This is a genomic window from Enterococcus sp. DIV0970a, from assembly GCF_051711265.1.
GTDB lineage: Bacteria > Bacillota > Bacilli > Lactobacillales > Enterococcaceae > Enterococcus_D > Enterococcus_D casseliflavus.
The window spans coordinates 2,628,187-2,685,857 of the sequence record NZ_JBIOMF010000001.1 but is presented as its reverse complement, the minus strand read 5'-3'; the positions used below and the strand labels follow the sequence as shown (position 1 = coordinate 2,685,857).

55 protein-coding genes (2 of these 55 only partly in view) are annotated in these 57,671 nt (G+C 40.8%); 44 read left to right on the top strand and 11 right to left on the bottom strand.

Going from position 1 to position 57,671, the window contains the following annotated elements; translation table 11 throughout:
- The 3 genes in view from IGK14_RS12925 to IGK14_RS12915 are tightly spaced (each overlapping or abutting the next) and all read right to left on the bottom strand, a layout consistent with a single transcriptional unit that may run on beyond the window.
- Positions 1-455, bottom strand: partial view of a response regulator gene (locus IGK14_RS12925; RefSeq protein WP_005234181.1) — the start only. It extends 997 nt beyond the left edge of the window; 455 of the gene's 1,452 nt are visible here — the first part of the coding sequence; the start codon lies at positions 453-455; its stop codon lies off the left edge, out of view.
- Positions 452-2,221 (bottom strand): sensor histidine kinase, encoded by a 1,770-nt coding sequence (locus IGK14_RS12920; protein ID WP_010749871.1) that lies wholly within the window; start codon positions 2,219-2,221, stop codon positions 452-454. The genes IGK14_RS12925 and IGK14_RS12920 overlap by 4 nt, the downstream gene beginning before the upstream one ends.
- On the bottom strand, positions 2,190-2,846 hold the full coding sequence (locus IGK14_RS12915; RefSeq protein ID WP_010749870.1) for a DUF624 domain-containing protein: 657 nt from the start codon (positions 2,844-2,846) through the stop codon (positions 2,190-2,192). Before IGK14_RS12915 ends, IGK14_RS12920 begins: the two co-directional genes overlap by 32 nt.
- 264 nt (positions 2,847-3,110) lie before the next feature.
- Here IGK14_RS12915 and IGK14_RS12910 point away from each other — a divergent pair, with 264 nt between their 5' ends.
- The 17 genes from IGK14_RS12910 to IGK14_RS12830 all read left to right on the top strand — a co-directional run bounded on the left by IGK14_RS12910 (position 3,111) and on the right by IGK14_RS12830 (position 27,440).
- Entirely contained in the window at positions 3,111-4,421 is a 1,311-nt protein-coding gene (locus IGK14_RS12910) for an ABC transporter substrate-binding protein (protein ID WP_010749869.1), read from the top strand.
- A gap of 186 nt (positions 4,422-4,607) precedes the next feature.
- A complete protein-coding gene (locus IGK14_RS12905; protein WP_016608843.1) occupies positions 4,608-5,567 on the top strand; it encodes a carbohydrate ABC transporter permease in 960 nt (319 codons plus the stop codon).
- Positions 5,568-5,570: 3 nt separating this feature from the next.
- The gene (locus tag IGK14_RS12900; protein WP_005234188.1) at positions 5,571-6,404 is read left to right on the top strand and encodes a carbohydrate ABC transporter permease; all 834 of its coding nucleotides are present in this window, start codon (positions 5,571-5,573) and stop codon (positions 6,402-6,404) included.
- A gap of 75 nt (positions 6,405-6,479) precedes the next feature.
- Positions 6,480-8,093: a glycosyl hydrolase family 28 protein gene (locus IGK14_RS12895; protein ID WP_270792273.1), complete on the top strand. Its 1,614-nt coding sequence runs from the start codon at positions 6,480-6,482 to the stop codon at positions 8,091-8,093.
- Positions 8,094-8,514: 421 nt separating this feature from the next.
- Complete coding sequence (locus IGK14_RS12890; protein WP_010749866.1) at positions 8,515-9,768, top strand: glycoside hydrolase family 28 protein; 1,254 nt, start codon at positions 8,515-8,517, stop codon at positions 9,766-9,768.
- Between the two features lie 51 nt (positions 9,769-9,819).
- Positions 9,820-11,337 carry an MGH1-like glycoside hydrolase domain-containing protein gene (locus IGK14_RS12885; RefSeq protein WP_010749865.1) on the top strand — a complete coding sequence of 506 codons (1,518 nt, stop codon included), beginning with the start codon at positions 9,820-9,822 and terminating at the stop codon, positions 11,335-11,337.
- Positions 11,338-11,711: 374 nt separating this feature from the next.
- Positions 11,712-13,226, top strand: coding sequence for an extracellular solute-binding protein (locus tag IGK14_RS12880; protein WP_010749864.1), 1,515 nt, complete (start codon positions 11,712-11,714; stop codon positions 13,224-13,226).
- 279 nt (positions 13,227-13,505) lie between these two features.
- On the top strand, positions 13,506-14,174 hold the full coding sequence (locus IGK14_RS12875) for a DUF1961 family protein (protein ID WP_010749863.1): 669 nt from the start codon (positions 13,506-13,508) through the stop codon (positions 14,172-14,174).
- Positions 14,174-14,848, top strand: coding sequence for a YesL family protein (locus tag IGK14_RS12870; RefSeq protein ID WP_438712382.1), 675 nt, complete (start codon positions 14,174-14,176; stop codon positions 14,846-14,848). The genes IGK14_RS12875 and IGK14_RS12870 overlap by 1 nt, the downstream gene beginning before the upstream one ends.
- A complete protein-coding gene (locus IGK14_RS12865; RefSeq protein WP_010749861.1) occupies positions 14,823-17,336 on the top strand; it encodes a hypothetical protein in 2,514 nt (837 codons plus the stop codon). The genes IGK14_RS12870 and IGK14_RS12865 overlap by 26 nt, the downstream gene beginning before the upstream one ends.
- On the top strand, positions 17,321-18,268 hold the full coding sequence (locus IGK14_RS12860; protein ID WP_005234199.1) for an ABC transporter permease: 948 nt from the start codon (positions 17,321-17,323) through the stop codon (positions 18,266-18,268). The genes IGK14_RS12865 and IGK14_RS12860 overlap by 16 nt, the downstream gene beginning before the upstream one ends.
- Positions 18,269-18,279: 11 nt before the next feature.
- Positions 18,280-19,158 (top strand): carbohydrate ABC transporter permease, encoded by an 879-nt coding sequence (locus tag IGK14_RS12855; protein WP_005234200.1) that lies wholly within the window; start codon positions 18,280-18,282, stop codon positions 19,156-19,158.
- A gap of 86 nt (positions 19,159-19,244) precedes the next feature.
- Positions 19,245-21,455, top strand: a complete 2,211-nt coding sequence (locus IGK14_RS12850) for a helix-turn-helix transcriptional regulator (protein WP_010749860.1) — start codon at positions 19,245-19,247, stop codon at positions 21,453-21,455.
- 193 nt (positions 21,456-21,648) lie between these two features.
- Positions 21,649-24,321 (top strand): beta-galactosidase, encoded by a 2,673-nt coding sequence (locus tag IGK14_RS12845; RefSeq protein WP_438712378.1) that lies wholly within the window; start codon positions 21,649-21,651, stop codon positions 24,319-24,321.
- Complete coding sequence (locus IGK14_RS12840; protein ID WP_010749858.1) at positions 24,293-25,132, top strand: sugar phosphate isomerase/epimerase family protein; 840 nt, start codon at positions 24,293-24,295, stop codon at positions 25,130-25,132. Before IGK14_RS12845 ends, IGK14_RS12840 begins: the two co-directional genes overlap by 29 nt.
- Positions 25,133-25,417: 285 nt before the next feature.
- The gene (locus IGK14_RS12835) at positions 25,418-26,401 is read left to right on the top strand and encodes a LacI family DNA-binding transcriptional regulator (RefSeq protein WP_010749857.1); all 984 of its coding nucleotides are present in this window, start codon (positions 25,418-25,420) and stop codon (positions 26,399-26,401) included.
- A 271-nt stretch (positions 26,402-26,672) separates the two neighbouring features.
- Entirely contained in the window at positions 26,673-27,440 is a 768-nt protein-coding gene (locus IGK14_RS12830; protein ID WP_010749856.1) for a histidinol-phosphatase, read from the top strand.
- A gap of 68 nt (positions 27,441-27,508) precedes the next feature.
- Here the strand turns inward: IGK14_RS12830 and add are convergent, their stop codons facing one another.
- From add to IGK14_RS12810, 4 genes are all read right to left on the bottom strand, one after another.
- Positions 27,509-28,525: an adenosine deaminase gene (add, locus tag IGK14_RS12825; protein ID WP_010749855.1), complete on the bottom strand. Its 1,017-nt coding sequence runs from the start codon at positions 28,523-28,525 to the stop codon at positions 27,509-27,511.
- 151 nt (positions 28,526-28,676) lie between these two features.
- Complete coding sequence (gene ald / locus IGK14_RS12820) at positions 28,677-29,783, bottom strand: alanine dehydrogenase (RefSeq protein WP_010749854.1); 1,107 nt, start codon at positions 29,781-29,783, stop codon at positions 28,677-28,679.
- A gap of 148 nt (positions 29,784-29,931) precedes the next feature.
- Positions 29,932-30,654 (bottom strand): C39 family peptidase, encoded by a 723-nt coding sequence (locus IGK14_RS12815; RefSeq protein WP_010749853.1) that lies wholly within the window; start codon positions 30,652-30,654, stop codon positions 29,932-29,934.
- A gap of 100 nt (positions 30,655-30,754) precedes the next feature.
- The gene (locus IGK14_RS12810; RefSeq protein ID WP_010749852.1) at positions 30,755-32,686 is read right to left on the bottom strand and encodes an ABC-F family ATP-binding cassette domain-containing protein; all 1,932 of its coding nucleotides are present in this window, start codon (positions 32,684-32,686) and stop codon (positions 30,755-30,757) included.
- Between the two features lie 217 nt (positions 32,687-32,903).
- Between IGK14_RS12810 and IGK14_RS12805 the strand changes: the two genes are divergently transcribed.
- Positions 32,904-33,578, top strand: coding sequence for a redox-sensing transcriptional repressor Rex (locus tag IGK14_RS12805; RefSeq protein WP_005228549.1), 675 nt, complete (start codon positions 32,904-32,906; stop codon positions 33,576-33,578).
- Between the two features lie 93 nt (positions 33,579-33,671).
- Here IGK14_RS12805 and IGK14_RS12800 read toward each other — a convergent pair whose 3' ends face one another.
- Positions 33,672-34,034: a thioredoxin family protein gene (locus IGK14_RS12800; protein WP_010749851.1), complete on the bottom strand. Its 363-nt coding sequence runs from the start codon at positions 34,032-34,034 to the stop codon at positions 33,672-33,674.
- A 220-nt stretch (positions 34,035-34,254) separates the two neighbouring features.
- On the opposite strand from IGK14_RS12800, the gene IGK14_RS12795 reads away from it, so the two are divergent.
- The 5 genes from IGK14_RS12795 (at position 34,255) to IGK14_RS12775 (ending at position 37,219) form a co-directional block, all read left to right on the top strand.
- On the top strand, positions 34,255-35,202 hold the full coding sequence (locus IGK14_RS12795; protein WP_010749850.1) for a permease: 948 nt from the start codon (positions 34,255-34,257) through the stop codon (positions 35,200-35,202).
- Between the two features lie 3 nt (positions 35,203-35,205).
- Complete coding sequence (locus tag IGK14_RS12790; RefSeq protein ID WP_010749849.1) at positions 35,206-36,036, top strand: TIGR03943 family putative permease subunit; 831 nt, start codon at positions 35,206-35,208, stop codon at positions 36,034-36,036.
- 145 nt (positions 36,037-36,181) lie between these two features.
- Positions 36,182-36,448 (top strand): IreB family regulatory phosphoprotein, encoded by a 267-nt coding sequence (locus tag IGK14_RS12785; protein ID WP_005228556.1) that lies wholly within the window; start codon positions 36,182-36,184, stop codon positions 36,446-36,448.
- Entirely contained in the window at positions 36,448-36,879 is a 432-nt protein-coding gene (gene ruvX / locus IGK14_RS12780) for a Holliday junction resolvase RuvX (protein WP_005234242.1), read from the top strand. Before IGK14_RS12785 ends, ruvX begins: the two co-directional genes overlap by 1 nt.
- 22 nt (positions 36,880-36,901) lie before the next feature.
- A complete protein-coding gene (locus IGK14_RS12775; RefSeq protein ID WP_005228559.1) occupies positions 36,902-37,219 on the top strand; it encodes a DUF1292 domain-containing protein in 318 nt (105 codons plus the stop codon).
- Positions 37,220-37,303: 84 nt separating this feature from the next.
- Here IGK14_RS12775 and IGK14_RS12770 read toward each other — a convergent pair whose 3' ends face one another.
- On the bottom strand, positions 37,304-38,449 hold the full coding sequence (locus tag IGK14_RS12770; RefSeq protein ID WP_154694607.1) for a site-specific integrase: 1,146 nt from the start codon (positions 38,447-38,449) through the stop codon (positions 37,304-37,306).
- 53 nt (positions 38,450-38,502) lie between these two features.
- Entirely contained in the window at positions 38,503-39,234 is a 732-nt protein-coding gene (locus IGK14_RS12765) for a helix-turn-helix domain-containing protein (RefSeq protein ID WP_010729032.1), read from the bottom strand.
- A gap of 156 nt (positions 39,235-39,390) precedes the next feature.
- On the opposite strand from IGK14_RS12765, the gene IGK14_RS12760 reads away from it, so the two are divergent.
- The 20 genes from IGK14_RS12760 (at position 39,391) to IGK14_RS12665 (ending at position 56,757) form a co-directional block, all read left to right on the top strand.
- The gene (locus tag IGK14_RS12760; RefSeq protein WP_010729033.1) at positions 39,391-39,597 is read left to right on the top strand and encodes a helix-turn-helix transcriptional regulator; all 207 of its coding nucleotides are present in this window, start codon (positions 39,391-39,393) and stop codon (positions 39,595-39,597) included.
- 50 nt (positions 39,598-39,647) lie between these two features.
- Positions 39,648-39,929 (top strand): helix-turn-helix domain-containing protein, encoded by a 282-nt coding sequence (locus IGK14_RS12755; RefSeq protein ID WP_010729034.1) that lies wholly within the window; start codon positions 39,648-39,650, stop codon positions 39,927-39,929.
- A 203-nt stretch (positions 39,930-40,132) separates the two neighbouring features.
- The gene (locus IGK14_RS12750; RefSeq protein ID WP_069314812.1) at positions 40,133-41,146 is read left to right on the top strand and encodes a replication initiator protein A; all 1,014 of its coding nucleotides are present in this window, start codon (positions 40,133-40,135) and stop codon (positions 41,144-41,146) included.
- 75 nt (positions 41,147-41,221) lie between these two features.
- Positions 41,222-41,440: a hypothetical protein gene (locus IGK14_RS12745; RefSeq protein WP_025481104.1), complete on the top strand. Its 219-nt coding sequence runs from the start codon at positions 41,222-41,224 to the stop codon at positions 41,438-41,440.
- Complete coding sequence (locus IGK14_RS12740) at positions 41,427-44,117, top strand: pLS20_p028 family conjugation system transmembrane protein (RefSeq protein WP_154694606.1); 2,691 nt, start codon at positions 41,427-41,429, stop codon at positions 44,115-44,117. Before IGK14_RS12745 ends, IGK14_RS12740 begins: the two co-directional genes overlap by 14 nt.
- 13 nt (positions 44,118-44,130) lie before the next feature.
- Positions 44,131-44,328 carry a hypothetical protein gene (locus IGK14_RS12735; RefSeq protein WP_002331596.1) on the top strand — a complete coding sequence of 66 codons (198 nt, stop codon included), beginning with the start codon at positions 44,131-44,133 and terminating at the stop codon, positions 44,326-44,328.
- Positions 44,329-44,331: 3 nt separating this feature from the next.
- The gene (locus tag IGK14_RS12730; protein ID WP_002321374.1) at positions 44,332-44,943 is read left to right on the top strand and encodes a plasmid mobilization protein; all 612 of its coding nucleotides are present in this window, start codon (positions 44,332-44,334) and stop codon (positions 44,941-44,943) included.
- Positions 44,928-46,340, top strand: coding sequence for a relaxase/mobilization nuclease domain-containing protein (locus IGK14_RS12725; RefSeq protein WP_010749845.1), 1,413 nt, complete (start codon positions 44,928-44,930; stop codon positions 46,338-46,340). The genes IGK14_RS12730 and IGK14_RS12725 overlap by 16 nt, the downstream gene beginning before the upstream one ends.
- A gap of 215 nt (positions 46,341-46,555) precedes the next feature.
- Entirely contained in the window at positions 46,556-46,870 is a 315-nt protein-coding gene (locus IGK14_RS12720) for a hypothetical protein (protein ID WP_002340435.1), read from the top strand.
- Positions 46,863-47,357 (top strand): hypothetical protein, encoded by a 495-nt coding sequence (locus IGK14_RS12715; protein ID WP_002340436.1) that lies wholly within the window; start codon positions 46,863-46,865, stop codon positions 47,355-47,357. Before IGK14_RS12720 ends, IGK14_RS12715 begins: the two co-directional genes overlap by 8 nt.
- 76 nt (positions 47,358-47,433) lie before the next feature.
- The gene (locus tag IGK14_RS12710) at positions 47,434-47,748 is read left to right on the top strand and encodes a hypothetical protein (RefSeq protein ID WP_002331591.1); all 315 of its coding nucleotides are present in this window, start codon (positions 47,434-47,436) and stop codon (positions 47,746-47,748) included.
- Positions 47,749-47,971: 223 nt separating this feature from the next.
- Positions 47,972-49,027 carry a hypothetical protein gene (locus tag IGK14_RS12705; protein ID WP_010749844.1) on the top strand — a complete coding sequence of 352 codons (1,056 nt, stop codon included), beginning with the start codon at positions 47,972-47,974 and terminating at the stop codon, positions 49,025-49,027.
- Positions 49,028-49,438: 411 nt separating this feature from the next.
- Positions 49,439-49,861, top strand: a complete 423-nt coding sequence (locus tag IGK14_RS12700) for an NUDIX hydrolase (protein WP_438712367.1) — start codon at positions 49,439-49,441, stop codon at positions 49,859-49,861.
- Between the two features lie 145 nt (positions 49,862-50,006).
- The gene (locus IGK14_RS12695; RefSeq protein ID WP_010749842.1) at positions 50,007-51,110 is read left to right on the top strand and encodes an alpha-hydroxy-acid oxidizing protein; all 1,104 of its coding nucleotides are present in this window, start codon (positions 50,007-50,009) and stop codon (positions 51,108-51,110) included.
- A gap of 177 nt (positions 51,111-51,287) precedes the next feature.
- Complete coding sequence (locus IGK14_RS12690) at positions 51,288-51,914, top strand: glycosyltransferase family 32 protein (RefSeq protein ID WP_010749841.1); 627 nt, start codon at positions 51,288-51,290, stop codon at positions 51,912-51,914.
- Positions 51,915-52,027: 113 nt separating this feature from the next.
- The gene (locus IGK14_RS12685) at positions 52,028-52,537 is read left to right on the top strand and encodes a GNAT family N-acetyltransferase (protein WP_010749840.1); all 510 of its coding nucleotides are present in this window, start codon (positions 52,028-52,030) and stop codon (positions 52,535-52,537) included.
- Positions 52,538-52,659: 122 nt separating this feature from the next.
- Positions 52,660-53,502, top strand: coding sequence for a DUF368 domain-containing protein (locus IGK14_RS12680; protein WP_010749839.1), 843 nt, complete (start codon positions 52,660-52,662; stop codon positions 53,500-53,502).
- 259 nt (positions 53,503-53,761) lie between these two features.
- Entirely contained in the window at positions 53,762-55,213 is a 1,452-nt protein-coding gene (locus IGK14_RS12675; protein WP_010749838.1) for an amidase, read from the top strand.
- Between the two features lie 12 nt (positions 55,214-55,225).
- Positions 55,226-56,077, top strand: a complete 852-nt coding sequence (locus IGK14_RS12670; protein ID WP_005228573.1) for a transporter substrate-binding domain-containing protein — start codon at positions 55,226-55,228, stop codon at positions 56,075-56,077.
- Positions 56,077-56,757: an amino acid ABC transporter permease gene (locus tag IGK14_RS12665; protein ID WP_005228575.1), complete on the top strand. Its 681-nt coding sequence runs from the start codon at positions 56,077-56,079 to the stop codon at positions 56,755-56,757. Before IGK14_RS12670 ends, IGK14_RS12665 begins: the two co-directional genes overlap by 1 nt.
- 121 nt (positions 56,758-56,878) lie before the next feature.
- On the opposite strand, the gene IGK14_RS12660 is transcribed toward IGK14_RS12665, so the two are convergent.
- Entirely contained in the window at positions 56,879-57,199 is a 321-nt protein-coding gene (locus tag IGK14_RS12660; RefSeq protein WP_005228576.1) for a helix-turn-helix domain-containing protein, read from the bottom strand.
- Between the two features lie 256 nt (positions 57,200-57,455).
- Here IGK14_RS12660 and IGK14_RS12655 point away from each other — a divergent pair, with 256 nt between their 5' ends.
- Positions 57,456-57,671 carry the 5' portion of a PTS cellobiose transporter subunit IIB gene (locus tag IGK14_RS12655; protein WP_010749837.1) on the top strand. It continues 120 nt past the right edge of the window, so only the first 216 of its 336 coding nucleotides appear in the window; its start codon is at positions 57,456-57,458; the stop codon falls past the right edge of the window.

Here is a 57,671-nt window from a genome sequence, read left to right as displayed (position 1 = left end):
TCAGGCAGCGGTTCTTCTCCGCAGCTATTGATGTATTGTTCAATTTGTTGTTTTAAATAGAGGGTAGATTCCATTTGGCGACGTTCAGAGCGTTCGATCGTCTCAGCCAACGCTTCTGAAAGCTTGCTCGGAAAAACAGGTTTTTCAAGGAAAAATTTGACCCCTAAAGCCATCGCTTCTTTGGCAAAGGAGAAGCTGCCAAAGCCTGTCAAAATAATGATTTGAATCGCAGGATTGATGGCTTTTAATTTTTTGATCAAGGCAAGTCCATTGACTTTAGGCATATTGATGTCGGTAATCACGATGTCGATGGTGTTTTGCTGACAAAATGCCAAGGCTTCTTCACTGTCTGTGTAAATTCCTTTGACCACTAATGGGAAATCAAAAGAAGCAACGAGGTTAGCCACACCATTTGCTATCAAGGGTTCATCGTCAACAACGAGGATATTTTTCATGTTTCACTCACTCCTTTTAAGGGGATCACAAAGCGCACCGTCGTCTTTTTGAAGGGAATCGAGGAGACGATGGCTAACGACGCTTGATCACCATAATGCAGTTGCAATCGTTTTTGAATATTGGTCAATCCGATGCCGCCTTCTTTTTCAATCGAGAAGTTGGCTTTAAAACCAGGGCCATTGTCAGAGACACTGACTTGGAGAAAGGTTGCTTGTTGTTCAATCGTAAGGACGAGGCGACACGTCTCCTTCATATCATTGACGGCGTATTTAAAGACATTTTCAATCAATGGTTGAATCAGTAACTTAGGAACCTTAAAGGACAGGTCATTCACCAAAATTACTTCGATATACTCGATCCGTTTCCCGAAGCGAACGTTTTGAATATTGATATAGGCATGCACGATATCTAACTCATCTTGCAGCGTCGTGAAGTCAGACTTGGTATCGATTTTTTTACGAAACAAATAGGCAAGGGAGGTGACCATCTCTGAGATCTGCCACTGCTGATTTTCAATGGCGATCCAGTTGATCGAGTCTAACGTATTGTAGAGAAAATGCGGATCTAATTGTGCTTGCAATCCCTTAAATTCGATTTCTTGGGACAAAATACGCATTTCATAATTGTCCTTGATCAAGGCATTTAATTCATCGATCATCGTATTGTAGCTTTCGTAAAGGACCATGATCTCTTCTTGGCTATTTTCTGGGACAGCGAGGGTCTTTAAAGAGGCCAGTTTTTTCGTTTTCCGCAGAACGGCCATTTGCGAAGCCAAGTCAGCTAAAGGACGGGTCAGCTGATTGCTTATTTTCCGAATCATAACAATAATCAAACATAAAAAAGGCAAACTCACAGCGATGGAAAGGCCTTGTAGTTTATAAAGATCCGCTAAGACTTGGTTTTCAGGCAGTAAATAAATGAAGGTCATATTCGGCATCGTCTTCCGATCCATTGCATAGTAGTACTGGCGATTATCAAACGTCATGGAGCCGATCGATCGCTGGAAGGTTCCCATTTTCTGCTGCAAGGTATTTTGATCCGCAGCGAGGGTTTGCTCGTCATTTGCGGTACTATAAAATTGGTTCTGATACGCCATGAAAAATTGGTTTTGTTCAGAGACAATAGGAAGACTTTCGATCTCGTTACGAAAGAAGGACGTATTGACTAGAAATATCACCGTACCAATATAGGTTAAAGAAAGATCGGCTGTTGAATAGATTTTTCGCAGGTAGACACCTTGAGAAAGGTCTTTTGCAAAAAACCAACTCCCTTTGGCAGGCTTATCGGGCAAAGTCTCGATCATATCTTTGATGGTTTGGCCATTAAAGATATGGTCGGTCTCGGCTAGAAAGTTGATCATGTTTTCGTTCGTTGGGGTAAAGAGATAGACGTTTTGAATCGTTGATTCATTGCGTACGAGGGCGTTGATTTCTGCACTTAAGGCATTCTTTTGGTCGATCGCCTCTAAGGATTGCAAGGAATCTTGTGCCAAGATCCTTTGTAGGCCATTTTGGATCGGTGCACTATCAATAATGCGAAAAGAGAGGGTTTCGACGGCAGTTAAACGTTTGGCGATATTTGTTGAAATGATCGAGACATCTTTATACGCGGCTTCTTTCAGCTGCGCCATGTAGACTTGTCGCCAAACTAAGGTCAGGAGAACAGCCAATGAGACGATAATTGCCACCGTCGCAAAAAAGACAAAATGTAACTGTCGCTCAAAAGGCTGCTTTTTAAAGTGATTGATCAGCTTCTGGGACTTCATGGACACTGCCTCGCTTTGCTTGCAATTGTTTGGTTTTTTCAATCATCTGACCATGAAAAAATTCAGCGAAAAACAAGAAAATCACTAGTCCAAAGACGAGTAACAAGGAGGTTTTGGCAGTCAATAAGAGAAACAATAAATACCAGGTAAACAACAAGGCAAGGCCTTGCAGTGGGTAGCGAAAGACTAGAAAGATACTGACGTACAAGGTCTGTTTCCAAGCGTGTTGTTCGGCTTTGGCATAGGTCATAAAGCTGATGAATGCAGTGTAAAGGAGGAGAATCGTTAAAAGTAAATAGACAGGGCGCAGCCAAGCCATTTCAGTCGGGAAAAAATGAGTAATCCGTAAGTTAAACAACAACAGGAGTACTGTACTTAATAGTCCAATGCCAAAAAGGGAAAAGGTGCGAAAGGCTTGCTTGTAGGCTTGCCAGAAGGCAACAGCTGAATAGTCATGACCAGTTTTACGAAAATCATGTAAACATTTGATCGTGACAGCGGTGGCAGGACCGAAGCCAAAAATCCCCAGCCCTAAAAGGGTAAAGAAAAGCCATAAAAGGTTTAATTTAGCAAAATAAGCTGTTACCGTAAAAAGACGAAACAGTCCGGTTTGTATTTTTTTCATTGTTTCCACCTACCTTGTTTTTTGAAAAGTAAGCCTTTTCAACGCTAGTATAGCATAGTATATTGGAAAAAATAGAGCATGTCTGTTTTTTTACATTTTTCATCTGTTTTTCTATTTTTTTCTAGCTATTGCCCGTGAAGGCTTAGCCTTCAGCAAAAACGGCAGTCTAGTTTTTCACATATTTGCTCTTGTTTTTTCATTTTTATTAACGAGGATTTCCATTAAAATCACCTTGTAAGCGCAAACAAAAAGGAGTGTAGAAGAATGAAGAAAACTTTTTTAAAAGCAGCGAGCTTGTTGTTTCTTGGTGCGACCTTAGCAGCTTGTGGCAACAACGGCAATAGTAGCGGAAGCTCAGAAGCTGATGCAGATGGGAAAACGACGATTTCCTTTACCTGGTGGGGCTCAGAAGTCAGACACGAGAAGTATATCGAATCGATCAAAGAATTTGAGAAACAAAATCCTGACATCAAAGTTGAATATGAATATGGTTCTTGGGATGACCATTGGAAAAAACTAGCAACAAAAGCGGCTTCTGGAGAATTACCTGATGTGATCCAGATGGATGTGCAGTACATTGCGCAATATGGAACGAAAAATCAATTAGCAGATATGTCGGAATTTATCGGCAATGAGATTCAAACCGATGATATCAAAGAATCGATTTTAGCAACTGGCGAGTTAGATGGAAAAGTTTTTGGCATACCAACTTCTGTCAATACGATGGCGATGCTCTACAATCCATCATTGGTAGAACAAGGGGGCACTGGGATCGACTTTAGCAATTATACCTTCGATGACCTTGTAGAAAGTACGGGAGCGATCGCTGAAGCAACCGGTGATTATGGTTGGAATGATAACAATGACAACAGTACGATTTTGCAATACTTTTTACGTACTAAAGGCGAAGATCTATACCAATACGATGCAGACGGCAAACCAGAGATCGGTTTTACCAAAGAAAACTGGATTGAATTTATGGGGGCTATCGCGGACCTTACGGAAGCCAAAGCAATGCCAACCGCAGAAGTGACTAGCAATGCCAACAGTATGGATCAATATCCGTTTTCACAAGGAAAAGCAGCTTATATGATGACTTGGTCCAATCAATACTTGACCTATAAGGCCTCCGCCGCAGAAGATGTCGAAATCAACTTGGCTCGTCCATTCGACTCAGAAAACGGGGCGATGGCGTATCGACCAGGGTTCTTTTATTCGATCGCGAATGCTTCTGAATCAAAAGAAGCAGCTGCGAAGTTTGTTGAATTTTTAGTAAATAGTGAAGAAGCCAATAAGATCATCGGTACTGAGCGGGGGATTCCTTCCAATGATGCCATCAAAGAATTGCTTTATGCCGACATGACACCAGAAGAACAAGAGTCCTCTGATTTCTTAGATGATATTGCAGACATCGTTGGTGATCCATCCCCAATCCCACCAATTGGGTTTGCTGAAATCAACACGTACTTTAAAGAGCTGTACGCAGAGATCACTTATGGCACCATGACACCAGAAGAAACTTATGATGCCTTTACGCAACGCTGCGAAGAAATTTTTGCAGAAAACTATCAATAAGCATAGCTGCGGCGCCTTTACTGACTTTTTCAGTAAAGGCGTTTTTTTAGGAGAAACAATGGGGGAAAAAATAGGTCCTCTAGTTTTTCACATTTCTGTACTTTTTTTTCTATTCATTCTTAAGAAGCACTTCGTTAAAATCAACTTGTAAGCGTAATCAACTATAGGAGGTAGGAAGTGAAAATTATGGAACTACAATCAAAATCACCCACGGCAAAAGAGCCTGGGAAACTCAAAAGCTGGTTTAATCGATTACCAGAATCAAAACAGAATATGGTTACAGGCTACTTATTTATCTCACCCTTCATCATTGGCTTTTTTGCTTTTATTATCGTCCCGATGGGGATTTCTCTTTTTATGTCTTTTCATGACTATGATTTATTGACAGAGGCGCAATTTGTTGGCTGGAATAACTTTAAGACGATTTTTACGAATGATCCCAAGTTTGTTCAGTCACTGACTGTTACGCTGAAATATGTTGTGTTGGCAGTCCCTTTACGGCTGATCGTCGCATTAGCAGTGGCGATGCTGATCAACCGCCCATCGAAATTAAGCGGCGCTTATCGGGTATTATTTTATATCCCTTCGATTTTAGGTGGGAGCGTGGCGGTCTCGATCATGTGGCGGAATCTTTTTGGCGATTCAGGGTTGATCAATGGCGTGCTAGCGGCGATCGGCTTAGACCCGATCTACTTCTTTAAAAGTCCTGGCTTAGCGTTGATGACCTTGATTTTATTAGCAGCGTGGCAATTTGGCTCGTCGATGTTGATTTTCTTATCCGGTTTGAAAAATATTCCGAAAGATTATTACGAAGCGGCGGAAATTGATGGGGCAGGAAAAATCAGACAGTTTTTCAATATCACGGTTCCAGTCCTGACACCAATCATCTTTTTCAATCTGATCTATCAAACGATCATGGCCTTTTTGACGTTTACACCTGCGTTTATCATTTCGAATGGGACGGGTTCACCTCGTAACGGCACGTTAGTCTATTCCTTGTACATGTATCAACGAGCCTTTACCGATTTCAAAATGGGCTATGCTTCAGCCTTAGCGTGGATTTTACTGGTCATCGTTGGGTTGATTACGATTCTGTTGTTCGCAACATCGAAATTTTGGGTGTTTAAAGAAAACGAGGAGGTTTGATTGATGCGTGAACAAAAACAAAATTATTTCTTTGATGCCGTGATCTTAGTTGCTGCATTACTGATGCTTTATCCGATTTTCTGGCTGCTGTTTAGTGCCTTTAAACCTAGTAGTGACATTTTTCGAACGGCAACGGAGTTGATCCCCCGCAGCTGGACGTTAGAAAACTTTACCAAAGGGTTTGAAGGGATCGCAGGGATTCCCTTCATTCGCTATATTTTCAACTCGTTGCAAATCGCGTTGATTTCAATGGTAGGGGCGGTCTGTTCTTCGGCTGTCATTTCTTATGGATTTGGTCGAATTCCTTTCAAAGGAAAAGGCTTTTGGTTTGCTTGTATCTTGGTCACGATGATGCTGCCGCAAGAGATCATCATGGTGCCTCAGTATCTTTGGTTTAATCAATTAGGCTGGCTTAACTCGATTCGTCCGGTAACCGTTCCTTCATACTTCGGACAAGCTTTCTTTATTTTCATGATGGTTCAATTCGTCTCTGCGATCCCGACAGATTTAGATGAAGCAGCAAAAATGGACGGCTGTGGACGGGTCGGTATTTTCTTCCGCGTGATTCTACCGTTGATGAAGCCTTCCTTGGCAAACGCTGCGATCTTCTCTTTCTATTGGAAATGGGAAGAACTGATCGGACCGATGCTGTACCTTACACGTCCGCAAAACTACACGGTATCGATTGCCTTAAAGCAGTTCCTAGATGCTAGCAGCACCTCCAATTGGGGAGCAATGTTCGCGATGTCTGTGGTCTCCTTGCTGCCTGTGTTGATCATCTTCTTTATTTTCCAAAAATACATTGTTGAAGGCATCAGCACGACGGGTCTTAAATAAGTGTGGAAAAAGATATTCGCTGTTTTGGAATATCTTTTTTCTATTGAATGAATTCGTTGAAGAAAGGACAAACCGATGGAACCATTTCAAGTAATTGATTTTCATGTCGTACCAAGCACGATCGGCGCTCATCAAGCGACCCTTATTTGGGAGAAGCCGCTGCACGCCCAAGCTATTTTTGGTTATCAATTGTTTTTAGACAACGATTTGATCCAAACCAGACCAACAAACAAGACGCATTGGACGTTGACAAACTTATCTGCCGATCAAACGTATCAAGTAACGATCATCTGCCTTGATCATCAGGGATGCCTGCTTACAAATACCGCAGTCACGACGACCTTTCGTACAAAGAAAAAAAGTGTTGTGTTAGATGTTACGCAAGCACCCTACCATGCTGATAGCGCAGGCAAAGAAGATAGTACCACCATTCTCCAGCAAGCGATCAACGATTGCCCTAGCAATGGCACTGTCTGGATCCCAACAGGGGCAGTGATCCTTTCTGGTGCGTTGGAGCTAAAAAGCAATATGATCTTTCAGGTAGATGGCACATTGCAAGCAAGCCTCGACATAGAAACGTATCGGGTTGCCCCTCACGAGTATTTAGGAAGCGTGAATCAAGAGGGCTTACCATTAAGCCGTTATGAAGGCTGGGAATTGTTTTGCTTCCGTTCATTGATCAACATTGGGTATATCGATCGGGGCGATCGAGGGCGTATCGTTTGTGAAAATGTCCGTCTTTGTGGCAAAGGGACGATCATTGGTGGCGGAAATCCATTAGGACTGGCGATGCGAAACTCTTATGCAGACCGTGAACAGTATCCAGAATATGTTTCTGATGGAAAACCTGGAAGACGAGTAAGGGGACGTTTGATCTGTATGATGCAGGCCAAAAACATCCATTTGACAGAGTTGACGTTGATTGATCCACCATGCTGGACTATCCATATGATTTACTGTGACACCGTTGTGACCCATGGGGTGAATATTCAGTCCAAAGGCATCGACAATGGCGATGGATGGGATCCAGATTCTTCGCAAAACTTGCTGATTTTTGACACCGTTTTTGATACGGGTGATGATTGTATCGCAATCAAATCTGGCAAAAATCCAGAAGGAAATCAGATCAATAGACCAGCGAAAAATATTCGGCTGTTTGATTTGGCTATTCGTGGGGGACATGGCATCGCGATTGGTAGTGAGCAATCTGGTGGTGTCGAAAATATCTCCTTTCGAGATTGTCAACTGACCAATACGCTTTATGGGCTAGAATTGAAAGCGCAGAATGATCGTGGTGGCTATATTCGTCAAGTGACGATCACCGATTGCCTGTTGGATCGTTTCATGGCTCATCCTGTTGCTTACAATGCCGATGGTCAGGCAGCCCAACAGTTACCGATCATTTCGGATATTTTGGTCAAGAATACCCGTATCGTAGGGCAGAACCCTTTGGTCGAGCTAAAAGGGTTTGTCGATGAACAAGCACAGCAGGTTTCACTGATCCAACGCGTTGCTTTTGAGTCTGTTGCCTTTGAATCAGCTAAAGGGCAAAAGAAAATGATTTTTGAACAGTGTCAGGAGGTCAGCTTTAAAGAAGCAGCCGTTATTGATCGAGCGGCCATAAGTGACGCAATAAGTTGCCAAGAAACAGTCGAACTATCCATGGTGGGACAAAAGAAACTCACGTAGAACAAGCTTTTGAAAATGATCTGCGTTGGTTCTCCCAATGAGAAACAGTTAGTTAAGCACCTTATTTCCTCCCTTGACAGGTTGCGCCTTTTTGCTTTTGTAGACAAAAAGGCGCATTTTTCTAACAAGAAAGGACGATGCAAAAAAAGACGATCCCCAGAAATCAAAAAGGACTTTCATTTCCCGATAAGGGGACTATAGTAAAGAATGTAGGGAAAAGGACGCCAGAAAGCACATGGGAAAAGACAACGAGATGTGCCAAGAGTACCGCTTTACTTGATGGACAGCGCCAGTAAGAAGCACTCAGTTCTATCCAACGAAATGATAGATGAAAAAAGGTTGGCGATGCGCAATTTTTACAATCATGGGTATCGACAAACCTATCAACAGCTTAAAACAAAAACGTAGGAGGCAAGCAAGAATGGAAGACATCACGCAATTATTGCAACGAGAAATTGACCAAGCATCAACTGTGCAGGGAACAGTGATTACACCACCCGGCGCCTATCAAATCGGCGCATTGTTTTTAAAAAGCAATGTGCACTTGATTGTCTCAGAGGATACGATTCTGTATGGTAGTCAAGAACTGGCCGATTATCCCGAAGTAGATAATCGGGTCGCAGGGATCAATATGAAGTGGCCTGCAGCGATGATCAATGTTTTTCACGCAGAAAATGTCATGATCTCTGGAAAAGGAAAACTTGATGGTCGTGGAGAAATATGGTGGCAAACGTTTTGGGGAACAGATGAAGCCAGCGGGATGATGGCGGATTACGCAAAGAAAGGCTTACGCTGGGCAGCAGATTATGATTGCAAGCGCCCACGAAATATCCTTGTTTATGAAAGTCAGCAAGTAACCATCAAAGATATTTCGTCGGTACAGTCGGGTTTTTGGAATACCCAAATCACGTATTCTCACCACATATTGATCGACGGCATCACGATAGACAATGGAAAAGGGCCTAGTACTGATGGCATCGATATTGATTCCTGTGAAGAAGTCACGATTCAAAATGCCTACATTTCCTGCAACGATGACAATATCTCGATCAAGGCGGGACGTGGGGCAGAAGCCTTAGCCCAGCAAAGAAGCTGTCGGAAAATCACGATCAAAGACTGTCAGTTAGGGTATGGTTCAGGAATTGCCATTGGTAGTGAAACTTCGGGTGGGATCGAAGAGATCAAAATCCAAAAAGTCGTCTTTGAGCAAACTGGCGCAGGGTTTCGGATCAAATCCGCCAACAATCGAGGTGGATTTATACGCAAGGTCACTGCTTCGGATTTAACGATGAAGGATGTTGGCTTTCCTTTTCTCTTACAAACAAATTGGTACCCAGATTATAGTTATCCAGAACTGCCAGCTGATTATGAGGAAGAGATTCCCGACTATTGGCACAAATTGATGGTACAACCAGCTGTTCCAGTAGGTCCAGCAAAGGTCTGCGACATTACTATTGAAAACGTGCAAGCCACCAAAACAGGACAACAAAGCGTGCGTGCTTTTTTCATCGAGGCCAGCCCAGCAGAACCGATCCGCAATCTAACATTAAAAAATCTTTCCATCCATGCCGACGAGTTCGGCAAGATTGCAGGAGTTGAGAACTTAAAGATGGTGGAAACGATCGTCACTGCGTTAGCGCCAACCTTGGATCAAAATGATGTGTATGAGCGGTAGTAGAGAAACAACGAGAACGTACATCGCTAAGTAGGAAAAGAGAGGGGCACAATGAGGGAAAATCTTATAAAGAAATATATTGATACATTTAATTACAATGATGAAGAACTTTATTCTCAACGTATATCAAATGCTGACGCAGAAACCTGGATGATGCAAAACGTCCCAGTATTTACATGTAATCAGCCATTATTTGAAGAAGCGTATTATTTTCGATGGTGGGTATTTCGGAAGCATCTGAAAGCAACACCAGAGGGAACGATCATAACTGAGTTTTTACCACCCGTTCGTTGGTCAGGACCATACAATTCCATCAATTGTGCTGTTGGACATCATCTTTCCGAAGCTCGTTGGTTAAAATGTGGTCGCGAACTCATTCACGAATATGTTGATTTTTGGTTTAAAGGCAGTGGAAATCAGTATGCCTATTCGTCTTGGATCATTGATGCGATCAAAAATTATGCGATTCTTTGGTCAGATGCTGAGTATGGTGTTCAGTTACTCCCTCATTTGGTAACCTTTTATCAAGAGATCGAAACACATCATCTGACTCGTTATGGTTTGTTTTGGTCAAATGATGACCGGGATGCCATGGAGTGTTCTATTAGTGGTAGCGGATTGAGGCCAACATTAAATAGTTACATGTATGCCAATGCCTTAGGAATTGCCTATTTTGCCGAGCAAGCAGGTGATTCTTCACTTGCTAAAGACTATCGAAATAAAGCGTCACTTTTAAAACAAAATATAATAAAGTATTTATGGGATTCTGAAGAAGAATTTTTTAAAGTGATTCCCTTAGAGGATAAAGATGCGCAAATTGCAACATTTGACTTTAAACAAATACCAAAGCAACACAATGTAAAAGAATTGATTGGCTATCTCCCTTGGCTCTTTGGTATTGCCGAAGATACTCATGCGAGGGCTTGGCGCTATTTGAGTGATCCCATGTGTTTTCACGGTGAATATGGTCTGACTACAGCAGCCAGAGATCATCTGTGTTATAACTTACCTAGTGAGAAAAATCATGAGTGCCTTTGGAATGGACCATCTTGGCCGTTTGCCACAACCCAAACAATCGATGCAATGATAGCCTCACGTCAAAACAAAAATAGTCCACTTAAAGCAACAGACATTTCACGAGAATTGCTGACCTATGCGAATAGTTTTTATCGAAACAAAGCAGATGGGCCAAAAGTCAATTGGCTTGATGAAAATATTGATCCAGATACAGGAGAATGGCTTTCCAGAAAAATTTTAAAAGACCAGAACTGGCCCATAGGAAAAGGTGGCTATGAACGTGGAAAAGATTACAATCATTCTGCTTTCAGTGATTTATTCATTCGTGGATATTGTGGTATTCATCTTTCTGATGAGGGACTGCTGACGATCGATCCAATTAAAGATACGACGCTTGAGTATTTTTCTTTTGAGGATTTGCCGATGAAAGGTGATTTTATTTCTGTCTGGTATGATCGATCAGGAGAACATTTTGGCAAGGGCGTAGGCATTACGGTATTGATCGATGGCAAACACTATCAGAGTAAAAATAAGATTGAAATCAGTTTGTAAAGGACCAAGAAATTGGTCTTTTTTAATTTGAAAAATTTACAGCCTAATTGGTTTGGTCACAAGTAACTTCTTAAGAGAATGTGCTACTTGAGTAAGAAAGATCTGTCCATCTATTTAGAAGCATAGCATGAAATTAGAGACGGATAGAGAAAAGAGAGCGAAGATTTTAAGCCAAGAGCCAGTGCTTCAGATGTTCTTACTTTTTTTGGAAAGGGAAGACTCAGCAGATCGTTGTCAACAAACCCCTACCTAGCCATATATCAACGATTAACAAAAAATGTCAATTGCTGGAAATCCTGCTTTTCGTTATGCTTTTGGTATTGAAAGCGGTTTATTTAATCGGGCTCAACAACAAAATCTAAGGAGGAAAAGTAGTGAAAAAATTAAGTACGATTCTTGGTTTGGGGTTACTATCAGTCGCTTTTTTGTCGGCATGTGGGAAGGAGGAAGCAGGTTCCACAACAGATTATGATACGATTTCGATTTTATCGCCGTACATTGAAACTGAACCACCTGCAAGTGACAACGAGATTTTGAAGCAATTAGAAGCGTACACTGGCAAAAACATTGATATTACCTGGGCACCCAATACATCCTACGAGGATAAAATGAATATTACGTTAGCTTCAGATGATATTCCAGAAGTGATGGTCATTCAAGGAAAATCAGGAGGATTTATCAAGTCAGCAGAAAATGGCGCTTTTTGGGATTTGACCGACTATTTAGCTGATTATCCTAATCTCTCTCAATCTAACGAGGATGTTTTGCGTAATTCTTCTGTGAATGGCAAAGTGTACGGAATTTATCGGAAACGTGATGCGATGCGGACGGCGGTGATCATCCGAAAAGATTGGTTAGAAAACTTAAACTTAGATGTACCAGAAACGATCGATGATCTCTATGAGGTTGCCAAAGCATTTACTGAGAACGATCCCGATGGGAATGGTGAAAATGATACGTTTGGTTTGATTATTCCCCAATGGCCTGGCTCGATCAATTCAAATAGTCCTTACGATGTGTTAGCTACTTGGTTTGGGGCAGGAAATGCTTGGAAAGAAATAGACGGCACTTTAGAGCCATCCTTTATGCAACCAGAATACCTAGAATCAATGCAATTTGTTAAAGATATGGTGGAACAAGGCTATGTCAATCGTGATTTTGCAACCATGGCAGCAGATAAATGGGATGAGCCGTTTATCAATGGACGTGGTGGGATCATTATTGATACGTATTCACGAGCAGCACAAATCAGCAATAAATTATTGCAAGCTGGAGAAGAAGACCTCGTCGTCTTTACAGGGAATTTAAAAGATAATAGCGGTACGATGAATGCGTTACCGACAGATGGCTATTCTGGTTTCTTGGCGATTCCTAAGTCGAGTGTCCAGACAGAGGAACATCTAAAAGAGGTGTTGACGTTCCTTGATAAATTAAATGATAAAGAAGCACAGGTATTGCTGAACAACGGAATCGAAGGAATCAATTTTGAAGTAGTGGATGGAATGTCCGTCGCACTAGAAGGATCAGAAGCTGAAGCGTTAGCCAATGCGGTCAAAGGGTACTCACAAATTGGGATGAATGTAACGGAAGATACCCTGTACTATATTGCTAAGCCTGATACAGAAGCGGCTACTGAAAGCTATGAAAAACGATTGTCATTGATGGAAGCTGATTTAGAGCACGCTGTCTTTAACCCAGCAGCCTCCTATAATACAGATACGTATGTAACAAAAGGGGCACAGCTTGATCAGATCATTAGTGATGCGCGGGTTCAATTTATTGCAGGACAAATCGATGAAGCGGGTTGGGAAGCTGCGATCGAACTTTGGAAGAATCAAGGAGGCACGCAGCTGATGGAAGAAACGAATGCCCTTCATCAAGCACAATAACGACAGTCGAAGAAGGTTGAGTGGATCTTGCTCTCAACCTTTTTCTTTTTCAATAATTTTTTTCAGCTAATTATTCAGCTAATAAAATGGAGTACTATTTAGGTGAGACGAGACAGGTAGTAAGAAATCAGAAAAGAAAAAATGGAAAAAAACAAGTGGAAACCCTAATCTAACGCTTGATATCAAGGAATTCAAAAAAAGTCAATTGTTAGAAATGTAGGTCAAGTTTACTATGAAAAGAGAAAAGTAGCTCATATACGCATAAAAGGAGAAGAAGAAATGTTAGCGAAATTGATCTATGAAAATCCGCTGAATCAAGCAGCAGATATTCAACACTTTATTGCTGAAGGAGAGCCCAAGATTACTTTCCAAGACGGGATGATTCTGGCGAATACGTATTCTGAAGAATCAAACAAACAACCACATTTTGTTTTATGGCTGCCTCAACAATTTCCAGCGGACCTACGAATCACCTGGCAGTTTCAACCACTGGCTGAACCAGGCTTATGTATGCTCTTTTTTGCAGCAGCCAATCGCAAGGGTGGCTCGATCTTCGATTCTGGAGTACCCAAACGAACCGGGGCATATCCCGAGTATCATTCTGGAGGGATCGATGCTTACCACCTTTCTTATTTTCGAAGAAAGTATGAGGAGGAACGGGCGTTTGAAACGTGTAATTTGCGCAAAAGCCATGGGTTTCATCTGGTCGCCCAAGGCGCAGACCCACTTCCGAGTGTAGCAGATGCCCGAGGGTTTTATCACCTAAGAATCGATAAGGTAGGTGCAACGATTTCCTTTTGGATCAACGACTTATTGGTGTTAAGGTACCTTGATGAGGAACAGTTTGGTCCCGTATTAACTAAAGGAGCGATCGGATTTCGGCAAATGGCGCCAATGAAGGCCCGCTATAAAGACTTGAAGGTATATTCCTTAGAGGAGGAACGGTGATGAATTGGCAGAAAGCATATCAAGCAGCAGATTTTGTCTTTTATTGTTTGCTGATAAATGTAACCGTTATTATAGGTGCACTAGTAGGTGGGATCATCTTTGGACTGGCGCCTAGCGTACAAGCAGGATTCCACGTAGCAAAGAAAACCCTTAAACAGGAATCGCCGCCTTTTTTTCAAACGTTCTTTGGGTATTACCGCAGGAACTTTTGGCGATCGAATCGCTTGGGCTTACCGATCATTCTCTTTTATTTGTGCCCCATGATGGTGATCCAGCAAGGATTTTTAGCGGCATTGACTCAAACAGGCTTGATCCTATTGATCGTTAGCCAATGCGTCGCGATCGCTGTGATCAATACATTGCTTAGCATGTACGAATATTATGTGCTCCCAACGAAGAAGTACCTAGGCGCTTCGCTACGCTTTCTTTTTTTTCAACCTATTGGCACCTTTTTAGGCGTCCTTTGGTTTGGGATTTGTAGTACGATCAGCTTTTTTCTCCCCGGTCTCCTTCCATTTTTAAGTATTGGGATGTGGATCATTGGCACAATGGGGATTTACTTGAAATTATTTGATGAAAATGAACAAAAGCTAAAGCAACAAAACGATGCAGTTCAACCTGCAGAGAGGGAAGAGGAGAAAATCGAACATGGCATTGAAATGGCTCAAAAATAAACCTAAGGGAAAACGTGGGCTGAGTTTTGGGTATCCATGGGAAAAAGGAGCTTTACAACCTGAGGTTCTAAGGGAGGAACTGTTTTTGCTGGGGGAGGAGCCGCTGCAAACGAAAGTACTGGCTTACTGGCCAGATGGCAGTGTGAAATGGACAGGACACAGTGGTCTGGTGGCAGAAACGACGCAGTTACTTTTTCAAAGAAAACAGCGTGTCCAGAAGAAACAGGCGATTGCTAGGGAAGCTTACAACGGTATTTATTTTGACAACGGTACGATCAAAGGCTTCTTCCCGAAACATGGGGAAGGGAAAAATGTTTTGGACTGGGTAGCGGTCAAGGGGCAGAAAAAATTGCAAGATCTTCACGCAATCCTGCAATACCAAAACAAAAAGGTGCAGTCCAAAGTAACGGACTTGATGTTGGAAGAAAATGGTTCAGAAAAAGCCGTTATCAAAGTAACGGGCGTCATTGAGATCAATCAAGAAGTGGTGCAAGAGTTTATTTTACGGTTTCGTATCTTTCGCGAAATCAGCAAATTGGAAATCATTCATACGGTCATTATCATCAAACCACTTGCTTATGAAGGCATGGGGATAGCATTTGATTATGCGTTGACAGGTGAAAATTGGAATCGACAAGTCAAATTTATTGCAGATGCTGTGTATCATGAAGCGGCACAATTGTTACTTTCACGGCGACACTATCAGCAAAACATTCCCTATCAACAACAAGCCAGTGGACAGCTCGTTTCATTGACCTCAGCGGACGAGCAGATGCTGTCTCATGCGGTGGAAAATGCTATTTGGGACAATTTTCGGGTCAATCAAATCAATCATCGGTCATTTGAATTAGAAAAACAGACCGAAGCTGGGTACTGTTGGTTGCCCATTGGGGATGGCGAGCATTATTCAGGTACCTTTTACGCTGGGGGAGAAACCGGCGGCGTTGCTTGCAGCATGGAGAAATTTTGGGAAAAAGCACCATCTGCGATCGAGGTGACAGGCATCACCCAAAAAGAAACCCAAATCACGATGTGGCAGTGGTCACCGAATGCCAAGCCAATGGATTTTCAGCACTATTCCAAACGGGATCATATGCTTAGCGGATACGAAGGAATGGAAGAGATTCGTTCGACGGCAGTTGGCGTAGCAAATACGACGCGTTGTTGGTTGGATCTATATGAAGAAGCCCCGTCAGAAGAAGTGTTGCTGGGCTTAGCTCAAGAAAACCAAGAACCTGCCCAGATCGTTTCATTGCCAGAGCGTTATCAAGAGACGAAGGTTTTTGGCAGGATCAGTTTACCAGATGAATCAACGAAAACGAAACAGTTGCTGGAGCAACAATTGGCTGAGATGCGTCAATTCTATTTAGCAGAAGTCCAACAAAGAAGTTGGTATGGCTATTGGAACTATGGTGATGTCATGCATACCTATGATCAGTTTCGACACCAATGGCGCTACGATCTTGGTGGGTACGCTTGGCAAAACACTGAACTGGTCCCAAACATGTGGCTTTGGCTAGATTTCTTACGGACTGGTGATCCAAGCGTCTACTATCTGGCTGAAAGCATGACGAGACATACTTCAGAAGTCGATCAGTATCATGCTGGTGAATACAAAGGATTAGGGTCACGGCATAATGTCGTTCATTGGGGCTGCCAAGCTAAAGAAGTTCGAATTTCAATGGCGGGTCTCCATCGCTACTACTACTATTTAACAGCGGATGAACGCATTGGGGAGATTATGGAACAAGTCAAAGACAATGAAACCTATGCTTTTGATGCGTTACCACCGATGCGCGAGTTTTATGAACGAGAAACGAAGCGGATACCGATTCGCATCGGACCAGATTGGGCTGCGCTAGTCTCGAACTGGTTTACCCAGTGGGAACGGACGAATGATCCTGTTTACCTTGAAAAAATTCGCACGGGCATCACCTGCATCAAAGCCATGCCCCAGCGCCTATTGTCTGGTCCCACAGTGTTATTTGATCCACAAGACAAAACCTTATCTTATATGGGAACTGGGAATTTTGGCGGCTATCACATGGTCATCTCCTTTGGGGCGCCGCAAGTTTGGTTAGAACTTGCTCAAGTGCTGGAAGACCCCGAGTGGACAGAGATGTTAGGGGAGTTTGGCTGGTTTTATAGCTTGAGTCCTGAGAGAAAAGCAGAAGAATCAAACGGGGTACTGACGGAACCTCATTTTGCCTGGCCAATGTTTGCGTCGACGATGATGGCCTTTGCTGGGCGAGTGCGTAACGATCAAGCAATCAGCCAAAGGGCTTGGCAGTTATTGCTTGATAATGACAAATCGGGTGTTCCATTGCCGATCGAAGCGACCATTGAAGCAGCGACAACGTGGAAAAAAATAAAAGAAATGCCGTGGGTATCGACCAATGTGCTGGCACAGTGGGGTCTAAATACGATTTGTTGTTTAGCACTGATCGGAGCGGAGTTAGAGGAGGAGAATGAATGGAAACAACAATAAAAAAAGTGCCGAAAACGAAAGAGCAATGGGGGAGTTTTCTCAACCATTTTAAACAAAATAAATGGCTCTATATTTTGACGATTCCCGGGATCATCTATTTTGCAGTATTTCGTTATGCACCGATGTATGGGTTGATCATTGCTTTCAAAGATTATGTGCCCTTTTTAGGAATCGCAGATAGTCCATGGGTCGGAACACAAAATTTTATGGATTTCTTCAATAATCCTGATTTCTTTCGGATCTTGTGGAACACGTTGATGATTGCCTTTTTAAACATCTTCTTTTCGTTTCCAGCACCCATCTTTTTGGCACTGTTACTGAATGAATTGCGCAACAAGCTGTTTCAGCGGACCATTCAAACCTTCGTCTATGTACCACATTTTCTTTCATGGACGATCGTCGTTAGTCTTTGGCATATCTTATTCAACATCGATCATGGAGCGATCACTCAATTTATCGCTTCGTTGACAGGCGTTGAAATCGACTTTCTCTCAGACCCGCAATGGTTCCGCCCCATGATCGTAATGCAATCGATTTGGAAAGAGATCGGTTGGGGGACCATTATTTATTTAGCTGCCTTATCAGGTGTGGATCAGGAACAATACGAAGCCGCGATCATGGATGGTGCAGGACGTTTTCGTCGTGTGTGGCACATCACTTTGCCTGCGATTCGTTCGACGATCATCATTATGCTGATCATGCGGATCGGGTCGATTTTGTCTACGGGGTTTGATCAGATTTTCTTGATGACCAATCAGTTGAACCGAACAGTAGCAGATGTTTTTGATACGTATGTGTATATGATGGGGATCACCAATGGCGCTTACAGTTACTCAACAGCCGTCGGATTATTTAAATCGATCGTTGGGATCATCCTCGTACTTTGTACCAATAAATTAGCGAAACGCTTTGGCGAAAGCGGCTTATACTAAGGAGGAAAAAGATGGATACTTTACACAATACGAAGGCAGGGAAAATATTTGACATTTTTAATGCGCTATTTTTGGCATTGATTGGGTTATTCATGGTGATTCCTTTTATTTATGTGATCGCAGGTTCATTTGCTACGGAGTTAGAATTGACCACACGTTCGTTTTTCTTATGGCCAAATGAGATCAGTCTCGACTCCTATCGCTTTATTTTTTCAACCAACACCTTTATCCGTAGTTTGCTTGTAACGGTCGGCGTTACCATCGTTGGCACGCTGGTGCAGCTTTTCTGTACCTTCACCTTTGCCTATCCTTTATCACGCAAGCACCTAAAAGGACGGAACACCTTGTTGAATCTCGTGATTTTTGCAATGCTCTTTTCAGGTGGGATGATCCCAACATTTATCGTGGTGAAAAATTTAGGACTGATCAATTCTTATTGGGCATTGATTTTGCCAATCGCGATCAATCCGTTCAACTTAATGATCATCAAAAACTTTTTCCAAGAAATGCCGATCGAATTGGAAGAATCCGCCAAGATGGATGGCTGTACGGAACTAGGGATCTTATGGAAAATCATTTTGCCTTTATCAAAACCAGTGATCGCGACCTTCACCCTTTTTTACGCCGTTGGTATCTGGAACGACTTCATGAGTGGATTGCTCTATATCAACGATTCAGCAAAATGGCCGATTCAGTTATTGTTAAGACAGATCACGATGGCCTCCAGTGGTGCCAATGCGTTAGCAAGTATGGACCCCAACTATGTGCCGCCTGAACAAGGAATCAAATTTGCAGTCATCATTGTGGCGACTTTACCAATTTTGATCTTCTATCCGTTTTTGCAAAAACATTTTGCCAAAGGAATGCTGATTGGATCCGTCAAAGGATGATACACTTCAATAGTTGTGGATAGGTTGTCATGCGTTTTTTCGCATGACAATTTGTTACATAAAATCTATTACAAGGGTGTTTGGGAATGAAGTACTTTAAAACAGGCGGTTTTCATCGAAAACTGCAGCTAGCCAGTCTATGGATCGTCGTGCCGCTATTAGCCGTTGCAATCTTTTTGCATGCCTATTTGATCGGACCATTACAACGATCGTATCAAGAACTAAACAATCGCCAAGTCGAAGGAATCGTTAGTAACATCAACCAACAGTTCTCGCAGCTGGAAGTGACTTTAAGCGTTTGGGGGCAATCGTTTCAAAGGCGCTACCAAGAAGATTTATTGGAAACGACGAATTATCAGACGTTGATCCAGCTGTCGGAAGAATTGTTTTACTTAACCAATAGCTCCAATTATGTCAATCGAATCGGTATTTATTCGCTCGGAGAGGCGCCCTTTGGGATTGAAAGTGGCGGCACGTATGAATTAACGCTCGAGCAAACCAAAACAGCATTTGAACGCTATCGGATCGATAATGGTAGGCAGTATCAGTGGAAGATCATTGAAGAAGAGGATGAATTGATTTTTGTACAAAACATTGATAGCCAAGGTGAAGATCAGCCTAAAATTTTTTTAGTTGCAACGATCGACGAGCAATCATTGTTAAAGTATTTTTATGATACTCAAATTGAAAATGGTCTCGCAGCGATTTCCTTTAATCATGAGAGTTTTCGTTTTATTGGCGATCAGAACTTAGCGAATGTTATCCAACCGCTGAGTGAGGAGCATCAAGGAACCTGGGTCGAATCGATCAATGGCAATGATTATAGCATGATCGCCGTAAACAGTACGCGACTCAACCAAATATGGACATTTTATACCGTCGTTCCCTTAGCATTGATTACCGAGCCAGTCACTCATTTGGCTAGAGTGCTGATCGTCGTAAGTATTCTTTTTATTGCTTGTGTGGCAGTCATGAGTCTCTTTTTGGCAAAAAAACAATACCAACCTTTTGAAAAAACGATGGATCAGCTCTTTGGTAATACCCAATGGAAAAAAGAAAACGATCTGGAGTTTTTGGTGGACCGTTGGCAACAATTAAGTCGGGAAAAAGGATTGCTACAAAATCAGGCGGAACGCTTTCAAGATTCGCTGAAGCGGCAAGTGATCCAACATTTGATGGAAGGGTATTATGGCTATTTGTCAGAGGAAGAATCGCAACAATTACTGCAGCAAAAAAACTGGCGCTTAAGTGACCAAGGGTATCGCCTGTTTTATTTCCAACTCAATGATCTATTAAGCAATCAAGCAAATTCACAAGATGAAACCCACATTTTGTTTGCGCTAGAAAACATTATAACGGATGTCACAGCCATGTTTTTCCCAGAATCAACCATCGTTTCGTCAAATGAAGGGCGGATTTTGGTTTTTGTGGTCAATCAAGAGCAGCAACTGACAGATTACTTCACGATGGTCACCAAGCAAATCAATTTGATCGTCTGTCGTTATGTCACCATCGTTAGTTCGCAACAAGAAACTGAGATTCGCAAGTTGCCTGAAGTTGCCCAACGTCTCAAAAAGCAAATCCATCTGCAACGGTTGATTCCCGAAAATCAAGTGCTTCAAGGAGAGAAAATGCGTCCGCTGCCGAAGTATTCTCTTTCGCAAGAAAACTTGATTTTAACAGCACTGAAAAGTGGCTATCATGAAGAATTGCAACGAAGTGTCCAGCGGTTTTTGGAACAGGTCGTGGCAGAAAACAATCAACAGGCTGCGGTGATCTATGTGGTCAATCGACTGTATGATCAAGTCGATTACCTTTTAAATGAAAATGGTGTCTCACGAACGGATTATGTATCGAAAACGGTTGTGTTAGAGCGAATCGAACGACTTTTAGACATCAATCAGATCCAAGCCTTTTTGTACCATCATTTCTTAAAGCCCGTCTCCATCCTCTGGCAAGAAAATGTCGCTAATTCTTATAGTGAAATGATCCAAAAAGTAGCGGAGTACATCCAATCTGATTTTCGCAATGAACAAATTTCGTTAGAATATGTTGCGGATCGTTTCGAAGTAGACCCAATCTTTTTGAGTAAGGAGTTCAAGCGTGCCAAGCAGGTCAACTTTATTGATTATTTAACCAACGTTCGCATCGTAGAAGCAAAACGGCAGCTGCTCGAAACCGATCACCAAATCAATGAAATCGCAGAAAACCTTGGGTATAATCCCAGTTACTTCAATCGTTTATTTAAAAAGTGCACGGGAATGACCCCAGGACAATATCGAAAAGGTCAGAGCTGATCACTGTTGGTTGCTGCGGAAAAGCTCGTATTTTCGCAGCTTTTGCTCTGATTTTTCTATGTTTTCGTCAGCCAATGTTTTGTATAATAGAAAAGAAAGCGATTTCTAATACAGCTTAAGTTCAGCAAGAAAACCAGCAGACTTGTCAAAGCTGTTGGAAATCTGATAGTAAATAGATGGAGGAAGAAAAGAAATGAAAATCGTTCTAGGCGGAGATTCAACCATGGCGGATTATCCCCTTGATCAACAGCCAATGATGGGCTGGGGACAAGCCTTACCAAGCTATCTACCCCCAGAAGTAAACGTACGCAATTTTGCAAAAAACGGCAGTACGACTCGTTCGTTTATCGAAGAAGGGTTGTTTGAGCAACTCCTGCAAGAAGTCGAACCGAATACAGTCGTCCTACTGCAATTTGGACATAATGACCAAAAAGAGAAAAATCATGTCACGATGGAGGCGTACATTGCTCATTTGACAGACATGATCCGTCAAATCAAAGAAAAAGCAGGAATCCCGATCCTGTGTACACCTGTTGAACGGCGGGTAGGAGAAGAGGGACGATTGGCGCATACGTTGTCAGCATTTTTACCTGTCTTAAGAGAACTTAGTCGAACGGAAGAAGTAGTTTTGTTTGATTTAAATCGCTATACCTATCATTATTATGACACATTAGGACTAGAAGCTTCCAAAGCACTCTTTGTTTGGTTAGCACCGAATGAGCACCCCAATTATCCTGCAGGTCTTGCAGATGATACCCACTTTTCAAAGCTCGGGGCGCATATGATCGCTCGCTATGTAGCGATTCGTCTACAGGCGTTTTTCCATGAGCAACCACTGTTTCCTGATATTTATTACGGCGCCTGCATGTATCCAGAAGTCTGGTCGGAAGAAATCATGCAAAGTGATAGTCACACGATGAAAACGTTGGGCATGAATTTTGCTAGAATTGGGGAATTCATGTGGCGCGACTTGGAGCCTCAACCTGGAGAATATGATTTTTCGTTGTTGGAACGTGCGCTAGAACAGTACCAAGCAAATGGCATCGATGTTTGCTTATGTATTCCAACGCCGACCCCACCCCGCTGGTTTACAAAACAGTACCCAGAAGCATTGGTCACTAACCAAGATGGAACGAAGATGCATCACGGCTCAAGACAGCATGTCTGTACAAACAACGAGGACTTTCGCCGTTATGCCTATCGTTTGACGAGAAAAATCGCTGAGATTGCCGAAAAACATGAAAATGTCGTTATGTTGCAATTGGACAATGAGTTTAAATGTCATGTCGATCTATGTTACTGTACGACGTGCCAAACGCGTTGGCATACGTATTTAAAAGACAGCTATCAATCCGTGACTAACCTCAATGAGTGTTGGGGAACGAAGGTGTGGAGTGAGTGGTATGACGCATTTGAGGATGTCGTCTTGCCGCTAACGACCCCATTTTTGCATAATTCTTCCTTGATGAATGCCTTTCGCCGTTTTACCACCGATACGTTGAATGAGTTTGCGCATGATCTTTGTCATTTTATCCGAATGGAGACCGCGTTACCCATTACCCATAACTCCGCTTTTGGGTTTAACTTGCAAAATGATGAGCTATTTGCTGATTTGGATATTGCTGGTTTTGATACGTATGCGCCGGCAGACAATTATCCAGCGTATACGATGAACTTGGATCGTTGGCGAAATGTCAAACCGCGCAATAAGGAAATGTTATTGTTAGAAACTTGTACTGCCAATGCAGGTCATATTGAAAATTATGCGGCACCTCGTCCTCATGGGTTTGTCACAAGTGAAGCGTTCATTGGCTATGCTGGTAATTTGAAATCCTTCTGCTTTTGGCATTTTCGTGGACATCGCTATGGTGTGGAGCAACCCCATAGTGCCGTGTCAACTGCTTGGGGAGAGCCAGATCGTGGGTATGAAGAGGTAGTTCGGATTGGCGAACTAAGACAACAGATCGCACCACTTTTAGCGGAAACGAAGTATGTATCGGCAAGAATAGCCATTATCTACTCGGATTACTCGAAACGTTTTTACACGATCGATCATGGGGGTGTTTATGATTATCGCAGCCTGTTTACCGAATTTTACGGCAGTCTGATTCGCCAAGGAATTCGTGTAGAAATCATTCAAGAAAATAGTCCGTTAGAAGAGTATGATGTTGTTCTTGCCCCATTTGTTCGTTGGATCAGTCCTACCTTGTTGAAAAAATTTGCCGCCTTTACTGAAGCAGGAGGCAAGCTGATTTTAGGCCCGATGACGGGGGATCGGACAAAAGAGCTGGCGTGGCCAGCGACGAATGGCTTAGATCGTTTAGGAGAATGGCTCGGGTTTGACCAAATCCAGCAGTTTACGGTGAAAGGACTGACTTATCAGCTAACCTATGACGGCCTAAAAGAACCTTTGGATCATTTGGTCACAGTTTTTCACTGCCCAGAAGATTGGGAAACGATCGGACGTGGGAATGACCAAACGCTACTAGCTAAGAAACAACTGGCTCAAGGAGAGATCATCTATTTAGGTGCGCTACCTAGCAATTTACCAGACAGTTTGATATGGCAGTCGTTTTGTCGCAAAGAACTTTTCCCTTATGAATCAGAGCGCCAGTTGATCAAATGTTCGGAAGGTGTGATGAAGTATCGCCGAGAGTCAGCGACCCATGTCCAACTCTGGATCAGTAACTTAGGGCTGACGACAGCTGATTTTACCTTACATCTACCCGGTTTCGAACGCTTATCAGGTGAAGCGCTGGCGCGGGGGAACCATAGGCTAGAACCTTATGAAAATTTGATTATTGAATGGGAAAAAATAGTAGAAAGCGAGGAGTCAGATGATTCATTTAGCCATCCGAGGGCATGACCTTTCAGGAGAATATACACCAAAGCAGTTAGCACAAGCGGTAGGTGCAAAGAAAATAAAAAACGTTCAGTTTGCCTTGAATGCGTCTTTTCCAGATCTAAGTGCTCCTGAAAAGATGAATCCAGGTATGGGGACCTTCTTCAAGAATGAATTCCAAGAACAAGGCGTTCAAATCGCTTTGTTAAGTTGTTATAGTAACTTGATTCATCCCGAACCAGAGGAACGAGAAAAAATCTTACAGAAATTTGAGCGCTATTTATTCCATGCCCGTTATTTTGGTGCCAGCATGGTGGCTTCAGAAACAGGCTCAGTCATTGCCGCACTGGGATATAGTGAAGAGAATTTTTCAGATGAGGTTTTTGAAGACTTGATCCATGTGATCCAGCGACTCGTTCGAGTGGGAGAAAAATATCAAATCATGGTAGGGATCGAAGCCGGACTGAATCATCCGCTGTATTCGAATCAGCGCATCGCCGAGCTGATTGAACGTGTTCCTTCTGATTATTTAGGGATCATTTACGATCCAACGAATTTGATCACCGCAAAAACGGCTGCTGATCAAGTCGCATTGGTAGAAGAAGCATTTACTCTTTTCGGAGAGAAAATCGTCTGCTTGCACCTAAAGGATTTTCAACTCTCGGGAGAAGAAGTGATCCCTGTCCCGTTAGGTGAGGGACAAATACGGTATCCAGAAATTTTACAGCTTCTGATCAAACACAAGCCATACTGTTACGTGGTGCTAGAAGAAACAAAAGACGCTGGGATCGATCGTGCGGTGGCGTTGATTGAAGGCTTAGATTTAAAAAATTAGCTGGGGGTTTGTGTAGATGATTGTGTAAGAGAACACGGGAGTAGTTTTCTTGTTTTCTTAAAAAACGCTGGCATTGAATGCAAATTTTATCTAGCATAGAAAAGTTGTTTATGATGAGATTTCATCTAAACAACTTTTTTATTTTCTTAAAAATAAAAAATACGATGTAAAATTTGTTATTATAGAATAAAAAGAAGTATTTTAGATTGTTGCATTCGGATAATGGATCAAATGGAAAAGGATTTAATATTTACGAGACATGTAAAAGAGAGAAAGGAGGAACCAATGGCAAACATGCAAGACGTGGCAAAACTTGCCAATGTATCTGTGACCACCGTCTCACGAGTGATCAATAACAGAAAATATGTCAATGAAGAAACAAAGCAGATTGTGCTAGAAGCAATTCAAGCACTTGATTATGTACCAAATGAATTAGCACGGTCCTTTTATTACAATTCCTCAAAGATGATAGGCTTGCTGATCTATGATTTGAAAAATGATTTTTATAATCAATTTATTACCCGAATCGAGTCGCAACTGATTGAGAAAGGCTATAGTTTGATGATTGGTACCACACAAGGGAATCCTGAAAGAGAAACCTATTTTTTGAACTTGTTTCTCGCAAATAATATTGATGGGGTAATTTTATGTACCAACCTTTGTACGCAAGGTCCGTTGTTGCAAAAGGTTCTCAAATTACCTCTAGTGAGTGTGGGTAGAGTCCTTAGCGATGAAGTATCCTCCGTTTCTGCGGATAATACCTCAGGTGGACAGTTGGCAGCACAGATCTTAAGCCAAAATTGTTGTCGCGAGATCCTCTTCATTAATGGACCAAAGACATTACATTCCGTTCAAGAAAAATCAGCTGGTTTTTATCAAGTGATGGACCAATACCCAGAGATCCATGTTCACGAGGTCATACTCGATTTTGTAAATGTCACGCAAACATCCTTTGATCAACTTTTTCGTCAATGGCCTTCTATCGATGGCATTTTTGCGGCAAGCGATTTTTTTGCAGCCTGTGCTTTACGTTCCCTTCATTCACTGGATAAAAAGGTTGGTGAAGCGATTCAAGTGATTGGTTATGAAAACACCAATGTTTGTCTTTGTACTAGCCCTTTGCTTTCGTCCATCGCACGACCTTTAGAGGAGATGGTGGATTGGACGACCCAGCTACTTTTTCAAGAGGTACAAGGAGACAAAACCGCACCAAGACACGTCCTCTTGAAAAATTCATTTGTCCCAAGAGAAACGACTCAATGGAAGTGATGGGAAAAGAAGCAACCGATTGCAGCTTTCTTTTGATTGTCTTGGGATAGCCGCAATTCTATAATGAAATGGACTGGAATAAATCCAGAATGAGGAAGTTGCTAAGTGATAGGTGTTGATAGCTAGTACTATTTTTTGAAAAATGGTTCCGCTTACAAAAGATTCTGTAAAATAGCGAACGGCTTGAAGGATAACACCTCAAGAAGAGTGTACCTAAAATGCGATCACAAAAACAAATTAACCTAAATGTAATAAGAAGGAGTGAATAACCATGTGGAAAGCAAACTATCATACCCACACAACTCGATGCAAACATGCACGGGATTCTGATGAAGACTATGTGATCAAAGCCATCCAAGCTGGCTTTAAGGAAATCGGCTTCGCTGATCATTGTCCCTGGCCCTTTGAGGATGGGTATGTCTCCCCCATGCGGATGGATGTTGCGCAATTGGAAGATTACGTTTCATCGGTGAAAAGCTTAAGGGAAAAATACCAAGGACAAATCGATGTGAAATTAGGATTAGAGTGTGAATATTTTGAAACAATGATCCCTTGGCTAGTTGCAGAGAAAGAAAGGCTGTCGATCGACTATTTGATTTTTGGCAATCACTTTCCTGAAATCGAAAGCAATCACTATTACGACCATACACCTGGGGATTCAGTAAAAGCGATCAAAGATTATCTTCGAGTCTCCCTACAAGGGATCGAATCAGAGATCTTTGCTTATATGGCACATCCAGATGTGTTCATGCGGGGCTATAAAACCTTCGATTCTCATTGTGAAGAAGTTGCCTACCGCCTATGTGAAAAAGCCAAAGAGTATCAGCTGCCGTTGGAGTATAATTTGGCAGGCTATACGAACGGTGGCTATCCGCATCCTGAATTTTGGAAGATCGCCAAGGAAGTCGGCTGCTCTTGTATTATTGGGATCGATGCCCACGAGAGTGTGGCTTTAACGAATACAGAAGTTTACGAAAGAGCTCTTTTAGAAATCGATGCCTTGGGGTTAACACGGATCGATCGGCTCTTCTTTGCGTGAAGGAAAGAGAGTTGATCGTTTTGGAAATAAACATGGACGCCAGTGGGGATCACTAGCGTCCATGTTTATTAGAATTGCCATTCTTGAATTTTTTTCAAGAGTACCGCTTTGTCGGAAGCTTCCGCAAAGGAATGCTGAGCGGCAGTTTCGTTTAAGAAGCGCATCTCTGATTCGGACATGTCGCAATGATGAGCCATTTGCAGGTATTCATTGGTCAATGTCGTGTTTGAGACCGTTCGGTTATCGGTGTTCAAACAAAAAGGGACCTTGGCCTCCAGCCATTCTCTTAATGGGTATGCCGAGTATGTGGGAATCGCACGCGTATGAACATTGCTGGTAGGACAGCCTTCGATACAGCGATTTTGTTCTCGAACAAACGCTTGGGCAGTGTGATCTCCTTTTAAGGCGATGCCGTGGCCAATCCGTTGCGCACCGCTTTCGATGGCTTGATAAATGTTTTGCACACAGCCGCATTCGCCTGCATGTAAGGTCAGCTGGACACTTTGGTTCTTGAGGAACACTTGATAGCTGGCAGCTAAATCAGGGACGTACCCGTCTTCTTCTGGACCTGCCAGATCAATGCCGACGACTTTTTCATCGGTAAGAGCGATCGCTTCATCAAAAATCGCCGTAATAGCTGGTAGGTCTTCTTGACGCATCCCAATGATCAAAACATTGCCTTTGATTGGGTAGCGTTCTTCTGCTCGTGCGATGCCTTCGATCACGGCTTGGATGGTCTGGCCGCAAGTGAGTCCTTTGTCCATCGATAAGCTGGGAGCAAAGCGGATCTCAATATAAGCGACCCCATCTTGAGCGGCTTGTTCCATCACATCATAGGCGGCAGCTGCTAACGCTTCTTGTGTTTGCAAATACGGCCGAACGAAATCAAAGCAGCGAAGATAATCCCTCAGGTCATGACAATCTTTGGGGGCTTGCATCTGTGCTTTCACAGCTTCTATGTCTTGCTCGATCGGTAGTTCTTGCTGATTGGCGATGGCGATCAATGTTTCTGGACGAATGGAACCGTCGAGGTGGCAGTGAAGTTCTACTTTGGGAAATGCTTGGATTTGTTGTTGAGTAAGCACAGTGTTCCTCCTGTCTAGGTCGAATTTTTTTAAGTATGAATATAGCATACTTCCAAAGCCCATGCTACCCAAAAAAGGAAATTCTCATAGAAAGCAAAACAGCAGCCGCGAATTACTTGTGCGGCTGCTGGTTTTATTGTGGGAGAGTGACTCAAATCAATTCCGATAGATCGGTAAAAGGCAATGACAGATCGTGAGCGGCTTCTTTTGAAGTAAATGCGCCCTCATAGGCGATGACCCCTTTGGCAAGTGCCTGATTTTCTCGCAACGCTGCTAAAGGATCGTTCGCTAGCTGCTGGGCATACGGTAAGGTGGCAATGCTCAATGCGATGGTTGCCGTTTGCGGCACAGCACCTGGCATATTCGCGACTGCATAGTGAATAACTTCTTCCCGGATATAGGTTGGCTCGTCGTGGGTAGTGACTTTGTCTTCGGTCTCAAAAATTCCGCCTTGGTCAATGGCAATATCGACGATCACGGATTTTTCAGGCATCTGTTTCACCATGTCGCGGGTCACTAAGCACGGAGCTTTTTGTCCTGGCAATAAGACGGCTCCTACCACCAAGTCTGCGGATTGGATCGTTCGTTCGATATTCAAGCGATTGGAATACAAGGTTTGGACTTGACCAGAAAATTGTCGATCCAGCTCTTGTAAGCGTGGGATCGAAACGTCTAAAATCGTCACTTGTGCGCCTAGACCTACGGCGACTCTCGCGGCATTCTCACCGGCAACGCCACCACCAATGATCGTTACCCGACCTTGACGGACACCGGGAATACCTGAAAGCAGGATCCCTTTTCCGCCATATATTTTTTCGAGAAATTGTGCGCCGATTTGAACAGACATTCTTCCAGCGATCTCACTCATAGGCGATAGCAGAGGCAGGGTGCCGTTCGCCAGCTGGACGTTTTCATAAGCAACAGCGATCACTTTGCTGTCGATCAATGCTTGAGCAAGCTGTTGATTGGCGGCTACGTGGAAATAGGTGAATAAAACCAGTCCCTCATGCAAAAAGGGGTATTCTTCTGGTAAAGGTTCTTTGACTTTCATAACCAATTCAGAGGCCCAAACCTCTTCAACGGTAGTAATCGTAGCGCCGACTTCCTGATACGCTTGATCAGAAAAGGTTGATCCTGCACCAGCGCCTTGTTCAACGAAGACTTCGTGTCCGTCTTGGACTAACTCATAGACTCCCGAGGGCGGCAATGCCACACGATTTTCATTGTTCTTGATTTCTTTGGGGATACCGATTTTCATAGACTTCACACCTTTCTTTCTTCCATTATAATAGAAAGCGGATTCCTAAGGGGAGAAAGAATGGTTTTTTTATTAAAAAAGTAAGATCCAGTTGCTGCCTACGCCACGACAAAGAAAAAAGCCCCGAAAGGGGACTTTTTTCGATCAATCAGCTGAAGGTCCAAAAGCGTAAGCTTTGATTAGCGATTTCATCTAGTGTGTAATAGATAGCGTAATGGGATTTTTCTGGATCATCATTGGGATCTAAGACAAACACTTGATCGTCCATCATTCCACCTAAGACCATAATATGGCCGCCATCTGTAAATTCCCCTGGAGTCACAGAAACGATGACCGGATGATTTTGTTGCAAGTAAGCTTCAACACTGGCTAGATCTGTGCCAAGATCATAGTAGTTGTAGCCGTTTGCATCGGCAAAGTCAGAAAAAATCCGCCAGTCCGTTCCTTGGCCGTCAACGTAATAATGATCTCCTGCCCAATCAAGGACTTCTAGTGGCGAAATGGGATAGCCTTCAAGATAGGATTGAACCATCGCAAGAGAAGCAATCGCACAGCCGTTTTCTGCTAAGGTTTGGCTGCCGTCATTGCCATAGGATCTATCAGCCCAATCTTCGTTCGTCTGCAAGAAAATCGGTGTTGTGATGTCCATTTCCCATAAATAAGCATTGATGTCATCACTAAAGATAGCCTGAGAATAAACATATTCGTCGTCATAACTCTCATCATAGGCAACGACGGTCTGCACGTGTTCGGACAACTCTCCGTACAACACGTGATGAGAGATTCGATTGAACCCTATCCAAATCAACACCAATCCTGCCAAAACAACCATTGGCCGACGCTTTCGATAAACATCTGTCTGTTTTTGCATTTTTCCCTCCTTGTTTTACGAATCGTACGTATTCATCCTGTTCTTTTAAGTAAAACAAAGGAGGGGACGCTTGTCATCGGCCTACAGACCGATTCCACGATCAACTTTCAAATGCCTCTAGTTCTAAGCTAGTATTTTCCCATGCTTCTAGTAGAGCTTCTTGTTCAGTGCGGGCTTGTTCTAATGCTTGATTCAACGCGGTCAATTTGACATGATCATTCAACGCATCTGGTGCGGTCATGTCTTGTTCCAGTTGTTGGATCGTTTCTTCTATTGCGGCAAGTTCTTCTTCGATTTGGGTGACTTTTCGCTGTAAGGTTCTAACGGCTTTTTGCTGTTCCTTGCTTTGGACAAAGTTTTGCTTGCCCGCTGAGAGGGTGGTTTCGGTTGTTTTTGCTTCCAACATTGCTGCGATCTCAGCTTCTTCTTGTTTCTTTTCTAAATAATAATCGTAATCGCCGAGATAGAGCTTGCTGCCGTTTTCAGACAGTTCCACGACCTTGGTGGCGATTCGATTGATAAAGTAGCGGTCATGAGATACGAAGAACAAAGTGCCTTCATAATCGATCAGGGCATTTTCTAAGACTTCTTTGCTGTCGATGTCTAAATGGTTGGTTGGCTCATCCAAAATCAAGAAATTGTCATGGTCCATGGCTAATTTTGCCAAAGCGACACGAGCTTTTTCGCCACCACTTAACAGCGTGATCGGCTTTTCAACATCTTCTCCAGAAAATAAGAAGCTGCCTAATATATTGCGAATCTCGACTTCAGGTGTGGTACTGTGGTCATCCCAAAGCTCATGGAGGATCGTTTTGGTTGAGTGCAGATCGGATTGGTTTTGGTCATAGTACCCGATTGAGACATTGGCGCCAAAATGGACCTTTCCTTGAATAAAGGGGATTTTATGAATCAGCGATTTCAGTAAGGTTGATTTGCCGATCCCATTCGGTCCCACTAAAGCGATCGCATCTTTGCGCCGAACATCTAAGTCGATGGGCGCCGATAAGACTTCTTCTTCAGAATAACCGATAGCGGCATTTTCTACTTGCATCACAACATTTCCTGAAGGCTTTTCAATGGAAAAAAGGAAGTGGGCGGATTTTTCATCTCCTTGCGGGCGATCCAGCCGATCCATTTTCTCTAATTGCTTACGGCGACTTTGCGCGCGTTTGGTGGTAGACGCACGGACAAGGTTGCGGGCAACAAAGTCTTCCAGTTTATTGATTTCTTCTTGCTGTTTTTCAAAGGCTTTCCATTCACTTTGCAGTTGCTCCGCTTTCAGGGTCAAATAGCGGCTGTAATTGCCTTTGTAGTGGCGCATTTTTTGGCGACTCAGTTCGTAGACTTCGTTGACGACTTTGTCTAAGAAGTAACGGTCATGGGAAACGATCAGCAATGCACCGGCATATCCTTGCAGATAGTTTTCTAACCAAGATAACGTTTCGATATCTAAATGGTTGGTCGGTTCATCCAGAATCAAGATATCAGGTTTTTGCAGCAGCATTTTTGCTAATGCCAAGCGGGTTTTTTGACCACCAGAAAGGGTATTGATGGCTTGCGTGTAAAAAGAAGGATCAAACTGAAAACCGTGCAAGACGGAGCGAATCTCATTTTCATAGCCATAGCCGTTTTTTTCTGCAAATTCATGCTGCAATTGGTCGTATTCTTTCAGGAGATTGCCAGAGTCAGCAGCAGGATCTGCTTCGGAGATGGCGATCTCTAAGCTACGCATGCGCTGCTCCATCTGTCGAACCGTTGCAAAAGCTCCCAGCATTTCTTCCCAAACAGTGGCCTGACTATCAAGTCCGGTATCTTGAGCTAAGTAGCCCATCGTAGCGGTCTTGTTTTTAGCGATCGTTCCTTTATCAGGACTTTCGAGTCCAGCAATAATTTTCAGTAGCGTTGATTTACCAGCACCGTTGCGCCCAACAAGCGCGATTCGGGAATTGCTGGCAATTTCTAATTGGATATTTTCAAATAAAACCTCGGCTCCGAAAAGACGGGCGATTTGGTTGGCTTGTAATAAAATCATGTGTATGTCATTCCTATCTTTAAGAAACTTGTCTGTATCAAGGTTACAATACTACAAGTCTATCATATTTTAAGGGAAACGGCGATTGGGAAAAAGTTTGATTTTACCATTATAAAATTTATATTTCAAATTATGAGCATTCAAATTGATTTTTGAACAATGTATTTGTTATGATAGCTTCATCACAAGTGAATTTTTCACAATGGGGGAGTATTCTTTGAAAGATCATCAAATTCCAAAGGCAACAGCGAAGCGATTGCCTTTATATTATCGTTACTTGCGTATTTTGCACCAAGCTGGCAAATTAAAAGTTTCTTCGACCGAACTAAGTGAAGCTGTTCAAGTTGATAGTGCGACGATCCGCCGCGACTTTTCCTACTTTGGTGAATTAGGAAAACGCGGCTATGGCTATGACGTTGAAAGCTTGATGCAGTTCTTTGCGAAGACATTGAACGAAGACCACATGACGAATGTAGCTTTAGTCGGTGTCGGAAACTTGGGGAGCGCCTTGTTGAAATACAAATTTCACCAAAGCAACAGCATTCGGATCAGTGCCGCATTTGATGTCAACGAAGATCTAGTTGGTCGAATCGTAGATGGTGTGCCGGTCTATCCAATGGATGACATGAAGGAACAAGTGAAGATCCAGCAGATCGATGTGGCTATTTTGACGGTTCCCGCACAACATTCACAAGATTTAGTGAACGAGCTTGTGAAAGCTGGCATTAAAGGAATCTTGAACTTTACACCTGCACGGATCACTGCACCAAAAGGCGTGCTGATTCAAAACGTTGACTTAACCAATGAATTGCAAACATTGATTTATTTCTTGCATTCAGGCAACGTCTTGTCCCATGAAGAACCAGTAGAAGAACCATCACTAAGCGAATAATCGCATCACATAAATAGGAACCAACAAAACAGCTGCCAGATCGTAGTATATACAACGATCTGACAGCTGTTTTGTTGCTTTCATTCACTGAACTTACTCGTCTATCTGGTCAAAAAGTGATTCATAGGAATCTTGCTCTTCAACGCTTGTGAGCGCTTCTTGATACCGCAAGATTTGTTGAGTCAAACGTGTGAAATCGATGATGCGGGCTTCACGATGCACTTCTTTCCCATTCGCGAACAAGAGGACGACGGGAACCGTCAAGACCGAAAATAGACTGGCTGCTTCTGGCTCTGCCAGCGTGTTGATGGTAAATAGGGGGAGTTGCTGGGTTTGTGCCAGTTTTTGGATGCGTGGTTTGTCTGCAACACAAATACTGCAATTCGGTTGAGAGAGATAGAGTAGTGCCAACGGTTGTTGGGCGAGCTGCTCTTGGATCGGTTGATTTTTTTGCATAAGTCATTCCTCCATGGAAAATGTACGCTGTTCTTGAGGAAAAGTCAAAATATCTGCTAGCAGCTGATCGCTTAGGTGAGTAAGAAGGATTCAAAGATAAGGGAAATCTAAAGCAACGATTAAAAAAATAGGCTGCTTTAAAAAAAACGTTGTATAAAAAAAGGAAAAAACGTATAGTAATTCCAGCGTTTCGAATTTATTGATAAAGAAGGTTAAAGTTATGTTTCAGGCATTACCGAATTCTGTCCTGCAAATGAGTGTTATTTTTTTATCTATCGTCATTGAAGCCTTGCCGTTTGTCCTATTGGGCTGCTTGATCTCAGGTGCCTTACAAGTCTTCTTGACGCCAGAAAGAGTCAAGAGGCTCTTACCAAAAAACAAATTGGCATCGATCACAGTTGGTTGTGGTCTGGGGGTCTTTTTTCCTTCCTGCGAATGTGGGATCGTACCGATCGTTAATCAGTTCGTAAAAAAAGAGGTGCCAGTGTATACGGCGTTTGCCTTTATGCTGACTGCACCGATCATCAATCCTATCGTGATTTTTTCTACATTCATTGCCTTTGGAAATTCCGCGAAGTTCGCCTTTTTGCGTGTACTGGGCAGCTTATTGGTCGCAATGGTCGTGGGGATCTGGCTGGCGTATTTTAACAAACAAGAGATCTTAAAAACACGGCTTGCCAATCAATTAAGTGGCGGGAATGAGCAGGCAGCTCACCCACACCATCAGGGGCATGATCACGCCCACCATCAAACGGAAAAGAGCAGTCATCCGCTCCTTCGGCAGATTCGTCATTTGCTGCAGCATAGTTTGGATGAGTTTTTCGATACTGGGCGTTATTTGATCATTGGTGCGTTGATCGCCTCAGCGATGCAGACCTATCTGCCAACTGGCTTGATGCTGACATTAGGCTCCACGAAGCTGTTAGCGGTCTTCGTCATGCTGTTGTTGGCACTAACGTTATCCCTATGTTCCGAAGCAGATGCCTTTATCGGCTCTTCGTTGTTGAGTTTATTCGGCACTGGACCAGTCGTCGGTTTCCTGGTTTTTGGTCCAATGGTAGATATTAAAAACCTGTTGATGATGAAGCGGTACTTTTCGGGGCGTTTTATCGCTTCTTTAGTTGGATTAGTCGCAATCGTCGTTTCAATTTATGCATGGGTGGTGTAAAGAATGGTTCGTTTTTTGATCTTATCAGGCTATTTTGAATTGATGATGTACTTGCAAGTGACGGGCAAACTCAATCAGTTTATCAACATTCATTATCGCTATCTCGCTATTTTATCCATGATCATTTCTTTATTATTGGCTTTGGTCCAGCTGTATTTTTGGGTCAAACAAGAGCCTGAGCATCATCATGACGATGAGCATCAGCATGGATTGGAGAAAAAACACCAACGAGTGATTGCGTATTTTCTATTAGCCTTACCGATCATCGTGGGTCTCTTTTTCCCCACCGTTAGCTTGGATACGACGATCGTTGAAGCAAAAGGGTTTAATTTCCCCCTAAGTGAAGAATCTGTGGGGGATCCAGAAATGACGACCCAATATCTGAAACCCGATACAAGTCTTTATTTTAACAAAGAAGATTATGACACTCAGATGGATGCAGCATTGGCACGTTACGCCAAAGATGAGACGATTGCGGTAACGGAAGAAAATTACTTGGAAGTCATGGAGTTGATCTATACGTACCCGAGCGAATTTATTGGCAAGAAAATCACCTATGATGGATTTGTGTACCATGCAGATCAAGATGATGCCAATGAAATCTTTTTGTTTCGTTTTGGCATTATCCATTGTGTGGCTGATTCAGGCGTTTTTGGCTTGCGAGTGGAATTACCGCAGCAAGCGACTGCAGAAAATAACCAGTGGCTTCATGTGGAAGGGACGATCCAATCGAAGTACTATCAACCCTTCAAACGGGACTTGCCGATGGTGGTAGCAGACCAAGAGAAGACGATTGAAGCACCAGAAAACCAGTATGTCTATCGCGCTTTCTAGCTTTTTTTAAGAAAGTTCATAAAAACATCATAAACCTTTGTTATAATGGAGAAAATCTAAGCATATGTTTGTAGTTTTATCAAACGTTTAGTACAATATAGTAGGAACATATGCTAAAATCTATACAAAAGAGAGGTGTCGTGAAATGGGTTTTACAGATGAAACAGTTCGCTTTGATTTTGATGATAGCCGTAAAAAAGAAGTCAGCGAAACATTAGCTATCGTCTACCGAGCATTAGAGGAAAAAGGATACAATCCGATCAATCAAATCGTCGGTTATCTCCTTTCTGGCGACCCGGCTTACATTCCTCGTTATCGGGATGCCCGGAATTTGATTCGTCGTCACGAACGGGATGAGATCATGGAAGTTCTGATCCGTTATTATTTAGGCAATCACGGGATCAACCTATAATGAGAATCATGGGATTGGATGTTGGTTCGCGGACAGTCGGCGTGGCGGTCAGTGACCCAATGGGCTGGACAGCACAAGGGATCGAGATCATTCGCATCAATGAAGATGAAGGCAATTTCGGTTATGATCGACTTGCTGAATTGGTGAAAGAATATGAAGTCTCACGTTTTGTGGTAGGACTACCTAAAAATATGAATAATACGATCGGACCTAGAGCGGAAGCTTCTATGGCTTACGGCGCAGCGATCGAACAGCAATTCGGTTTGCCGGTCGTTTACCAAGACGAACGTCTGACGACCGTTCAAGCAGAACGAATGCTGGTAGAACAGGCGAATACATCGCGTGCCAAACGAAAAAAAGTGATTGATAAATTAGCAGCAGTCATGATTTTGCAGAATTATTTAGATGGTGCTGGGAAACAGCTGTTTTAATTTACAGAAAAGAGGAAAATAAATGTCAGAACATACACACGATCATAACCACGATCACGATCATGAAGGACATGAACACATTACTTTAATCGATGATCAAGGAAATGAAACCTTATACGAAATTCTATTAACGGTTGACGGTACGGAAGAATTCGGCCGCAACTACGTCTTGCTTTATCCAGCAGGCGTACCAGAAGAAGAAGACGTTGAATTACAAGCGTACGCTTATATTGAAAACGAAGACGGTTCTGAAGGTGAATTAGAACAGATCGAAACAGAAGCAGAATGGGATATGATTGAAGAAGTCTTCAACACATTCATGGCTGAAGAAGAAGAATAAGCTGTAAATGATAGCTGAACCCTTGGTAGATAAGGGTTCAGCTTTTTTTTGTTTTGAATTGAATACGGGATTGAATACGTTCCGCTAGAAATTTAGGTGCTCTGCAAGCTTTTCAACGGTTTTTTCTTTGGTTTCTTTAGTTAGATGAGCATAGGTATCCATTGTTAATTTGATTGATGAGTGTCTAAGGCGTTCTTGAACTTCCTTCATGGAGACTCCCGACTCTAACAGCATACTAGCATGAGTGTGTCTGGTTACATGGTTACCTAGAAATGGAATACCAGAATTCTTGCAGATTGTGATCATACGAGAATAGATAGCGTGTTTAGTAATGATTTCTTTGTAGATTCCACAAAAAATCATTGTTGGATCAGTAATCCCGAGGGTTAACATATATCTTTTTTGATTGATTTGCCATTTCTTTAGCCAATTAATGGTTTTATTGTCTAAAGATAGGGAACCATAGCTATTTCTCGTTTTTGGACTTGAAATTTTGTACCCATATTTTGTTTGGCTTAAGGTTTTGTTTATAGTGACGGTGTTTGATTCAAAGTCAATATCTGACCAGTCTAAGGCTAAAGCCTCACTGATTCGACAGCCACTAAAAAATAGAAAGCGCAGTAAAGTTTTATCGTACTCTGCCCTATACGTACTTCTTTTGGATTCCAAATATTGAAATAAGGTTTCTAATTGATCTCGTGAATAAATTTTGACAGTATCCTTCTTTTTTTCAACATTTCTGTTGGGCATGATTACGAGCTCACAGGGATTTTTAGTGATCAGCCCTAGAGTCATTGCGTATTTGAAAATACGGCTTACGGTAGAATGTAGGACTTTATATTGATCTGTTGTTTTAGCCCACTGATTCAATATCTTCTGAACATGTTTTGTAGTAATTTCTTTAATTCTAAACTGCCCATATTTTGGAAGAATCCATTTATTAAACTTGATCTCAATTTTTAATTGAGTGACTTCTTTTACAGTAGTTTTATAGCTTTCATACCAGAGATCATACACTTCTTGGAAAGTTTCGTTCGTTTCCCTTTTAAGTCCATTCTCTTCAAAGTCTACAAGTAGTCTATTAAGCTCTATTTGAGCTTCTTTTTTTGTTTTAAAATTTCTACGTGTAGTACGGACTTCTTTACCAGTTAGCGGGCTGATTCCAAGGTATGTTTGAAACATCCAAGCTTTGGTTCCGTCTTTCTTTTCATATTGTTTAATTGTTGCCATTGTTTTTCCTCCTATCAGTTGCGTGGCGTGCTTTTGATAGGAAAATGTAATCTTTATTCTTCTATATCATATTGATTTTGAAAATATTTTTTTTTGTTGAATGTAGTTGTTTTTATTTCATCAATAAAAGATGTTAATTCTTTTAAATAATTTAATAAATCTTCATCGTTACCTGCGTTTGTAGATTTGATTTCGCTATCAATTAAACCAAATGCAACACCTAAATAATTGAATACTTCATAATTGATACTTTTAAGACTTTTCTGTCTGTTTGAAAGTTTTTCATCAAGACAAATATATATGAAACCCAGGATGAGTTGGTCATCTGATTTATCAGTTTGCAAGAGTTTTTTATATACATCATCTATAATCATTTCTACAAAGTTATCTTTTAAAGAAGGTGATTTATCTAGACTATATGTTTTCGATACTGCTAAAAATAAGTCATATAGACCAAGCCTATCTCTGTCTTTACCGAAATCTTTGAATTTGTTATGGAAGGTACCGTTGTCAAAAAAAATCTCATTGAATAAATACTTGATATATTTCTTAGTTTTTTGAGAATTACCTGTCAGTAGATATTCAGTAGAAACACCACCAAGTTTAGCAATACTTAGTAGCCGCGCTTTGTTGGGTATGTTCTTTCCTTTTTCCCATCTAGAAACATTGCTTTTGCTTGCGGGAGGTGTCAGATTTTCGCCAAATTCTTCAAGAGTATACCCTAAAGAAACACGTATTTCTTGTATTCGTTTTCCAATTTCAGGATTAATGTTTTTATCAAACAAAATGGTTTCACCACCTTCATCTATTCTATTCTACAGTTTACACTACATTCTCATATAATGAAATGAAAAAGTAGATAAAAGTTGAATTTTACGTTGCGGTATGAATAAATATATGTTATTCTTTTAGTGACGAAAAGTTGAAAAGAAGGAGGAGTCATGAAGCCTAAAGATTTTAGAAAGTTTTGTGGATTATCACAATCTGAACTTGCTGAAAAATATGGCATTTCAGTACAAGCGGTAAGAAACAAAGAAAGCGGTAAAACAAACTATTCTCCAGAAGAAATGATTATTTTGAAGTATCTTGTGAAAGAAAAAGGAATTGAAAATATCACAATTGATCAAATTTTTTTTAATGAAAAGTGACGAAAAGTTGAATTTGAATACATGTAGTCAAATTAGTGGGGGCAAAGAAAATGAAATCTGAGATTCAAGTTATTCTGCCATCGGATTTAGATCAAGAATTGCGAAGATATTTCTATCGAGTTGCAAAAGAAGCAGTAGATCAAGTTCGAATTGAAACATCTCTAAGCAAAGAAGTTTTTAGATTGGGAGAAGCTTGTAAGTATTTAAGCTGTAGCAGAAGTACATTAAAAAAATTTATCAGAGAGAAAGGTTTAAAAGTAAGCATAATCGGAGATTGTCAATTTATTAGAAAAGAAGAATTAGCAAGGTTTATCAAAGAATATGAAGTATAAAAAGTTGCGTGGCGTGCTTTTGATAGAAAAAAGGAAGTGTTTGTTTGAATAATGATGAAGTATAGAAAATATAAAAATACTTTGAAAAAAATTAAAAGGAGTGTTCCCGACAGTTTGGCGACCACAGGAAACACTCGACAATAAAGTTCTAAGAAAACTTTATTTGACTACATTTTAACATTTATTAGAAAGAAGAGGAATAAATGGAAGAAATAGATAAATTAATTGCTCAGTATGCATACTCAAAAGATGACGTATATGCTGAAAAATACTTGAAGTATCCGATTTTTTTAGATAAACATAAAAAATATAAGAAGATGAAACAAAGTACAAAAAAAGTTTATATGTATTTGAAAAAACAAAATGAATATTCTTTAGAGAATTCAAAAGTTGACAGCAAAGGAAGAATTTTTTTGATTTTTGCTATAGAAAAAATAGCTGAAAAATCTTGTTTAACAAAGAAAACGGTAATAAGCGCTTTGAGAGAGCTAGAAGAATATAAATTAATTACGATTAAAAAAAATGGATTTAACAAAAAAACTGGGAAGAATAATCCAAATTTTTATTATTTATTGAAACCAGAATTCAGCGAAGGAGATTTCTACAAAAAAAAGTGCATTGAGGAAAATTTACACCTTCCGACAAATCAACATTACAGTCCAAGTGAAAAAAATACACCTTCCGACAAATCAACATTCGATGGTGATAAGTCATTCCCGCTTCCAGGTGAAAAATTTTTACAAGAACTTAATCATTCTTCTAAAGATTTTAAAGATTTTAAAGAATCTCAAAATGCTGACTTTATTGATTCACTTTCAGTTGAAAATAAAAAATTAGATGAAATATTAATTGAATCATTAATTGAAAAAGAATGGCTTTATCAGGTATGGGGGGATAATATTGTAAACTGTCTGAAATTAGTGGGTAATAACGATTACAGTCAATTTTATGACTGGTATAAAAAATTCAAATATGCGATTAAATCTGCTGAAAAAGAACAAAAAATTCAACTGAAAATTATCTATGAAATCTGTAATAACAAGTATTTTGTAGATTATGTTAGAGAACAGCTATCAATGACTTTACGTGACTTGATACGAAGAGCAAAAACAGATCACCGTATCAAACAAAAAGACGATTATATCTTTGCTTCTCTAAAAAATAAAGCGTTAGAACTAATTGAATTGCAAATCAGTGAAGGAATAGATAAGCAATAAGAATAGAATTGAGTCAAATGAAGTGGAGGGGTATCTCCGCTTCATTTGAGAACTTTGAATATAGGAGGGGTTATTTTGATTGAAAATCGTTTAATAGATCAAGTTTGGTGTCTAGATCAAAATACAGATAATCTCGAATTAATCGAGACTATTTGCTTCAACACTATAGTTCTCGATTTAAGATCTGAAAATGACAATTGTGTAACTCATATCATAATTGACAGAAAAACAGCTCAGAAGCTCTCTGAGAGTCTCAGAAAATGGGCTGAGGGAGGTAATAATGAAAATAGTTAAAGAAAAGATTGCCAGTAGAAAAATACACTGGTTAGCTTTGAGCATACTTGTTTTAATGTTTATCGTTGTTTTCACCGGTAATGTTGTCCAAGCAAGCATTTTCAATTGGTTTGATGACACGGAAAGTCAAACTGAATTTTTGAATAATCCTGTCTATCAATCGTATTTAAAAAAATATAACGGAAATTTTTACAGTCAGTTTGGATTGTGGATAGGGTGGTCTGTTATAAAATCGATGTTTGCAATTGTAGATGGTATTCAAAATATGATTCCCGAAGTGTTAGATTTGTTTAGCTTTATTGAAAGTACGGGAATGAATAAAGTTTATCAATCGGTCTTAAGTACAGTTGTTATTGGTTTAATGATACTTTCACTGATGTTTGTTGGTTACAAAATGATTACTGGAAAAGGAACAGTGGATTTAAAATCGGTTGGAATGAACGTAGTGATGTCTGTAGCATTAATTCTTTTAATGCCGACTTTGATTGGATCAACAGAAAAACTTTCAGGAATAATGTTTGCAAAGACTCTTTATAATGACGCAACTAGTATCAATAATCAAGATGGCGGTGTAGCATGGTCATTGATTGAGCAGGGAGTGACAGATTTAGCTTATATTAATAAGACAGATCAATATTCGACAATTGATAAAACAAATGACCGAAATAATCTAACAAAAGAAAATTTCTGGAAAACGGATCTTACGCAAGTATTGACAGATAATGTAATTGATAAAATGGAAAAAGAGAACCCAACAGCTGATAATCTGCGTTATGAATTAGTTGAAAATTCTGATAATGAATTTGTTGCTACTAAATTTTCAGATAATTTTTTATCAACCTTTGTTGATGGTATCAAATCAGGATATTATCGCTATCAAGCGAACCTGTGGGGAATTTCTTTTGGATTGATTGCTTTAGCGGTAGCGTATGTTTTTAGTGCTTTCATTATAATTACAGCAATACTCGAGTTAGCATTTAAACGTGTACTCGGAGTTTTAGTATTTGCTACTGACTTAGAAACAGGACAGCGTTCAAAAGTTGTTCTATCAGATATTCTACAGTGCTATTTGACTGTAGGCTTTCAAGGATTTGGACTATCCATGTTTGCTATGTTTATCAATTTTCTGAACTCAGGACAAGGTATCTCAACAAATATTTTTATAAAAACAATTGCTTATATCTGTGCCGTTTTTGTTTTAATCAAAGGCAGTGGAACAGTCATGAGATACTTTGGTGTTGATATTGGACTCAAAGAAGGTTATGGGCAACTTGCTTCTGCTTTTGGTATGGGCGCAATGCTGTTTAGAAAAGGATCAAATGGATTTAATCGTGCTAAAGGAAGCGGAAATGGAAATGGATCAGACAGCGGAGAAGGAGAAGATCGAAAACCAGAAAAGAATTTCGGCGAAACTCTATCAAAAAAAGCTGGCAAAACTGGAAGAGCTTTGGGATATGCCCATGAACGTGGATTATCAGGTTTAGCTTCAGATGGAGCTACGATGGCTAGTGAAAGAGCAACAAAACCATTTAAGAGTATGCGTGATATGGCTAATGATACCAAGAATAAGTTCAAAGAAGGCTTAGATGATGGTACTGTGTCCGCTATTAATAAAAATAGCAAGCCTATGTTAGCTAAAAATAAAGAAGATGAAACTGGAAAATATGCTGATTCCATGCCAACACGTCTTTCGGATAGAAAAGATGGTGCTAAGGTTGAAAATGCCGATAGTATTATGTCTAGTTCTGAACGTATGCGTGAAGCAATGAAAAATAATGCTGAATCGAATAATAATCCTGTAAGTGCAATTCAGCAAAAAGTCCAACAAGATATTGAAGAACGTAAAAATGCTATGCACGGTCAAGCTAAGTCTGCTGAAGAATTAATTAATCAGAAGCGACAGGAAGCGAAATACACGCCTGAAGCAATGAATCGTGAGGAAATGTTAAGGAGACGTGTAGAAGGACGTACAGGCGCTAATATGGACGAAAAAGAAGCGTTGACCAAAGAAAGAATCCAAGAAGCTAAAAATTCAAATACTGGATTAGAAAAATTGGTCAAAGAAAATCTACAAAATTCTACAAGTAGTCAAGGTGGCCGATCAGTAGATGTCCGAGAAAATATTCAAGGTTCATTGAATGGTCATGTCGGACGGAATGTTGATGTAAGAGAGAATTTACAAAGTTCTTCAAATGGTCAAGGTACTAAGACAATTGATGTTCGAGAAACTCTGCAAAGTAGCAGTACAAGTCAACCAAAAACAGTAGATGTTCGAGAAAATGTACAAAATTCTACAAGTAGTCAAGGCTTTAAATCAGTGGATGTCCGAGAGAAAGTGCAAAGTAGCAGTGCAAGTCAACCAAAAACAGTAGATGTTCGAGAAAATGTACAAAGTTCTACAAGTAGTCAAGGATTCAAAACAGTAGATGTTCGGGAGAACGTTCAAAAAGATAGTGGAGAAATGAAAGAAAAAACACAAAAAATCAATATCGTTGAAGACAGAAAGTCAGCGAAAAAATTTGATTCAAATCATGAAACAGTGATTATTGATAGTGAAATCCGTGAAAATGATAAGGGATCAAAACCAAGACGAAGGTTTACCTATGAAGACAACGAGTTATTCAGAGATACACTTAATGATCCTAATCCACTTTTCGATAGTTTACTTAAAAAATAAAGAGGTGATTGTCATGCAATTAATTCTACAGATTAGTACACATGATTTCTTAGAACTTGACGAATTATGTGAATCAGTAAAGAAAGCAACAAATGAAAAAATCACGGTCACTAATTATATTGAACTGATGATTCAAGAAGAATTAAAGATGAAAAATGAAATAGAGAGCAATTTCAAATGTTGCTCTCTAGAAAAAAATGTGAGGGGATAATCAATGGATGATAAACAAAAAATGTACGAAAAAAATCGCAAACATAGTGAGGCCTTAAATTTTCGTGTCGATAAAAAGACTTATCTTGAACTGACATTGATTGCAAAACAAAGGGGAATTTCTAGAGCAGACGTTTGCCGTGAGCGGTTAAAGGGACTCAAATATGAACCGCCGTTGTTAGCTGAAGATGATAGGGTAGTTTTAACCAAACAGTTAAATCAAATTGGTAACAATTTGAATCAAGCGGTAAAGGCATTAAATATCATTGCTAAATATTTTAGAGAAGAATCTGAAGATAAAAAAGAAAAGAGCCTACATTTTAGTTTTGATGCTAGCCGTTACAACATTTTTAAAGATGAACTTGCGAATAGCATAGCAAAAAAGTTGATGATTAGTTATCCAGATGACATTTTTTTGGAGTCCAATCGGAGTGCCCCCTCTTTTTTTAAATTATCAGAAGTAGAAAAAGAATATTTCGAATATTGGATAGAAAAGCAAACTAGACCGGGTACGAAAGAAGAGTATTCCCAAAAAGTTGATCGGAATTTAATTCACTCAATTCAGATTATTGCAAGTTTAAAAGATGAGGTGAAACAACTTTGGGAGCTACTATAACATCGAAAGGACGCAAGAAAAATTTATCCTCGCTATTACAATATGCAGCTAATCCTTCAAAAAAAGAAAAATGTGTTGCAGTCTCAGGAATAAATTGTAGTGATGATAGTGAGGAAGCACTGCAAGAAATGAATTTAGTACGTACCAAGATGAATAAATCTAAAGATATAGCACAAGCGTTTCATGTTATTCATTCGTTTGATAAGAGTACTTCTAAAGAGTTAAGTATTGATAAAATGCACGAAATAGCTGTCGAATTTGCAGAGAAAGCTTTTCCAAATTCGCAAATCATTGTTGCAAGTCACAATGATAAAGATCATTTTCATAGTCATCTTGTCATTAATAATATTAACATGGAAACATGTAAAAGGTTGCGTATTGACCCTAAAGATTTAGAACTAATGCGAAAAATTAACGATCAAGTCCTCAATGAACATGGTCTTGAATCAGTGAATAATGAGTACTATGAAAACTTAGAAAAGAGAACCAATCTTTATTCAAACGATCCTTCTAAGATGAAATATGGAAAAATTAATTATCAAGAGTTTGTGCAAAATGCGATCGAAGCAACGTTGGAAAAATGCGAAGTGAATTCTTTTGAAGATTTTTCGGATCATTTGGCAAAAGAATATAACATTGAAGTTTATCAATTTTCAAAAACAAATAACAAACTTGGCTATGTTCTTTACAAACTTGGCTATGTTCTTTACAAACAAGGTGTAAATTTCTATGAGCGTAGAGGTGAGTTAATTACTTTAGGAAGAGATAAACAATCTAGAAAAGAAAAAAGTCAGTATGTCGAACGTACTTTTAGTGCAAGAAAGTTAGGGAAAAGATATTCATTTGAATCTGTTTCTGAACAACTTGAAAAGAATTTAGAAGAATCACATATAAAAAATTTTTTTAATATGGAAAGAGAGCAAGTTATGTCGCTAATTAGTGGAGTAAATTACAAAACTGGTGAGTTAAATGTACCTTTTGTGGAATTAGATTCCATCGCACAAAAGCAATTTAGCGACCGTGAAGGCGATGAAAAATTCATTAAATATGATGACTTCTTGCGAGAGGTAGACAAGCATTTTGTAAATACAATGTCTTTAGAAGATGATCAAGAATACACGATTAAACTTCATACGGATGTGAATCCTCAAACTTTACGTAGTGCGAAAAGTAAAACAATTTCTATTAAAAAGACTGATCAGAAAGAGTTATTTCTACCGGCAAAGGGTTTTGAAAATTGTTCTCATACACCTTCTGCTAAACAGATTCACTATCAAATCAGTCGCATAATGAATGACGATGTAAAAATGTATCGTGCTAAAAAGGATTATGAATTCACACAACAAATGATTGAAAATCAGCAAAAAAGGCAACAAAATTTTGAAATGGAATTCTGAATGGGCTTGTTATTGGACTTTCCAGTTTTTTGCCTATGAAGAGTTGCTTGGAAAGAAGCAGTTTTTAGGACATACGCCAGCTACCCATCTACTTGCCAGTCAATCCGCCCCGCTCACGCTAGGCTACTTTCTGGCAAGTCAGATGGTGGGTAAATCTCTGAGGGAGCAAGCTCCCTACAGACTCCCTCCCAAAAAAAGAAAGGTGGAAGAAAAAAATGAACTATCCATATTTTAAAGTCTCGGCTTCAGAAGAAACTAAAGAAATATTCAACAATTTTTACAACCAAAACAAAGGAGTTTTTGGTTCCAAGGCAAATATGTTTCGTGTTATGGTTTCAAATTTACCAGTGTTAGCTAGTCCATCAAATAATAAATTTAATGATTCTGAAAGCATTAAATTTGAACAAAAAATTTCAGAACTAGAATCAATGATAAGTAATGAAGTAATTGAAAAGCTTGATGACATTGATCAAAAGTTATCGTATTCTCTAAAAAACAAATACAAAACGGAGGAGAAAAAAGATGTTTAAAGTTTACTTCCCGTTTCAGTGGCTCGTTAAAGGAATTCTTTTAGTGCTACTAGGATTGATTCTTTTTGGAAGTTATCTAACAATTAAAGCCAGACATTTTCCAGAAGAAAAGCCAATAAAAATTGTAACAATAGATTTAAAAATAGGTGAAACTTATCAGGCAGATGGGGTTGAACTAACATTTAAAAATATTGAAGTGACCGAAAAAAGAAATGAATTTGCACAACATGATCGTGTATTACAAGTGACCTATACACTTAAAAATGATACAGAAAAACCAATACGTCCACAACAATGGTCGATTGAAAATAAGGATGGTGAAGAGCTTTATGAGTATGCTATGATATTAGATAATCCAGAGTATATTGAAAGTGACAAAGCAGAAACAATAAATTACTATTATGAATTACCGAATGAAATGCAGGATTACCAAATCGTATTACGTAGAGCAAATGGTTACCTAGTTGGGTTGCCATTTACTTTATAAGTTTTATTTTGTCAGTAGCTTTTAAGGTAATATCAGTTTTGTGATTTTTGAAAATGGAAGTGGGGGAACTGGGAGAATGGCTGAGGAAAATAAAGTTGTTCCGTTTGAAACATTAGTGATAAATAAGGAAGAGTTTGAGCAACTTTTTCTTGATTTTTTTATTCAATATGACAGGATTTATGATTTTAGTTCGTCACTAGATTTATTTGAATTAGAAGCAGAAATAATAGAAAACAGTCGAGAGAAGAATGGTAAAATCATTATTTCAGTAGAAAAATTCAATGAATTATTCTCAGAAACATTTGAAATAGATCCAGACTATTATCAACCACAAGAAGTTTTTCGAGAGTTTAGAAATCAGATTATTCGTTCAAGTAATATTGAAAATTGAGTCAATAAAAGAAGCGTTGAAGAAAAGTTCCTTCTTTCGACGCTTCTTTTTAAAAGATTTTACAAATGTCTTATGGAGATTTGCTTCAATGACTACTTGTAGTCATTTCGTTTAAAATAATTATGTTACACCCTTATGTGTCACAGAGAAATACTGATATAATAAGAAATAAGGTATGTAACAATAGAGTATACTCTGGCGTTGCTAAAGGAGAAAGTGAAAGTTGCAAGAAAAAAAGGTTATGAGCTACATTACAAATGCTGAATATAAAAATTTAAAAATTCAAATACATAATTTTACTCCTTCTGGATTTATCATTGTTCGATTTGCTTTGCCTTTTCAATTACCTTTGGATGAGTCGGGTGGAATTTATTCAAGGAAAAATAGGAAAGGACTTAAAGTCAAACATAAATATACTGACCGTGAATATTCAGAAGTCGGAAAAGTAACATCAGAAGTTGATATTATCAGTGTATTACCAGATCGTATTACCCCAAGTAATGAAGATAGGCTTATTAGCGAAGCTGTCGATGATTCGTTGGATTTTCTAAACAATATCATAAAAGTTCTAATTACAAGATTTAAATATGAAGACTTTACACTAATTAATCGTTATGAATTACCAGCAGGTTTACCTGTTTGGATCTGTAGAAAATCGAAATTTAACGAAAAAAATCTTGAGGCAAAACTTCTCATGAATTTTCATTTTGCGAATCTTGAGCGAGAGCATGTTCTACTCTCTTCAGAAGAACGGCGTGATTTGGTAACTCTGGTAGAAAACTTAAATCAGAATCCATACTTTGATTTGGCAGTATTATTCTCGGAGGCCAGTAATCTCTATAAAATAGGTTCTTTTCATTCAGGTTTTTTAAAAATCCATGCTTGTATCGAGAGATTGATGTATGCAATGGTTAAGGAAATTTTTATTCGTCAAGGGAAGCCACAAGACAAAATAGACAATATACCTCAAATAGCATATAAGAACATATTGACACAACATTTAGGTCCGTACCTCACCAAGAATGGTTTGCTTTTTGATATCGAAAATAAAGATTCTATTGCTTATAAATACTGGACAGAGGTTTATTCTTTGCGAAATAAAGTTGTACATTCAGGCTATAGATTGACTGAAAGCGAAGCTCTAAACGGGCGTAAAATTGCATGGGAGCTTAACAAGTTAGTTATTGTCACTATGAAGAAATTAGGTTATAAGAATATTATTAAATATCTAACGGATTCAGAGGAAAGCCTTAAAAGAGGATATCAATGGCCCTACTAAATTAACAAAAACTAAAAAATATCACATCATTGTTGTAATTAATGTGTAATTATATGTGTTTCTGTAGAATGCTATAAAACTTTATTATGTAACTGAATAAAATAAAATATTGGATAGAGTTTAGATTAGAGCTTCCTTATCAAAAGCACGCCACGCAACATGAATACGTTTTTGAATACGATTAGAATACCAATCAAGATGAATTAGCATCAATAAAGTGATTAACTGTATACAAAAATCGTTGAAATACCAACTATCTTCAATTATTTTTAATGGACTTAACTTCATGGCGGAAGAAGAAGAGTAATAAGTTGCAAGTTCTGACCCTTTCCATAAGGGATCAGCACTTTTTTTGATTTAACGACTGTTTATTTTAGAAGCATGTCTGCTTTTTTGAAAGGAATGAGAAAAATGAGTAACGTAACGATATTCGAGCTTGAAAAGATCGCAGAAGAGCAGCTACTTTTTGCCGTGATCATCAGCAAGTACCAAGAAAAGTTCGTCTATGTCAAACACAAAGAACGAGACACATTGGAGATCCCTGGAGGCAAGCGAGAACTAGGAGAAAGCATCACAGAGTGTGCTGCCCGTGAATTAAAAGAAGAAACAGGCGCCAAGCACTTTACCCTAGAACCGTTATTTATCTATGGTGTAGAAAAAAACGGGGAGACCGATTACGGCTGGGTGTTTGAAGCCCAGATCACGGACTTGCAGGATGAATTGACCTCAGAGATCGAAGCAATCTATGTAATGGCAGAGCCGCCTGCCAACTGGACATATCCAACGATTCAGCCGTTGTTATTGGCAGAATATTTCGTACGAACAAAAAAATAATTCAGCCCACTCAAATGGAGGGCTGTCTTGAGTGGGAAAGTAAAAGAAGCCTATTTGACAGGAGTGAGCGAATGAGTTGCGTGATCCTGCAATCAGGCGTAGGATGAAAATGTAAACGTTATCTTATTGGAGAGTAGGGAAAGGCATGGAAAAAATTTATCAAGCAAGTACCGCAGAAGGAGCAATCGATTTTATCAATATGCGCGATTTGGAGATCGCGGCAGAGGAAGTGATTCCTAAAGGTGGGTATGGCTATATCAGCAGTGGTGCGGGGGATATTTTTACCTATCAAGAAAATGAACGCGCCTTCAATCACAAATTGATCATTCCTCATGTCTTAAAGGACATTGAATTACCGGACACAACGTTGTCCTTTGGCGGTGATACGTTGTCAGCGCCAATCATTATGGCGCCTGTTGCCGCCCACGGCTTAGCAAATGTTGCGGCAGAACAAGCGTCAGCCAAAGGTGTTTCACGTTTTGGCACGATCTATACGGCGAGTTCGTATGCCTCTTGTACGTTGGAAGAAATCCGAGCAGCTGGTGGCCAAGAAGCGCCGCAGTGGTTCCAATTTTATATGAGTAAAGACGATGGCATCAATAAAGACATCTTGGCGATGGCAAAACGCAATGGCGCCAAAGCGATCGTTTTGACCGCAGATGCAACTGTGGGGGGCAATCGAGAAACGGATCGCCGCAATGGCTTCACCTTTCCGTTGGCAATGCCGATCGTTCAGGCCTATCAATCAGGGATCGGACAAACGATGGATGCCGTTTACGGCTCCTCAAAACAAAAATTAAGTCCCCAGGATGTCGCTTTTATCGCCAAAGAATCTGACTTGCCAGTTTATGTCAAAGGGGTGCAATCAGAAGAAGATGTGGAACGAGCTTTAGGGGCAGGTGCACAAGGGATTTGGGTCTCAAATCACGGGGGACGCCAATTGGATGGTGGTCCAGCTTCCTTTGATTCCTTACAGATCGTGGCTGAAGCAGTGGCAGGTCGGGCGCCGATCGTCTTTGATAGCGGGGTACGGCGAGGACAGCATGTCTTTAAAGCGATTGCTTGCGGAGCAGATCTAGTGGCGATCGGCCGCCCAGTGATCTATGGGTTGGCTCTAGGTGGTGCTACCGGTGTTCAACAAGTCTTTGATTTCTTCAAAAAAGAATTGGAGATGGTCATGCAGCTTGCGGGGACGCAAACGGTGGCAGATATTAAAAAAGCCGTTTTACGGGACAATCGCTATTTATAAGTAATCCCTCAAAAAGGCGCTAGAATCGCTGATTCTGGTGCTTTTTTTAATGGATTTTTCTGATCATGCCCTGGAGCAGGAGCAACTGCTTTCGCTGAAAAAAGTGTATATGATTTTGAAACAATTGCAAAATCAGCTACACTTAAAAGAGACCAATAAACTAAAGGAGAGAGATTGATGATTCCAAAAATTATTCATTATTGCTGGTTTGGCGGCAATCCATTAGGTGAACAAGAAAAGAAATACATGGATACCTGGAAAAAATATTGTCCGGATTATGAGATCAAACGTTGGGATGAATCAACGATCGACCTTTCAAAATTCGGTCCTTATCTAAAAGAGGCCTATGACCAAGAAGAATGGGCCTTTGTGTCAGATGTGGTTCGTTTGTATGCGTTAGTGACAGAAGGCGGTATTTATATGGATACCGATATCGAGGTGGTCAAACCTTTAGATGAGCTCTTGACACTGGAGGCATTTATGGGCTTTGAGATCGAAACCAAGATTTCTACTGGGATCATTGGAGCGGTGCCGCATCATCCCTTTATGGAAGAATGGTACCACGATTACGATGACCGAAAATTTGTCCGGGCAGAAAAAACGGAAGATGTCGTCACCAATGTGATCCGAGTGACGGAACTGTTGCAAAACCACGGATTAGAATTGAATAATCAACGACAAACCGTTAAGGGTGTAGAAATCTTCCCGCAAATGACGTTTTCACCAAAAAGCTATATCACTGGTGAGGTCGAGGAAGATCCGAGTACGATGGTGATCCATCAGTTTTCTGGCTCTTGGTTATAAAAGAGTAAGTCTATGAAAGGACGGACAGTGGGGAAAGCTGTCTGTCCTTTTTGCTTTTGCAAGGGATGATGGAGATGTGATAGAATAGCTTGAAAAAATGGGGAGGCGTTTTGATGGCTATCAAACGATGTACTTTGGCAGATTTAGAAGAATTGGGAGAAATCAGCGTATCCACCTATTACGATACATTTGCTCCTTTCAATACGGAGGAAAATACTCGTATCTATCTAGAAGAAGCCTACAATCTGCCGAAACTGACCCGAGAGTTAGAAAATCCGCAGTCGGCGTTTTATTTTTTACAAGATAATGATCAAACCGTAGGATATATCAAACTTAACTGGGGTGAGGCGCAAACGGAAGCGATTGCCCCAGAGGGGTTGGAAATTGAACGAATCTATATTAAAAAAGAACATAAGCGCAGAGGCTATGGCAAAACACTGCTGCTGTTTGCCCAAGAGACCGCCAAAGAGCTGCAGAAAAAGTCGATCTGGTTAGGCGTTTGGGAATTTAACGACAATGCGTTGGCTTTTTATCATACGATGGGCTTTGAAAGAGTTGGCAGTCATTCCTTTTTTATGGGGGATGATGAGCAAACGGATTTCTTGATGCTGAAAGAACTTTGAAATCTGCCTTTGTATGAGGAATTAGAAATTACTTTCCATTTTTTTGGCAATCAAGTATAGTTAAAGGGATTGATGAAAAAAGAACGATTGGTGAAAACCATCGCTAAGGAGAGCAATTGTAAATGGAAAAACAGAGAAACGAAAGTATTTTGTCACGTTTTCTTAAAGGTGTGGTGATTGCCTTGGGCTTTATCTTGCCTGGTGTTTCAGGTGGCGTATTGGCAGCCATCTTAGGCATTTATGAGCGGATGCTGCGCTTTATGGCACATCTGACGAAGAATTTTAAAGAGAATCTCCTCTTTTTTCTGCCAGTAGGGATCGGGGGAATCGTAGGGATCGGGCTTTTATCAAAGCCATTAGAGTGGCTGCTGCAAAACTATCAAATCATCGTTTTGTGGGGCTTTGCGGGGGCAATTATTGGGACGTTACCGGCACTTGCTAAAGAATCGACCTTGAAAAGCAAACGGACAACCGGCGACCTGCTTTGGTTCTTCGGCAGTATGGTCATCGGCTTCTTGTTCCTCTATTTTATGGGCGATATCTTAGGAACGATCCCTGCCAATTTCATTGGTTTTGTGATCGCCGGCGGTCTGATCGCGTTAGGTGTTTTGGTTCCCGGCTTGAGTCCTTCAAACCTTTTGCTCGTTCTGGGCCTTTATGATCCGATGTTGAAAGGCTTTAAGAGCTTTGACATCATGGGGGTCTTTCTACCGATCGCCATTGGCGGCTTGGCAGTGATGCTGCTGTTTTCGAAATTGATGGAGTGGCTATTGAGCCATTATCATTCAAAAGTCTATCACTTCATTTTAGGGATCGTTATTGCCTCAACGATATTGATCGTGATTCCTCCGGTGGCAAACTATAGCGGCTTTACTTGGGTAACGGCGGTCATCGGAATTATCTTGTTTGTCTTGGGGGCTTGGTTAGGTCTTTGGATGAGCAAGCTGGAAGAAAAATACAAGTAAATCAAAACGGCACATCGTTTGGCGATGTGCCGTTTTTGTTAGGTAATGATGGGGACAGCTAAGAAGAAGCGTTGGTCGACAGCTGGTAGTAAAAAATATGGGAATGTTTGATAACGATATAATACAGGTTTAAAAACTGTTCTATTTTTGTTGAAAGATTTCCTAGTGTTTGGTATATTGTAGTCTATATAAAGAAGATTTTTTCGTGTGTTACAGCATAGATAATTGTTTGAGGTTTTGAGAAAAAGGAGGGGCAAGCATGCAAGATGCGACCTATTGGGCGGAACAATTGCGGCAAGGAAAAATCAGTTTTGCAGAGCGGGTGGCGATGATCGAAGAAAAAGTCAATCAACAAAATCCGCTTTTGAATGCGCTTGTAACATTTGATCCGCAAGCAGCGATCCAGCATTACGAGCAGCATCTTCAAAAAACGTTTTTTGGGGGACAACCCATGCCGTTAAAAATACTCGGCCAAACCAAAGCAGGGTGGCCAGCAACGTCAGGAGCCAAACTGTTTGCTAAAGCACGAGCCAGCCGCACGGCTCATTTTGTCTCTCGTTTAAAAGAGGCAGGCTTTGTGCCGTTAGGGCAAACCAATGCACCAGAATTTGGATTCAAAAATATCACTGATCCAACATTGTATGGGCCTACACGTAATCCGTGGAATCCTGCCTATTCAGCTGGTGGTTCCAGTGGTGGTGCGGCAGCGGCAGTGGCTTCGGGGATGTTTCCGATTGCGGGTGCCAGTGATGGCGGCGGATCGATCCGCATTCCAGCATCCTTTAGCGGATTGATTGGTTTGAAGCCAACCCGTGGTACGATGCCAGTGGGTCCTAGTGAATGGCGCAGCTGGCAAGGCGCTTCCATCAACTTTGCGTTGACGCTTTCCATGCGTGATACGGAACAGTTGTTTTATGCGTTGCGGACGTCACAGCCGACAGCCCCTTATCAGGCACCGCAAGTAGAATGGCATCATCGGCAAGCGAGTCAAAAACCGCGGTTGAAGGTTGCTTTTACTACCGCATCGCCGACCGGTGGCCAAGTGTCTGAAACTGCCATCCAAGCAGTCCGAAGTGCAGCCGCATTTTTAGAAAAGCAGGGGCATGAAGTCGTTGAAGTGGGCTATCCAGTGGATGGTCAGCAAATGATGACCACTTATTACGCCATGAATGGCGGCGAAACAGCTGCGATGTTTGCTGAGATCAATGCTGCTCGTCAAGTACTGGTCAGACGGGAAGAGATGGAATTGATGACCTGGGCACTTTACCAATATGGCAAAAAACTGCCTGCCGCCGATTACGTTCTTGCCTTGCAGTGGTGGGATCAATTGGCAGAAAAAATGGAAGAAGTCTTTTCGACCTATGATCTCTTTTTGACCCCGACGACGGCTTATCCAGCCCCTTTGATTGAGGAAGACTTACAAAGCGATAGCATTCGCCAAAGACTGCATGAGATCGAATCGCTTGGAAAAAGTGCTGCGGGTGAGTTGATCGAAGAAATGTTTGCCAAGAGCTATGCTCTGACACCTTACACTCAATTAGCCAATTTAACGGGGCAGCCAGCCATCAGCTTGCCAACTGCTCTTAGCGAGGAAGGGTTGCCGCTAGGGGTCCAATTTATGGCGTCTAAAGGCAGAGAAGACCTACTTTTCCAAGTCGGCTATTTATTTGAAACACAGCAACGATTTCTGTTGCCAAAACAAGGAAACTAAGAGGAGGATATTATGAAACAAGTTAGAAAAGGGAAAATCGTTGCAATGGTTGGCTTTTTCGGTTTATTTGCGGGGGTCCTGTTAAGTGCCTGCAGCAAACCAACGGAAGAAGACACCAGTCTAAGTAAGGTAGAAGAAGCCAAAACATTGGTTGTTGCTACTTCGGGAACCTTGTATCCATCGTCTTACTATAACGATGAAAATGAATTAGTGGGCTATGATGTCGATGTGGCAAAAGAAGTAGCCAAGCGATTAGGCGTAGAGATCACATTTAAAGAGTACAATGTCGATGGACAAGTTTCTTCTTTAACACGTGGAGAAGCCGATTTTGCTGCCAACGATTTTGGTTTGACGGATGAACGGGCGGAAAAATTCAGTCTTTCAACGCCTATCAAATACTCGTTCGATAGTATGATCGTGCGAAAAAGTGATGACTCTGGGATTGCTTCTTTAGAAGATTTGGATGGCAAAAAAGCTGCTGGTGAACCGAATACCAGCTACATGCGCTTAGCCGAATCCTATGGGGCAGAATTAGTGACTTACGACAACGCAACGAATGATCAGTATTTGACAGATGTTGCGAATGGTCGAACGGATGTGATCTTGAATGATTATTATTTGCAAAAAATGGCAGTCGCTGCTTTGCCAGATATCCCTGTAAAAATTTTGGAAGATGTCTACTTTAATCCGAATGAAACGGGCTTCTTATTTGTGAAAGATCATCAGGCATTGCAGGAAAAAGTGGATGCTGTTTTAGCAGAAATGAAAGAAGACGGCCGTTTAAAAGAACTTGCGGAAACGTATTTTCAAACCGATATTTCAGTAAAATCTGATCAAGCGATTCAAACGGTTGAAACAGACTAATGTATATTCCAACCCTTGATTTGCCGTTGATGTGGGAGTCATTGCCCTATTTGCTGTCGGGCTTGTCCTATACGGTCGGCATTGCTGTCGTTTCGTTTCTAGGAGGCAACGTATTAGGGATCATGCTCACCTTCTTAGGGATGCTGGAAAACCCCATCATTAGAGGGTTCGTGCGGGGCTACCTCTCCTTTCTAAGAGGCGTCCCAGCGTTGGTCTTGTTGTTCCTACTGTATTTTGGCTTGCCTTATCAATTGTCGGCGCTTAGTGCTGCGATCATCTGTTTTACATTGACCAGCAGCGCATTTATCGGGGAAATCTACCGAGGATCAATTGCTGGTGTGGATCGTGGGCAATTTGATGCTGCCTATGCGTTAGGGTTATCCTTTACGAAAACGATGCGTCTGATTATTTTGCCGCAAGCTTTTCGTATATCTGTACCGGCATTGAGTAATGTGGCAATGGATTTGTTGAAAGGAACCTCCTTGGCAGCAATGATCACGATTCCTGATATTTTTCAAAAAGCTAAGATCGTTGGCGGACGAACCTTTGATTACATGTCCATGTATGTGCTAGTTGCCATCATCTATTGGCTGTTGTGTATTTTGATTGAAGCCGGGCAAAAGCGATTAGAACAACATTTTTCAAAACGCTTTGCCGCTAATGAGGCTGTAAGACAATAAAAAAGAGCCGAGGCTCTTCAGCTGCTGTCAATGTTTCCTTGTGAGACATTGACAGCAGTTTTTTTTAGGTAATGAAGCAGCACCACAAGTTAGCCAGAGAAAAAAGGCAGAATAGTACCGTTTACTCTGGGCGGTTTTTTATGAATTCGATAAAGGTAATGATTTCAGATAGTTGATATTCAGTAAAGTCCTCATTGATTCTTGAAGCCACACGAATCTGTTTCATAGAGAGGGCTTCCAAATCATTCGGACGTCCATGCAAATAATCGAGACTGACATTGAAGTAATCAGCAAGTTCTTTTTGGATCTCAATATCGGGCATCCGATTGCCTTGTTCATACGAAGCATAGGTTGTTTTGGCGATTCCTAAATATTTTGCCATTTTTGCTTGTGTTAAACCAGATCGCGTTTTCCGCAACTGTCTTAAACGATCTTTAAACATGAAATCCCCTCCACAAAATTATTCTACTATGACACGATAGAAGCAGAAAGAAATTAATGTTTTATATCACTAATAGAGTTTTATTGCATTTAAAAAGTACTCGATATGTAATACTATTTATGTGAAGAAGGATTACTACCTGTAAGAATCAGCAGATAGTGAATCGTTCTCAAGGATTTTTTTATAGCATGAAGGAGGGTAGAAGAAAGGAATAGATACACCAAAATGGAAGCGTTTCATAAAAGGAGGAAGTGAAATGAAAAAAGTATTGATAATTTGTGCAGCAGGCATGTCTTCATCGTTGATCGCTAAAAAAGGAACAAGCTTTTTAACCACAGAAGGCTGGTCAGTGAGGATCGATGCCATCTCTGCTTCAGAGGGGATCGCTACGATCGCTAAGGATGAGTATGATTTATATTTAGTTAGCCCGCAAACGAAAATGCATTTTGCCAATTTAAAGAAAAGCGCCGAT

Bases quoted from the DNA above. Each gene is read 5' to 3' on its own strand.
- IGK14_RS12905 (WP_016608843.1), top strand. From the start codon at position 4,608: ATGGAACTACAATCAAAATCACCCACGGCAAAAGAGCCTGGGAAACTC.
- IGK14_RS12720 (WP_002340435.1), top strand. From the start codon at position 46,556: ATGAACTATCCATATTTTAAAGTCTCGGCTTCAGAAGAAACTAAAGAA.
- IGK14_RS12770 (WP_154694607.1), bottom strand. From the start codon at position 38,449: ATGGCAACAATTAAACAATATGAAAAGAAAGACGGAACCAAAGCTTGG.
- IGK14_RS12665 (WP_005228575.1), top strand. From the start codon at position 56,077: ATGTATATTCCAACCCTTGATTTGCCGTTGATGTGGGAGTCATTGCCC.
- IGK14_RS12910 (WP_010749869.1), top strand. From the start codon at position 3,111: ATGAAGAAAACTTTTTTAAAAGCAGCGAGCTTGTTGTTTCTTGGTGCG.
- IGK14_RS12740 (WP_154694606.1), top strand. From the start codon at position 41,427: ATGAAAATAGTTAAAGAAAAGATTGCCAGTAGAAAAATACACTGGTTA.
- IGK14_RS12785 (WP_005228556.1), top strand. From the start codon at position 36,182: ATGGGTTTTACAGATGAAACAGTTCGCTTTGATTTTGATGATAGCCGT.
- IGK14_RS12670 (WP_005228573.1), top strand. From the start codon at position 55,226: ATGAAACAAGTTAGAAAAGGGAAAATCGTTGCAATGGTTGGCTTTTTC.
- IGK14_RS12845 (WP_438712378.1), top strand. From the start codon at position 21,649: ATGAAAATCGTTCTAGGCGGAGATTCAACCATGGCGGATTATCCCCTT.
- IGK14_RS12700 (WP_438712367.1), top strand. From the start codon at position 49,439: ATGAGTAACGTAACGATATTCGAGCTTGAAAAGATCGCAGAAGAGCAG.
- IGK14_RS12815 (WP_010749853.1), bottom strand. From the start codon at position 30,654: ATGCAAAAACAGACAGATGTTTATCGAAAGCGTCGGCCAATGGTTGTT.
- IGK14_RS12870 (WP_438712382.1), top strand. From the start codon at position 14,174: ATGAATTGGCAGAAAGCATATCAAGCAGCAGATTTTGTCTTTTATTGT.
- IGK14_RS12810 (WP_010749852.1), bottom strand. From the start codon at position 32,686: ATGATTTTATTACAAGCCAACCAAATCGCCCGTCTTTTCGGAGCCGAG.
- IGK14_RS12685 (WP_010749840.1), top strand. From the start codon at position 52,028: ATGGCTATCAAACGATGTACTTTGGCAGATTTAGAAGAATTGGGAGAA.
- IGK14_RS12800 (WP_010749851.1), bottom strand. From the start codon at position 34,034: ATGCAAAAAAATCAACCGATCCAAGAGCAGCTCGCCCAACAACCGTTG.
- IGK14_RS12895 (WP_270792273.1), top strand. From the start codon at position 6,480: ATGGAACCATTTCAAGTAATTGATTTTCATGTCGTACCAAGCACGATC.
- IGK14_RS12890 (WP_010749866.1), top strand. From the start codon at position 8,515: ATGGAAGACATCACGCAATTATTGCAACGAGAAATTGACCAAGCATCA.
- ruvX (WP_005234242.1), top strand. From the start codon at position 36,448: ATGAGAATCATGGGATTGGATGTTGGTTCGCGGACAGTCGGCGTGGCG.
- IGK14_RS12660 (WP_005228576.1), bottom strand. From the start codon at position 57,199: ATGTTTAAAGATCGTTTAAGACAGTTGCGGAAAACGCGATCTGGTTTA.
- IGK14_RS12885 (WP_010749865.1), top strand. From the start codon at position 9,820: ATGAGGGAAAATCTTATAAAGAAATATATTGATACATTTAATTACAAT.
- IGK14_RS12855 (WP_005234200.1), top strand. From the start codon at position 18,280: ATGGATACTTTACACAATACGAAGGCAGGGAAAATATTTGACATTTTT.
- IGK14_RS12695 (WP_010749842.1), top strand. From the start codon at position 50,007: ATGGAAAAAATTTATCAAGCAAGTACCGCAGAAGGAGCAATCGATTTT.
- IGK14_RS12900 (WP_005234188.1), top strand. From the start codon at position 5,571: ATGCGTGAACAAAAACAAAATTATTTCTTTGATGCCGTGATCTTAGTT.
- IGK14_RS12840 (WP_010749858.1), top strand. From the start codon at position 24,293: ATGATTCATTTAGCCATCCGAGGGCATGACCTTTCAGGAGAATATACA.
- IGK14_RS12690 (WP_010749841.1), top strand. From the start codon at position 51,288: ATGATTCCAAAAATTATTCATTATTGCTGGTTTGGCGGCAATCCATTA.
- IGK14_RS12860 (WP_005234199.1), top strand. From the start codon at position 17,321: ATGGAAACAACAATAAAAAAAGTGCCGAAAACGAAAGAGCAATGGGGG.
- IGK14_RS12775 (WP_005228559.1), top strand. From the start codon at position 36,902: ATGTCAGAACATACACACGATCATAACCACGATCACGATCATGAAGGA.
- IGK14_RS12730 (WP_002321374.1), top strand. From the start codon at position 44,332: ATGGATGATAAACAAAAAATGTACGAAAAAAATCGCAAACATAGTGAG.
- ald (WP_010749854.1), bottom strand. From the start codon at position 29,783: ATGAAAATCGGTATCCCCAAAGAAATCAAGAACAATGAAAATCGTGTG.
- IGK14_RS12680 (WP_010749839.1), top strand. From the start codon at position 52,660: ATGGAAAAACAGAGAAACGAAAGTATTTTGTCACGTTTTCTTAAAGGT.
- IGK14_RS12755 (WP_010729034.1), top strand. From the start codon at position 39,648: ATGAAATCTGAGATTCAAGTTATTCTGCCATCGGATTTAGATCAAGAA.
- IGK14_RS12750 (WP_069314812.1), top strand. From the start codon at position 40,133: ATGGAAGAAATAGATAAATTAATTGCTCAGTATGCATACTCAAAAGAT.
- IGK14_RS12675 (WP_010749838.1), top strand. From the start codon at position 53,762: ATGCAAGATGCGACCTATTGGGCGGAACAATTGCGGCAAGGAAAAATC.
- IGK14_RS12835 (WP_010749857.1), top strand. From the start codon at position 25,418: ATGGCAAACATGCAAGACGTGGCAAAACTTGCCAATGTATCTGTGACC.
- IGK14_RS12795 (WP_010749850.1), top strand. From the start codon at position 34,255: ATGTTTCAGGCATTACCGAATTCTGTCCTGCAAATGAGTGTTATTTTT.
- IGK14_RS12715 (WP_002340436.1), top strand. From the start codon at position 46,863: ATGTTTAAAGTTTACTTCCCGTTTCAGTGGCTCGTTAAAGGAATTCTT.
- IGK14_RS12875 (WP_010749863.1), top strand. From the start codon at position 13,506: ATGTTAGCGAAATTGATCTATGAAAATCCGCTGAATCAAGCAGCAGAT.
- IGK14_RS12790 (WP_010749849.1), top strand. From the start codon at position 35,206: ATGGTTCGTTTTTTGATCTTATCAGGCTATTTTGAATTGATGATGTAC.
- IGK14_RS12850 (WP_010749860.1), top strand. From the start codon at position 19,245: ATGAAGTACTTTAAAACAGGCGGTTTTCATCGAAAACTGCAGCTAGCC.
- IGK14_RS12830 (WP_010749856.1), top strand. From the start codon at position 26,673: ATGTGGAAAGCAAACTATCATACCCACACAACTCGATGCAAACATGCA.
- IGK14_RS12760 (WP_010729033.1), top strand. From the start codon at position 39,391: ATGAAGCCTAAAGATTTTAGAAAGTTTTGTGGATTATCACAATCTGAA.
- IGK14_RS12710 (WP_002331591.1), top strand. From the start codon at position 47,434: ATGGCTGAGGAAAATAAAGTTGTTCCGTTTGAAACATTAGTGATAAAT.
- IGK14_RS12920 (WP_010749871.1), bottom strand. From the start codon at position 2,221: ATGAAGTCCCAGAAGCTGATCAATCACTTTAAAAAGCAGCCTTTTGAG.
- IGK14_RS12865 (WP_010749861.1), top strand. From the start codon at position 14,823: ATGGCATTGAAATGGCTCAAAAATAAACCTAAGGGAAAACGTGGGCTG.
- IGK14_RS12735 (WP_002331596.1), top strand. From the start codon at position 44,131: ATGCAATTAATTCTACAGATTAGTACACATGATTTCTTAGAACTTGAC.
- IGK14_RS12915 (WP_010749870.1), bottom strand. From the start codon at position 2,846: ATGAAAAAAATACAAACCGGACTGTTTCGTCTTTTTACGGTAACAGCT.